The 57,671-nt window shown below is 60.8% G+C and carries 50 protein-coding genes (1 of these 50 running past the window's edge); 37 read left to right on the top strand and 13 right to left on the bottom strand.

Annotated elements, in window-relative coordinates:
- The 28 genes from ACHFGA_RS09365 to secG form a co-directional block, all read left to right on the top strand.
- Window positions 1–573: part of a dihydroorotase coding region (locus tag ACHFGA_RS09365; protein ID WP_394282122.1), annotated on the top strand (this coding region is incomplete at its 5' end). Its footprint begins 234 nt before the window's first position; the window shows 573 of its 807 annotated nt.
- 11 nt (window positions 574–584) lie between these two features.
- The gene (gene carA, locus ACHFGA_RS09360; protein WP_394282121.1) at window positions 585–1,760 is read left to right on the top strand and encodes a glutamine-hydrolyzing carbamoyl-phosphate synthase small subunit; all 1,176 of its coding nucleotides are present in this window, start codon (window positions 585–587) and stop codon (window positions 1,758–1,760) included.
- Window positions 1,761–1,781: 21 nt separating this feature from the next.
- Window positions 1,782–5,138: a carbamoyl-phosphate synthase large subunit gene (gene carB, locus ACHFGA_RS09355; RefSeq protein ID WP_394282120.1), complete on the top strand. Its 3,357-nt coding sequence runs from the start codon at window positions 1,782–1,784 to the stop codon at window positions 5,136–5,138.
- Complete coding sequence (gene pyrF / locus ACHFGA_RS09350; RefSeq protein ID WP_394282119.1) at window positions 5,135–5,929, top strand: orotidine-5'-phosphate decarboxylase; 795 nt, start codon at window positions 5,135–5,137, stop codon at window positions 5,927–5,929. Before carB ends, pyrF begins: the two co-directional genes overlap by 4 nt.
- A gap of 228 nt (window positions 5,930–6,157) precedes the next feature.
- Window positions 6,158–6,481 (top strand): integration host factor, actinobacterial type, encoded by a 324-nt coding sequence (gene mihF, locus ACHFGA_RS09345; protein ID WP_394282118.1) that lies wholly within the window; start codon window positions 6,158–6,160, stop codon window positions 6,479–6,481.
- Window positions 6,482–6,485: 4 nt separating this feature from the next.
- Entirely contained in the window at window positions 6,486–7,085 is a 600-nt protein-coding gene (gene gmk / locus ACHFGA_RS09340) for a guanylate kinase (protein WP_394282117.1), read from the top strand.
- 6 nt (window positions 7,086–7,091) lie between these two features.
- Window positions 7,092–7,385 (top strand): DNA-directed RNA polymerase subunit omega, encoded by a 294-nt coding sequence (gene rpoZ, locus ACHFGA_RS09335; protein ID WP_394282116.1) that lies wholly within the window; start codon window positions 7,092–7,094, stop codon window positions 7,383–7,385.
- Window positions 7,386–7,514: 129 nt separating this feature from the next.
- Window positions 7,515–8,744 (top strand): bifunctional phosphopantothenoylcysteine decarboxylase/phosphopantothenate--cysteine ligase CoaBC, encoded by a 1,230-nt coding sequence (gene coaBC / locus ACHFGA_RS09330; protein ID WP_394282115.1) that lies wholly within the window; start codon window positions 7,515–7,517, stop codon window positions 8,742–8,744.
- A 110-nt stretch (window positions 8,745–8,854) separates the two neighbouring features.
- Window positions 8,855–10,075 carry a methionine adenosyltransferase gene (gene metK / locus ACHFGA_RS09325; RefSeq protein ID WP_394282114.1) on the top strand — a complete coding sequence of 407 codons (1,221 nt, stop codon included), beginning with the start codon at window positions 8,855–8,857 and terminating at the stop codon, window positions 10,073–10,075.
- Window positions 10,076–10,087: 12 nt separating this feature from the next.
- On the top strand, window positions 10,088–12,106 hold the full coding sequence (locus ACHFGA_RS09320) for a primosomal protein N' (protein ID WP_394282113.1): 2,019 nt from the start codon (window positions 10,088–10,090) through the stop codon (window positions 12,104–12,106).
- A gap of 81 nt (window positions 12,107–12,187) precedes the next feature.
- Entirely contained in the window at window positions 12,188–12,700 is a 513-nt protein-coding gene (gene def / locus ACHFGA_RS09315; RefSeq protein WP_394282112.1) for a peptide deformylase, read from the top strand.
- Between the two features lie 5 nt (window positions 12,701–12,705).
- A complete protein-coding gene (gene fmt / locus ACHFGA_RS09310) occupies window positions 12,706–13,641 on the top strand; it encodes a methionyl-tRNA formyltransferase (RefSeq protein ID WP_394282111.1) in 936 nt (311 codons plus the stop codon).
- Entirely contained in the window at window positions 13,638–15,068 is a 1,431-nt protein-coding gene (locus ACHFGA_RS09305) for an RsmB/NOP family class I SAM-dependent RNA methyltransferase (RefSeq protein ID WP_394282110.1), read from the top strand. Before fmt ends, ACHFGA_RS09305 begins: the two co-directional genes overlap by 4 nt.
- Before the next feature lie 10 nt (window positions 15,069–15,078).
- Entirely contained in the window at window positions 15,079–15,732 is a 654-nt protein-coding gene (rpe, locus tag ACHFGA_RS09300) for a ribulose-phosphate 3-epimerase (protein ID WP_394282109.1), read from the top strand.
- Entirely contained in the window at window positions 15,722–16,717 is a 996-nt protein-coding gene (gene ribD, locus ACHFGA_RS09295) for a bifunctional diaminohydroxyphosphoribosylaminopyrimidine deaminase/5-amino-6-(5-phosphoribosylamino)uracil reductase RibD (RefSeq protein WP_394282108.1), read from the top strand. The genes rpe and ribD overlap by 11 nt, the downstream gene beginning before the upstream one ends.
- A complete protein-coding gene (locus tag ACHFGA_RS09290) occupies window positions 16,698–17,285 on the top strand; it encodes a riboflavin synthase (protein ID WP_394282107.1) in 588 nt (195 codons plus the stop codon). The genes ribD and ACHFGA_RS09290 overlap by 20 nt, the downstream gene beginning before the upstream one ends.
- A gap of 11 nt (window positions 17,286–17,296) precedes the next feature.
- The gene (locus ACHFGA_RS09285; protein ID WP_394282106.1) at window positions 17,297–18,550 is read left to right on the top strand and encodes a bifunctional 3,4-dihydroxy-2-butanone-4-phosphate synthase/GTP cyclohydrolase II; all 1,254 of its coding nucleotides are present in this window, start codon (window positions 17,297–17,299) and stop codon (window positions 18,548–18,550) included.
- An 11-nt stretch (window positions 18,551–18,561) separates the two neighbouring features.
- Window positions 18,562–19,044 carry a 6,7-dimethyl-8-ribityllumazine synthase gene (gene ribH, locus ACHFGA_RS09280; RefSeq protein WP_394282105.1) on the top strand — a complete coding sequence of 161 codons (483 nt, stop codon included), beginning with the start codon at window positions 18,562–18,564 and terminating at the stop codon, window positions 19,042–19,044.
- Window positions 19,045–19,112: 68 nt separating this feature from the next.
- Window positions 19,113–19,658, top strand: a complete 546-nt coding sequence (locus ACHFGA_RS09275) for a PH domain-containing protein (protein ID WP_394282104.1) — start codon at window positions 19,113–19,115, stop codon at window positions 19,656–19,658.
- A 3-nt stretch (window positions 19,659–19,661) separates the two neighbouring features.
- On the top strand, window positions 19,662–21,773 hold the full coding sequence (uvrC, locus tag ACHFGA_RS09270; RefSeq protein WP_394282103.1) for an excinuclease ABC subunit UvrC: 2,112 nt from the start codon (window positions 19,662–19,664) through the stop codon (window positions 21,771–21,773).
- A 21-nt stretch (window positions 21,774–21,794) separates the two neighbouring features.
- Window positions 21,795–22,682 (top strand): RNase adapter RapZ, encoded by an 888-nt coding sequence (gene rapZ / locus ACHFGA_RS09265; protein ID WP_394282102.1) that lies wholly within the window; start codon window positions 21,795–21,797, stop codon window positions 22,680–22,682.
- 26 nt (window positions 22,683–22,708) lie between these two features.
- The gene (yvcK, locus tag ACHFGA_RS09260; protein WP_394282101.1) at window positions 22,709–23,683 is read left to right on the top strand and encodes a uridine diphosphate-N-acetylglucosamine-binding protein YvcK; all 975 of its coding nucleotides are present in this window, start codon (window positions 22,709–22,711) and stop codon (window positions 23,681–23,683) included.
- Window positions 23,684–23,739: 56 nt separating this feature from the next.
- Complete coding sequence (gene whiA / locus ACHFGA_RS09255) at window positions 23,740–24,720, top strand: DNA-binding protein WhiA (RefSeq protein ID WP_394282100.1); 981 nt, start codon at window positions 23,740–23,742, stop codon at window positions 24,718–24,720.
- A 360-nt stretch (window positions 24,721–25,080) separates the two neighbouring features.
- Complete coding sequence (gap, locus tag ACHFGA_RS09250) at window positions 25,081–26,085, top strand: type I glyceraldehyde-3-phosphate dehydrogenase (protein ID WP_394282099.1); 1,005 nt, start codon at window positions 25,081–25,083, stop codon at window positions 26,083–26,085.
- 161 nt (window positions 26,086–26,246) lie between these two features.
- The gene (locus ACHFGA_RS09245) at window positions 26,247–27,464 is read left to right on the top strand and encodes a phosphoglycerate kinase (protein ID WP_394282098.1); all 1,218 of its coding nucleotides are present in this window, start codon (window positions 26,247–26,249) and stop codon (window positions 27,462–27,464) included.
- A gap of 33 nt (window positions 27,465–27,497) precedes the next feature.
- A complete protein-coding gene (gene tpiA, locus ACHFGA_RS09240; protein WP_394282097.1) occupies window positions 27,498–28,280 on the top strand; it encodes a triose-phosphate isomerase in 783 nt (260 codons plus the stop codon).
- Between the two features lie 85 nt (window positions 28,281–28,365).
- Window positions 28,366–31,131 (top strand): phosphoenolpyruvate carboxylase, encoded by a 2,766-nt coding sequence (gene ppc / locus ACHFGA_RS09235; RefSeq protein ID WP_394282096.1) that lies wholly within the window; start codon window positions 28,366–28,368, stop codon window positions 31,129–31,131.
- Between the two features lie 79 nt (window positions 31,132–31,210).
- Window positions 31,211–31,444, top strand: a complete 234-nt coding sequence (gene secG, locus ACHFGA_RS09230) for a preprotein translocase subunit SecG (RefSeq protein ID WP_018582011.1) — start codon at window positions 31,211–31,213, stop codon at window positions 31,442–31,444.
- Window positions 31,445–31,506: 62 nt separating this feature from the next.
- Here the strand turns inward: secG and pgl are convergent, their stop codons facing one another.
- From pgl to tkt, 5 genes are all read right to left on the bottom strand, one after another.
- Window positions 31,507–32,232, bottom strand: coding sequence for a 6-phosphogluconolactonase (gene pgl, locus ACHFGA_RS09225; protein WP_394282095.1), 726 nt, complete (start codon window positions 32,230–32,232; stop codon window positions 31,507–31,509).
- A gap of 26 nt (window positions 32,233–32,258) precedes the next feature.
- Window positions 32,259–33,197 (bottom strand): glucose-6-phosphate dehydrogenase assembly protein OpcA, encoded by a 939-nt coding sequence (locus tag ACHFGA_RS09220; RefSeq protein ID WP_394282094.1) that lies wholly within the window; start codon window positions 33,195–33,197, stop codon window positions 32,259–32,261.
- 29 nt (window positions 33,198–33,226) lie between these two features.
- Window positions 33,227–34,765: a glucose-6-phosphate dehydrogenase gene (gene zwf, locus ACHFGA_RS09215; RefSeq protein WP_394282093.1), complete on the bottom strand. Its 1,539-nt coding sequence runs from the start codon at window positions 34,763–34,765 to the stop codon at window positions 33,227–33,229.
- A 98-nt stretch (window positions 34,766–34,863) separates the two neighbouring features.
- The gene (gene tal, locus ACHFGA_RS09210) at window positions 34,864–35,946 is read right to left on the bottom strand and encodes a transaldolase (RefSeq protein WP_394282092.1); all 1,083 of its coding nucleotides are present in this window, start codon (window positions 35,944–35,946) and stop codon (window positions 34,864–34,866) included.
- 43 nt (window positions 35,947–35,989) lie between these two features.
- Window positions 35,990–38,074, bottom strand: coding sequence for a transketolase (gene tkt / locus ACHFGA_RS09205; protein ID WP_394282091.1), 2,085 nt, complete (start codon window positions 38,072–38,074; stop codon window positions 35,990–35,992).
- Between the two features lie 453 nt (window positions 38,075–38,527).
- On the opposite strand from tkt, the gene ACHFGA_RS09200 reads away from it, so the two are divergent.
- Window positions 38,528–39,469 (top strand): heme o synthase, encoded by a 942-nt coding sequence (locus ACHFGA_RS09200; RefSeq protein WP_394282090.1) that lies wholly within the window; start codon window positions 38,528–38,530, stop codon window positions 39,467–39,469.
- Window positions 39,470–39,479: 10 nt separating this feature from the next.
- On the opposite strand, the gene ACHFGA_RS09195 is transcribed toward ACHFGA_RS09200, so the two are convergent.
- From ACHFGA_RS09195 to mptB, 5 genes are all read right to left on the bottom strand, one after another.
- Window positions 39,480–40,448 carry a quinone oxidoreductase family protein gene (locus ACHFGA_RS09195; protein ID WP_394282089.1) on the bottom strand — a complete coding sequence of 323 codons (969 nt, stop codon included), beginning with the start codon at window positions 40,446–40,448 and terminating at the stop codon, window positions 39,480–39,482.
- A 41-nt stretch (window positions 40,449–40,489) separates the two neighbouring features.
- Window positions 40,490–41,476 (bottom strand): heme A synthase, encoded by a 987-nt coding sequence (locus tag ACHFGA_RS09190; protein ID WP_394282088.1) that lies wholly within the window; start codon window positions 41,474–41,476, stop codon window positions 40,490–40,492.
- 80 nt (window positions 41,477–41,556) lie between these two features.
- Window positions 41,557–42,324 carry an ABC transporter permease gene (locus ACHFGA_RS09185; RefSeq protein WP_394282087.1) on the bottom strand — a complete coding sequence of 256 codons (768 nt, stop codon included), beginning with the start codon at window positions 42,322–42,324 and terminating at the stop codon, window positions 41,557–41,559.
- Window positions 42,325–42,327: 3 nt separating this feature from the next.
- Window positions 42,328–43,254 carry an ABC transporter ATP-binding protein gene (locus ACHFGA_RS09180; RefSeq protein ID WP_394282086.1) on the bottom strand — a complete coding sequence of 309 codons (927 nt, stop codon included), beginning with the start codon at window positions 43,252–43,254 and terminating at the stop codon, window positions 42,328–42,330.
- 5 nt (window positions 43,255–43,259) lie between these two features.
- Window positions 43,260–44,900: a polyprenol phosphomannose-dependent alpha 1,6 mannosyltransferase MptB gene (gene mptB / locus ACHFGA_RS09175; protein ID WP_394282085.1), complete on the bottom strand. Its 1,641-nt coding sequence runs from the start codon at window positions 44,898–44,900 to the stop codon at window positions 43,260–43,262.
- 187 nt (window positions 44,901–45,087) lie between these two features.
- On the opposite strand from mptB, the gene ACHFGA_RS09170 reads away from it, so the two are divergent.
- From ACHFGA_RS09170 to ACHFGA_RS09140, 7 genes are read left to right on the top strand one after another with little or no spacing between them, the layout of a single operon-like run.
- The gene (locus ACHFGA_RS09170; RefSeq protein ID WP_394282084.1) at window positions 45,088–45,780 is read left to right on the top strand and encodes a helix-turn-helix transcriptional regulator; all 693 of its coding nucleotides are present in this window, start codon (window positions 45,088–45,090) and stop codon (window positions 45,778–45,780) included.
- 35 nt (window positions 45,781–45,815) lie between these two features.
- Complete coding sequence (sufB, locus tag ACHFGA_RS09165) at window positions 45,816–47,222, top strand: Fe-S cluster assembly protein SufB (protein WP_394282123.1); 1,407 nt, start codon at window positions 45,816–45,818, stop codon at window positions 47,220–47,222.
- A gap of 5 nt (window positions 47,223–47,227) precedes the next feature.
- Window positions 47,228–48,394: a Fe-S cluster assembly protein SufD gene (gene sufD, locus ACHFGA_RS09160; RefSeq protein ID WP_394282083.1), complete on the top strand. Its 1,167-nt coding sequence runs from the start codon at window positions 47,228–47,230 to the stop codon at window positions 48,392–48,394.
- 45 nt (window positions 48,395–48,439) lie between these two features.
- Window positions 48,440–49,198, top strand: a complete 759-nt coding sequence (sufC, locus tag ACHFGA_RS09155; RefSeq protein WP_394282082.1) for a Fe-S cluster assembly ATPase SufC — start codon at window positions 48,440–48,442, stop codon at window positions 49,196–49,198.
- A 36-nt stretch (window positions 49,199–49,234) separates the two neighbouring features.
- Window positions 49,235–50,497 carry a cysteine desulfurase gene (locus tag ACHFGA_RS09150; protein ID WP_394282081.1) on the top strand — a complete coding sequence of 421 codons (1,263 nt, stop codon included), beginning with the start codon at window positions 49,235–49,237 and terminating at the stop codon, window positions 50,495–50,497.
- The gene (gene sufU, locus ACHFGA_RS09145) at window positions 50,498–50,953 is read left to right on the top strand and encodes a Fe-S cluster assembly sulfur transfer protein SufU (RefSeq protein WP_394282080.1); all 456 of its coding nucleotides are present in this window, start codon (window positions 50,498–50,500) and stop codon (window positions 50,951–50,953) included.
- Complete coding sequence (locus ACHFGA_RS09140; protein WP_394282079.1) at window positions 50,950–51,378, top strand: metal-sulfur cluster assembly factor; 429 nt, start codon at window positions 50,950–50,952, stop codon at window positions 51,376–51,378. The genes sufU and ACHFGA_RS09140 overlap by 4 nt, the downstream gene beginning before the upstream one ends.
- Before the next feature lie 438 nt (window positions 51,379–51,816).
- Here ACHFGA_RS09140 and ACHFGA_RS09135 read toward each other — a convergent pair whose 3' ends face one another.
- Entirely contained in the window at window positions 51,817–52,569 is a 753-nt protein-coding gene (locus tag ACHFGA_RS09135) for an SDR family NAD(P)-dependent oxidoreductase (RefSeq protein ID WP_394282078.1), read from the bottom strand.
- 69 nt (window positions 52,570–52,638) lie between these two features.
- Between ACHFGA_RS09135 and ACHFGA_RS09130 the strand changes: the two genes are divergently transcribed.
- Window positions 52,639–54,267 carry an ABC-F family ATP-binding cassette domain-containing protein gene (locus ACHFGA_RS09130; protein ID WP_394282077.1) on the top strand — a complete coding sequence of 543 codons (1,629 nt, stop codon included), beginning with the start codon at window positions 52,639–52,641 and terminating at the stop codon, window positions 54,265–54,267.
- On the opposite strand, the gene ACHFGA_RS09125 is transcribed toward ACHFGA_RS09130, so the two are convergent.
- A complete protein-coding gene (locus ACHFGA_RS09125; RefSeq protein ID WP_394282076.1) occupies window positions 54,264–56,957 on the bottom strand; it encodes a cation-transporting P-type ATPase in 2,694 nt (897 codons plus the stop codon). The genes ACHFGA_RS09130 and ACHFGA_RS09125 overlap by 4 nt on opposite strands.
- 65 nt (window positions 56,958–57,022) lie before the next feature.
- Window positions 57,023–57,671 (bottom strand): DUF711 family protein (locus ACHFGA_RS09120; protein ID WP_394282075.1); only part of this gene is annotated, 649 nt, incomplete at its 5' end.

Here is a 57,671-nt window from a genome sequence, read left to right as displayed (position 1 = left end):
GCGCGCGTGACCGCTGAGGCGACCCCGCACCACTTGTTGCTTACCGACGAGGCCCTGCGCAGCTACGATGGCCGCTTCCGCGTGAACCCGCCCCTGCGCGAGGCGAAGGATGCGGAGGCGCTGAAGAACGCGCTGCTCGATGGAACGATTGACTGCATCGCCACCGATCATGCCCCGCACGGCTCGGAGGAGAAGTGCGTGGAGTTCGAGTTCGCGAAGCCCGGCATGCTGGGTTTGGAGACATCGCTTGCGATCGTCGTCAAGATCTTTGTGGAATCCGGGCTGGCGGACTGGCGTTTCGTGGCGAAAGTCATGAGCGAGAAGCCGGCGGAGATTACGCGTTTGCCTGGCCATGGCCGGCCGATCGAAGTCGGGGAGCCTGCGAACTTGACGATTGTGAACCCGAACGATCCGTGGACCGTCTCCGGTGAGCAGCTTGAGTCGAAGGCGGAGAATACCCCGTATGAGGATATGGAGTTCGCGGCGCGCGTCACGCACACGGTGTTGCGCGGGCGGGTGACGTTTGGTCCGGATTCGGGTGAAGATTCCGCGCCACACCCTAAAGAAGCATAGAATACAGAGAAATGAATAATTTACAGTCTGAAAGGCCTGACGTGACTGATTCCCGCACACCCGCCGTCCTCGTGCTCGGCGACGGCACCATCTTCAAAGGATTTGGCTTCGGAGCAACCGGGTCCACCCTCGGCGAGGCCGTGTTTAGCACCGCGATGACCGGGTACCAAGAGTCCATGACCGACCCGTCCTTCCACCGACAACTACTGGTGATGGCTACCCCGCAGATCGGCAACACCGGCTGGAATGACGAGGACAATGAGTCCCGCGACGGCAAGATCTGGGTAGCTGGCTTGGTCGTCCGCGACCTAGCCAAGCGCGTGAGCAACTGGCGCGCGCAGCGATCGCTTGCCGACGAGATGGCCGCCCAAAACGTGATCGGCATTGAAGGGGTGGATACCCGCACTCTGGTGCGGCACATCCGCAACCATGGTTCCATCGCGGCTGGCATCTTCTCTGGTGAGGAAGCGCTGGAAGAGGTCGAGGTGCTCGTCGATAAGGTCAATGCGCAACCGGAGATGAAGGGTGCCGACCTGACCGTTGAGGTGACCACCGACCAGCCGTACACCATTCCTGCCGAGGGCGCCGCGAAGTACACCGTGGTGGCTTATGACCTGGGTATCAAGTCCGCGACACCGGTGCAGTTTGCGGCGCGTGGCATCGAGACGATTGTGGTGCCTGCGAACACTCCGGTGGAGGAGATCAAGAAGCACAACCCGGACGGCGTCTTCCTGTCCAACGGGCCAGGGGACCCGGCCACTGCGGATGAGATGGTGGAGATCACCAAACAGATCATCCGCGACGGCGTGCCGCTGTTTGGAATCTGCTTCGGTAACCAGATTCTGGGCCGCGCGCTGGGCCTGAACACCTACAAAATGACGTTCGGGCATCGTGGCATCAACGTTCCGGTGAAAAATCACCTGACCGGAAAGATCGACATCACCTCCCAGAACCACGGTTTCGCGCTGGAAGGGGAGGCAGGCGACACGTTCGACACCGAGTTCGGCCCAGCGCAGGTGACCCACACTTGCCTCAACGACGGCACTGTGGAGGGCGTGGCCCTAGAAAACGGGCGCGCCTACTCCGTGCAGTACCACCCGGAATCCGCGGCCGGTCCGCACGATGCGAACCCACTGTTTGATCAGTTCATCTCCTTGATGGACCAGTACTCGCCGAACAAGAAGTAACCAGGAAGGAAACAAGAAACTATGCCTAAGCGCTCTGATATTAACCACGTCCTGGTTATTGGCTCTGGCCCGATCGTGATCGGTCAGGCCTGTGAGTTTGACTACTCCGGTACCCAGGCGTGTCGCGTACTGAAGGAAGAGGGCCTGCGCGTCACTCTGATTAACTCCAACCCGGCGACCATCATGACCGACCCCGAGTTCGCCGACCACACCTATGTGGAGCCGATTGAGCCGGCCTATATCGACAAGATCCTGACTAAGGAGGCCGAACAAGGCCACAAGGTCGACGCGATCCTGGCGACCCTGGGCGGACAGACCGCGCTGAATGCGGCGATCCAGATGGACCGCATGGGGTTGCTGGCCAAGCATGGGGTGGAACTGATCGGCGCGGACATCGACGCCATCGAACGCGGTGAGGACCGCCAGAAGTTTAAGGACATCGTCGAAAAGATCGGTGGCGAATCCGCACGCTCGCGGGTGTGCTACACGATGGACGAGGTCCACGACACGGTCGCTGAGCTCGGTCTGCCCGTCGTCGTTAGGCCGTCGTTCACGATGGGCGGGCTGGGCTCTGGCCTGGCGTTCACCATGGAAGACTTGGACCGGATTGCTGGCGGCGGCCTCGAGGCCTCGCCGGAGGCCAACGTGCTGATCGAGGAATCCATCCTGGGCTGGAAGGAATTCGAGCTCGAGCTGATGCGCGATGGCGACGACAACGTCATGGTCATCGCCTCGATTGAAAACGTCGATGCGCTCGGCGTGCACACGGGCGATTCCGTCACCGTGGCTCCGGCGCTGACCCTGACCGACCGCGAGTTCCAAACCATGCGTGACCAGGGTATCGCGATCATTCGCGAGGTCGGCGTGGCCACCGGCGGCTGTAATATCCAGTTCGCGGTGAACCCGAAGGACGGGCGCATCATCACCATTGAGATGAACCCGCGCGTGTCGCGTTCCTCTGCGCTGGCGTCCAAGGCGACGGGATTCCCGATCGCGAAGATCGCCTCCAAGCTGGCCATTGGCTACACGCTGGACGAGATCACCAATGACATCACCGGTGTCACCCCGGCTTCCTTCGAACCAACGCTGGACTACGTGATCGTCAAGGCTCCACGCTTTGCATTCGAGAAGTTCGTCGGCTCCGACGACACCCTGGGCACCTCCATGAAGGCTGTCGGCGAATCCATGGGCATTGGCCGCAACTACATCCAGGGCCTGAACAAGGTGCTGCGCTCCCTGGAGACGAAGCCTGCCGGTTTCTGGACGCAGCCCGACGAGTACTTCGCCGGCGACCGCGCAACCGACGTGGATGCCGTGCTGGAAGACTTGAAGCGCCCCACCGACGGTCGCCTCTACGATGTGGAGCTGGCCATGCGTCTCGGTGCAAGCGATGAGCAGATCCACGAGGCATCCGGTATTGATCCGTGGTTCCTCGCCGAATTGCGCGCGCTCGTCGATTTCCGTGCGACTTTGGAAAATGCGCCGGTGCTGGGTGAGGAGTTGCTGCGCGAAGCGAAGGTCTTCGGGCTTTCCGACGTGCAGATCGCCGCGCTGCGCCCAGAGTTGGCTGGCGAAGATGGCGTGCGTTCCCTGCGGTGGTCTTTGGGCGTGCGCCCGGTGTACAAGACCGTGGATACCTGCGGCGGTGAATTCGAGGCGCAGACGCCTTATTACTACTCCGCTTACGAATACTCCCCAGATGCTGAGTCCGAGGTTGGGCCAGCGCCAGAGGGATCGAAGGGCAAGGTCATCATTTTGGGCTCCGGCCCGAACCGCATTGGCCAGGGCATCGAGTTCGATTACTCCTGCGTCCACGCAGCCCTTGAGCTGTCGGAAAAGGGCTATGAGACCGTAATGGTCAACAACAACCCGGAGACCGTGTCCACGGACTATGACACCGCCGATCGCCTCTACTTCGAGCCTTTGACCTTCGAAGATGTCATGGAGGTCTATCACGCAGAGTCCGAGTCCGGCCCTGTCGCTGGCGTGATCGTCCAGCTTGGTGGGCAGACACCGCTGGGACTGGCGCAGCGCCTGGCGGATGCGGGTGTCCCGATCGTCGGCACGAGCCCCGAGGCCATCGATTTGGCCGAAGACCGCGGTGAGTTCGGCAAGGTGCTGGCTGAAGCTGATCTGCCTGCTCCGGCGTTCGGTACCGCGACCACCTTCGCGGAGGCCAAGGCTGTGGCCGCAGGTATCGGCTACCCCGTGCTGGTGCGCCCTTCGTACGTGCTGGGCGGGCGCGGCATGGAGATCGTGTACGACGAGAAGTCGCTGGAAGACTATATCGATCGCGCCACCGAACTCTCCCCAGACCATCCGGTGCTGGTCGACCGTTTCTTGGACTCTGCGATCGAGATCGACGTGGACGCGCTGTGCGACGGCGAGAACGTGTACCTGGGTGGTGTCATGGAGCACATCGAGGAGGCGGGCGTGCACTCCGGCGACTCCTCGTGCGCTCTACCGCCGATGACGTTAGGGCCTGAGGACATCGATAAGGTGCGCCGTTCCACTGAGGCGCTGGCGCACGGCATCGGCGTGAAGGGCCTGATGAATGTCCAGTTCGCACTGAAGGACGACATTCTGTACGTCATCGAGGCCAACCCGCGCGCCTCGCGCACCGTGCCGTTTTCCTCCAAGGCAACCGGTGTGCACTTGGCCAAGGCAGCGGCGCGCGTGATGATGGGCGCGACGATTCCGCAGCTTATCGACGAAGGCCTGCTGCCGGACTCCTACGATGGTGGAACCCTGCCGCTCGATCATCCGATCGCGGTGAAGGAAGCAGTGCTGCCATTCAACCGGTTCCGCCGGGCAGATGGCACCATGCTGGATACCATTCTGGGCCCAGAGATGAAGTCCACCGGCGAGGTCATGGGCTTAGCCGATAACTTCGGCGTGGCCTACGCGAAGGCTGAGGCCGCAGCATTCGGCGAACTGCCGACCGAAGGAACCGTGTTCGTCTCGGTGGCGAACCGGGACAAGCGCACCCTGATCTTCCCGATCCAGCGCCTAGCGACCATGGGATTCAAGATCCTGTCTACCTCGGGTACAGCGCAGATGCTGAAGCGCAACGGTATCGACTGTGAGGTTGTCCTCAAGGCTTCCGAGGTCCGCGAAGGCGCAGAGGGTGCCTCGATCGTCGACCGGATCAAGGACGGCGAGATCGACATGATCTTGAACACCCCAGCCGGATCCTCAGGTGCGCGCCACGACGGCTACGAAATCCGTGCCGCTGCCGTAGCGAACAACGTGCCACTGATGACCACCGTGCAGGGCGTGACCGCCGCAGTGCAAGGCATTGAGGCGATCAAGGCTAATGAGGTAACGGTGCAGTCGCTGCAGGAGCTTGACCACACACCTAACGGTGGCATGCGATGAGCGTGACCTTTGGCGAGCGCCTGGTCGCTGCAGGTAGTGACCACGGGCGGCTGTGCGTGGGCATCGACCCGCACGCGTCTTTGTTGCGGGACTGGGGCCTCGGCGACACCGTGGAAGGCCTACGTGAGTTTGCCGCACGCTGCGTTGAAGCCTTTGCTGGCCACGTCGCCTTGGTCAAGCCCCAGGTGGCCTTTTTCGAACGCTTCGGCGCGCAAGGCTACGTCGTATTGGAAGAGACGATTCAGAGCCTGCGTGAGGCTGGGACCCTCGTGGTCGCGGACGCCAAACGCGGCGACATCGGCTCCACCATGGACGGCTACGCCGAGGCCTGGCTGGGTGACAGCCCCCTGCAATCGGATGCGGTGACCGTCTCTCCTTACTTGGGCGTGTGTGCCTTAGCGCCTGCGATCAAGCGCGGGGGAGTGTTCGTTCTGGCCGCGACATCCAATCCGGAGGCGGTTGCATTCCAGTCGCAGACGATTGCCGATGGACGCACCATCGCCCAGTTCATGGTCGACGAGTGCGCGGAGTTGAATGCTGGGACCAGCGTGGGGTCGGTCGGAGTCGTCGTTGGTGCAACACTAGCGGAGCCGCCGCGTCTCGACGATCTCAATGGCCCAGTGCTAATGCCGGGTGTGGGTGCCCAGGGAGGCACCGCGGAAGATGTGGCGCGGATCGCAGGGAAGAACTCTCACTTTGTTTTCCCTAGTGTGTCGCGTTCCGTCCTGGCCGCGGGGCCTGAAGTCTCTGAACTGCGAAAACATGTAATTGACCAGGCAAAACTGTATTAGACGTGTGTCTACATTTTGTGTGGGCAAAAAGCCTGGTAGTTTAGTACCGGCAACGCGATGACGTGGAGAAACACCGGATCAGTTATCGTGTTTGTCGGTACCCGGTGCTAGACTGGGCCGAAGTCAGTGAGTAACACGGATGAAATTTCGGTTATCATCTGCCTGTCACTGGGGTGCTCGCGCACCTCGGAAAGAAAATTTACTACTACGAAAGCATGGAGGAACCCCGTGGCCCTTCCCAAGTTGACTGACGAGCAGCGCAAGGCGGCACTCGAAAAGGCAGCAGAGGCACGTAAGAAGCGTGCCGAGCTGAAGGCATCCCTGAAGCGCGGCGACACCAACCTGAAGGAAGTCCTGGATAAGGCTCAGACCGATGAGATCATCGGTAAGACCAAGGTCTCGGCTCTTCTTGAAGCCCTGCCAAAGGTGGGCAAGGTCAAGGCTCGCGAGATCATGGAAGAGCTCGAGATCGCTCAGACCCGTCGCCTGCGTGGCCTGGGTGATCGTCAGCGCCGTGCGCTGCTGGAGCGCTTCGGCTTCTCTGAGGACTAAATCCGTGGCCGTAGACAACCCGAAAGGTCGCCTCGTCGTATTGGCGGGGCCGTCGGCCGTTGGGAAGTCGACGGTTGTTCACCGCCTCCGCGAAGACCTTCAGGACCTGTACTTTTCAGTATCGATGACCACGCGGGCACCGCGCCCTGGGGAAGTCGATGGTCAAGACTACTTCTTCGTCACCCCTGAGCTGTTTCAAGAGCGTATTGACGCAGGCGAAATGCTGGAGTGGGCCGAGATCCACGGCGGCCTTCAGCGCTCGGGGACTCCTGCCAAGCCGGTGCGCGACGCACTCGAGTCTGGCAAGCCTGTTCTCGTTGAGGTCGACCTCGCGGGAGCACGCGCTGTCAAGCAGATCATGCCTGAGGCGATCACAGTATTTCTGGCGCCACCATCATGGGACGTGCTTGTCGACCGCTTGACCGGTCGCGGTACCGAAACCCAGGACGTGATCGACCGACGGCTGGAAACAGCACGCGCCGAACTTGCCGCTCAAGGGGAGTTCGATGACGTGGTCGTGAACAATGACGTCGATGCAGCCGTGGCAGAAATCAGTGCTATCCTGCGGGATGGCAATCGAAACGACCCAACAAAGAGCGAGTAGGTATAAGTGAGCAACGTGACCAACGAATTGGGTGCGCCGGAAGACTTGGTGTACGACACACCAGAAGGTATTACGGCACCACCCATCGACGAACTGTTGACCAAGGTGTCTTCGAAGTACGCCCTGGTGATCTTCGCAGCAAAGCGCGCGCGACAGATCAACAGTTACTACCAGGAGCATGATGAGGGCGTGTTCGAATTCATCGGACCGCTTGTGACTCCCGAACCGGGAGAAAAGCCCCTGTCGATTGCGCTGCGCGAGATCCAGGCTGGTCTGCTCGAGCATGAGGAAGGCCAGTAAGAGGCATCCGCGCTGTAATGCTACACCCACCCGCACCCATTGGTGCCGGTGGGTGTTCGTCGTTTCTGGACTTTTCGTCGGCTACAGTCGGGTGCACACACTACCCACGTAACGGAGGAAGCTTTGTCCATGGCTATGCGCAAGATCGTCGTTGGAGTATCGGGCGGAATCGCCGCCTATAAGGCCTGCATGTTAGTCCGCGAATTCAAGGAACGTGGCGACGATGTCCGCGTCGTTCCCACGCCCAACGCCCTCAATTTTGTCGGCGCGGCCACCTTCGAGGCGCTTTCTGGCAATCCCGTTTCCACCGAGGTTTTTGACGCCGTTGATGAGGTACAGCACGTGCGTGTTGGCCAGGAAGCAGACGCGATCGTCATTGCTCCGGCTACCGCCGACTTGATGGCGCGACTCGTCGCCGGGCGTGCCGACGACCTGTTGACCGCAACGGTGCTCGTCGCAACGTGTCCCGTGATCGTGGCGCCTGCGATGCACACCGAAATGTGGAATAACCCCGCGACCCAGGCCAATGTCGCGACCCTGCGCGAGCGGGGAGTGGTCGTGCTTGAGCCCGCCCACGGGCGCCTGACCGGTAAAGATACCGGGGCCGGCCGCATGCTAGAGCCAGCGCAAATCGCCGAGTTGTCCCGCGCGGTCCTCGACGGGGCAGACTTCACCCACGACTGGAAGGGCAAGAAGGTTGTGGTTAGTGCCGGCGGCACGCAGGAAAATATTGACCCGGTCCGCTTCATTGGCAACCGCTCCTCCGGAAAGCAGGGATTCGCGCTTGCCGACGTGGCCGCCCACCGTGGCGCCGATGTCACCATTGTTGCCGGCGATACCGACGAGCTGGACACACCGGCGGGTGCTACGATCATCCGCGTTCGTTCCACGCGTGACATGGAACAAGCCATGAATGATGTGGCCAAGGATGCGGACGTGGTCATCATGGCCGCCGCCGTCTCAGATTTCCGTCCCGCTGCAGAAGCGGACTCCAAGCTCAAAAAGGGCAGCGAGGACGAAGATGCCCTCAGCACCGTCCACCTGGTCGAGAACCCGGATATTCTGGCGGGCCTCGTCGATAAGCGCGAGCGCGGGGAGCTGAAAGACGGTATGCGCATCGTTGGGTTTGCAGCGGAGACTGGAGACGCGTCGTCGACCGGTTTGGAGTATGGACGGGCGAAACTGGAGCGCAAGGGTTGCGATTACCTCATGGTTAATGAGGTGACGGGCGGCAAGGTATTCGGTGAACCGACCAACCGAGGTTGGCTTTTGGGGGCGGATGGCTCGGAGGTAACCATTCCGGACGGATCGAAACACCTGGTGGCGGCATCGATTTTGGCAAAGATTGACTTAAAGTAGGGTCAATTATTGCCGGATTAGACAGCTTGGTCTAAATTGGTGTGATATCCGACGCGCGACTCGCGCGGGTGTTTCATAATTTTGATTTGAGAGAAGGAAACCACACGATCGTGACTTCCCCTGAGACTTTTTACCGCTTATTCACCAGCGAATCGGTCACCGAAGGCCATCCCGACAAGATCTGTGATGCGATCTCGGACACCATCCTCGACGACCTGTTGCGCCAGGACCCCTCGAGCCGCGTGGCAGTGGAGACCCTGGTGACCACCGGCATGGTGCACGTCGTGGGCGAGGTGTCGACGCAGGCGTACTCCAACATCGCGAAGCTTGTCCGCGACAAACTGGTGGAGATCGGATTCACCTCCTCGGACGTTGGTTTTGATGGAAACACCTGTGGTGTGGCTATCTCGATCGGCGAGCAGTCGCAGGAAATCTCCGACGGCGTGACTAATTCGCAGGAGGTCCGCGAGCAGAACTCGACCGTGGCTGACGATCAGTCCGGCGCCGGCGACCAGGGCTTGATGTTCGGTTACGCAACCAATGAAACCCCGGAATACATGCCGTTGCCGATCTCGACGGCCCACCGCCTGGCCCGCCGGCTGACGCAGGTGCGCAAGGACGGTATCGTCGACGGCCTGCGCCCCGATGGCAAGACCCAGGTCACCTTCGCATACGACGGCGAGAAGCCCGTCTACCTCGACACCGTGGTGATCTCCACGCAGCACGACCCAGACTTCACCGGCAAGGAGCTCGAGGTAGCCCTTCGTGAGCACGTGCTCAATTGGGTAGTGAAGGACGCAGGCCTAGAGCAATTCGTCACCGATGATCTGAAGCTGCTGATCAACCCGTCCGGTTCTTTCGTCGTCGGTGGGCCGATGGGCGATGCGGGGCTAACCGGTCGCAAGATCATCGTCGATACGTACGGTGGCATGGCCCGCCACGGCGGTGGCGCGTTCTCCGGTAAGGACCCGTCGAAGGTGGACCGCTCCGGTGCGTACGCGATGCGCTGGGTGGCGAAGAATATCGTGGCGGCGGGGCTTGCGGACCGCGCAGAGGTCCAGGTGGCCTACGCCATCGGCCGCGCTGCACCAGTGGGCCTCTACGTAGAGACCTTCGGCACCGCGAAGGATGGACTGACGGACTCCGCAATCCAACAGGCGGTGCAGGAGGTCTTCGATCTGCGGCCGACGGCGATCATCCGCGAGCTGGATTTGCTGCGCCCGATTTACGCAGAGACGGCGGCTTATGGTCACTTCGGCCGCACCGATGTGGACCTGCCATGGGAGCAGGTTAATAAGGTCGAGGAGCTGAAGGCCGCGATTAGCGGCTAGACTCTTGAGGCTATGACTGATACCCGCGCCACCACACAGACACCTGTGGCGCGGGTATTGCCTCTTTTAGGGCTGCCGCACCTTGATCGCACATTCGACTACCTGATTAAAGACAAGGACCTTGAGGCAGCGCAGCCGGGCGTGCGTGTCCGCATCCGCTTCGGCGGCAGGCTTGTCGACGCCTTCGTCATCGAGCGCGCCGCCACCAGCGAGCACGACGGGGCACTGCGCTATATCGAACGCGTCGTCGCCGATGACGTCGTCTACCCGCCGCGCATTAGTGCGCTTGTCGACGCGCTGGCCGAACGCTATGCGGGCGTGCGCTCCGATATCGTGCGCGCCGCGATCCCTCCGCGGCACACGAAGGCGGAAGAGAAAGATACGGACACCCCGTGGGAGAAGCTGGGGAGTGTGACGGAGCCGGATCTCTCGGCGTGGAGCGCTTATGTCAATGGGCCGTCCTTTGTCGATGCTGTCGTAGCTGGCAAATTGGCGCGCGCCGCGTGGCAGGTGGCACCCGGGGCGGACTGGGCGGACACGGTGGCAGCTCTGGTCACCAAAGTGGCGATCGATGGTGGCGGGGCGCTGGTCGTCGTTCCCGATCAACGTGATGTGGACGCCGTCGAGGCGGCGCTGCGGGAGCGGATGGGCCCACGGCAGATCACGGTGCTGACAGCAGCCCAGGGCCCCCAGGCGCGATATTCCCGCTACCTCTCGGTGCTTCACGGGCAGGGCAGGGTGGTCGTCGGCACGCGCTCCGCGGCTTTTGCCCCGGTGAATGATCTGCGCCTGATGGTGCTGATGCACGATGGCGACGATAATCTCGTTGATCCGCGCGCCCCGTACGTGCATGCCCGGGAGGTGATGACCACGCGCTCGGCGATTGAGAAAGCATCGCTGGTGATTGGCGGGCACTCACGCACTGCGGAGACGCAGCTGTTGGTCGAGTCTGGGTGGGCCCATGACCTGGTGGCGCCACGCGAGATTGTGCGCGCGCAGATGCCGTATATTCACGCTGCGGGCGATACGAACTTCGAGTTGGCGCGCGACCCGCGGGCCCGGACCGCACGGTTGCCTTCGGTAGCCTTTGAGGCTGCCCGGCGCGCGATGGCCCGCAATCGCCCGGTGCTGTTCCAGGTGCCGCGGGCGGGTTATGTGCAGTCGATTTTGTGTCAGCGGTGCCGCACCCCGGCGCGCTGTAGGTGGTGCAATGGGCCGTTGGGGCGGCAGTCGCATCGCGACGAGGCGTTGACGTGCCGGTGGTGTGGCCGGATGGATGGGCATTATTCGTGCCCGGAGTGTGGTTCGACGCAGTTGCGTGACGGCGTGAAGGGGACTGATCGTACGGCGGAGGAGTTGGGACGGGCGTTCCCGCAGGTGCGGGTGGTGTCGTCGTGGGGTGAGCGGATTCACCAGGCTATCGACGAGGGCCCGACCATCGTGGTGGCCACGCCGGGGGCGGAGCCTGCGGTCGTCGGCACGAACAAGACCTACGGGGCGGTGGTGCTGCTGGATACGTGGGCGCTGATGGGCCGGGCGGATCTGCGTGCGATGGAGGACACGATGGCGAAGTGGGCGGCGGCGGCTACGTTGGTGGAGCCGCACGCGGATGGGGGTGAGGTGATCGTCGTGGCGGCCCCGAATGCGCCTGTGGTGCAGCATTTGATTCGGTGGGATATGCCTGGCCATGCGGCGGCCGAGTTGGAGGCGCGGCGTGAGGTTGGTTTTCCTCCTGCGGTGCATATGGCGGCGGTGGATGCGCCGGCGGCGACGCTGGAGCAGTTCTTGTCGCTGGTGGAGTTGCCGGCTGATGCGGATGTGTTGGGCCCGGTGGATCTGCCCGCGGGTGTGGAGTTGCCAGGGACGTGGAAGCGGGATGAGTTGGGTCCGGCGCAGCGCGTGTTGATTCGGATCCCGCTGCGGGGCCGCAATGATGTGGGGCATGCTTTGCGGGTGGCGGCGATTAACCGCGCTTTGCTTAAGGATGATGCGCCGTTGCGGATTCAGGTGGATCCGATCCACGTGGGTTAGCGGAAGCGGTCTGGTGGTCTGGACCGAGTAGACTAAGTGGCCGTATCGTTGATCAGTTTTGGGAAAGGTGCACCACACAGGATGACTATCCGCGAGATCCGGTTTTTCGGGGACCCCGTGCTTACTTCGCGCGCCGGTGAGATCACCGAGTTTGATGCGTCTTTGGGCGCGCTTGTCGACGACATGTTGGACACCATGGACGCTGCAGGCGGGGTGGGGCTGGCCGCCAATCAGATTGGTGTGTTGAAGCGTGTGTTTGTGTTTGATTGTTCTCACGTGGAATCGGGTTTGCGCGGGGCGATCATTAATCCGGTGTGGGAGCCTGTGGGCGATGTGATGCAGTTGGGCCCGGAGGGGTGCTTGTCCATCCCTGATATTTCTGCTGAGACGCAGCGTTACAACACGGTGGTGGTGCGCGGGCAGGACGTGCATGGCCGCCCGCTGTTGGTGGAGGCTTCGGGGTTGATGGCGCGGTGTATTCAGCATGAGACGGATCACCTGGACGGCGTGCTGTTTTTGAAGCGGCTTGAGCCGGATGTGCGTAAGGAAGCGATGGGGCAGATCCGTGCTGCCGATTGGTTTAAGGAGGACTAACGACGATGAAACTTGTTTTTGCCGGAACCCCGGAACCTGCGGTGGTGGCCTTGGAGAGGCTGCTGGCGTCTGATCATGAGGTGGTGGCGGTGATCACGCGCCCTGATGCCCGCCGTGGCCGGGGCCGGACGTTGCATCCTTCGCCGGTGAAGGCGCTGGCGGCCGAGCATGGCATCGAGGTGCTCACCCCAACAACGCTGAAGGCTGGCACGGAAGACGGCGAGGCCGTGCGCGCCCGCCTGCAAGAGCTTGCCCCTGAGGCGATCCCGGTGGTGGCCTACGGCAACCTTGTGCCGAAGGATCTGCTGGATGTGCCGACGCACGGTTGGGTGAATCTGCACTTTTCGCTGCTTCCGGCGTGGCGTGGTGCCGCTCCGGTGCAGGCAGCGATTCGCGCTGGCGATGAGATCACAGGTGCTACGACGTTCCGCATCGACGAGGGCCTGGACACCGGCGATATTTTGGGCACCGTCACCGAGGAGATTCGGGACACCGATACCGCCGATGACCTCTTGACCCGCCTGGCGTACTCGGGCGCGGATTTGCTGACAGCCACGATGGATCTGCTCGCCTCCGGCCAGGCGGACCCGCAGCCGCAGCGCGGGGAAGCCACCCATGCAGCGAAGATCACCACGGAGGACGCCCGCATTTCCTGGGACACCCCGGCCTTCGCGATTGATCGGCACATCCGGGCGCATACGCCTGGGCCTGGGGCATGGACCACGCTTAACGACGAGCGCTTCAAACTTGGACCCGTCACATTGAGCGAGGAGGACACTCTGGTGCCAGGACATGTGCGCGCAGAAAAGAATGCTGTCTATGTGGGCACCGCAACCACTGATGTGGTGTTGGGCACTGCCCAGCCGCCAGGGAAGAAGATGATGGATGCTGCCGCGTGGGCGCGTGGCTATAACAGTGAAGGTGAAGTGGTGTTCCAGTGAGTGGTGGATTTCGGTCACGTACGTCTGGTCGTCGACAAGCTGCCAAGCCTGAACGGGCGCAACAGAAGCAGAAACAGAAACCCCAACGGCGAAATACTGCGGGTGTGGACGAGCCACGCCGCGCAGCCTTCGACGTGCTGCAGCGCGTGAGCGGGGATGGCGCCTATGCCAACCTCACGCTGCCGAACCTGCTGCGGGAACGCAAGATCACAGGCCGCGATGCCGCCTTCGCCACGGAGCTGACCTATGGCACGTTGCGCAACCAGGGCGTGGTGGACGCAGTGATTGGGAAATGTTCGTCGAGAAGCCTTGACCAGGTCGCCCCGGAGGTGCTGGATGCGCTGCGCCTCGGCGCTTATCAGCTGTTGTACACGCGCGTTGAGCCACATGCGGCGGTGGATACGTCCGTGCGCTTGGTGGAAGAAGCCGGGCACGACAAGGCCAAGGGCTTTACCAACGGGATTCTGCGCTCGATCAGCCGCACAGAACCGCAAGAATGGATTGAGCAACTGACGCCGAAAGAGGAGCTTGCGGCGGTCGCCTTTCGCACTGCGCACCCGGAGTGGATCGCGCGGTCCTTTGCGCGTGTGCTCGGTCAGGACGAGTTGGAAGAGGCGCTGCGTGCCGATTCTGATCGCCCAGTCGTACACCTAGTGGCGCGCCCCGGGGAGATTTCTGCCGAGGAGCTCGCGCTGATCACCGGCGGCGAAGAGGGAACCTACTCGCCTTATGCCGTCTACCTGGAGCAGGGCGATCCGGGCCAACTGCAGCCGGTGCGCGATGGCATGGCAGCCGTCCAGGACGAGGGTTCGCAGCTGATCGCCCGTGCGGTCACCGAGGTGCCCGTTGAGGACGACCAGGGCCGCTGGCTCGACCTGTGCGCGGGCCCTGGCGGCAAGGCGGCGCTGATGGCATCGCTAGCCGCGATCGATGGGGCGCACGTGGACGCGGTGGAGGTCTCCTCCCACCGGGCCGACCTGATCCGCAAGACGGTTGCCGGTCAGCCTGTCACCGTGCACGTCGCCGACGGCCGCAGCCCCGGCCTGGAACCCGGCTTCGACCGAGTGCTTGTCGACGCCCCCTGCTCCGGCCTCGGCGCTTTGAGGCGTCGGCCGGAGGCGCGCTGGAGGAAACAGGAATCAGACATCGCTGAGCTGACTGTCCTGCAGGAGGAGCTGCTGCGCAGTGCGGTGGACCTTGTGAAACCGGGTGGAGTGGTGGTCTACTCCACTTGCTCGCCTGATCTGCGCGAGACCCGGGGCGTCGTCGATAAGCTGCTTGCCGCTGGTGAGGTCACTGAGGAAGACGCGCACGGCTACACCGGCGGGATGGATAAAACTGGTGACAACTTGAGTGTCCAGATGTGGCCGCACCGCCACGGAACCGATGCGATGTTCTTTGCAGTGCTGCGGAAGAAGGGGGAGTAGGATCAGGGGTATGTCTGCACCATATATTGCCCCATCCATCCTTGCCGCCGATTACGCCAACCTGGGCGCCGACGTGTTGAAGGTCCCGAACGCGGACTGGATCCACGTGGATATCATGGACGGCCATTTCGTTCCGAACCTCTCTTTCGGCCCAGACGTGACCGCGGCCGTCGATGGGGTGACGGATCAGTTCATGGACGTGCACGTGATGATCGAGGAGCCGGAGAAGTGGTTCGATACCTATATCAAGGCCGGCGCTGACCGCATCATTTTCCACGTGGAGGCGACCGACGACCACGTGGCCGCCGCGAAGCTGTTGAAGGAGAAGGGCTGCCAGGCAGGTTTCGCCATCAAGCCCGATACCCCGATCGAGCCCTACTTGGATGATCTGGAGCACTTCGACGAAGTGATCGTCATGACTGTCGAACCTGGGTTCGGCGGGCAGAAGTTTATGCCCGAGATGATGGACAAGGTCCGCGCCCTGCGTGCAGCTATCGACGAGCGCGGCTTGGACTGCATCATCGAGCTCGATGGCGGGATCAACGCCGATACCATCGCCGAGGGTGCGGCAGCCGGCGCTGATGCTTTCGTCGCCGGCTCCGCCGTCTTCGGCAAGGAGGATCCAGGGGCTGCAGTGGAGGAGCTGCGCAAGCTTGCGTCCTAAAGTTTCGGACGCCGTCGCCGCAGGACGTGACGTACGCGGCACAACAAGCCCCAATCCGCCTGTCGGGTGCGCGCTTTACGACGAGCACGGCGCACTGATCACCACCGGTGGAACCGAGCCGGCCGGCGGCGCGCACGCGGAAGTGGTCGCCCTGCGCAAAGCCGGCGAACGCGCGCGTGGGGCCACCGCCGTGGTGACCTTGGAGCCGTGCAACCACACGGGCCGGACCGGGCCCTGTTCGCATGCGCTGGCCGATGCCGGGATCGCCCGAGTCATCTACCTCACCCCCGACCCGAATCCGCAGGCCAGTGGGGGAGCCGAGTACCTTCGTTCGCGTGGCGTTGAGGTGCTCTATCACCGCCATGTGGTCGCGGATTTGATCCCGTGGCTGACCAGCATGCGCCTGGTCCGCCCGGCGGTGACCATCAAGTTCGCGGCCAGCGTCGACGGTTTCACGGCCGCCCCCGATGGCACCAGCCAGTGGATCACCGGCCCGGCTGCCCGCGAGCATGTGCATGGTGACCGCGCTCGTCGTGACGCGATCGTCGTGGGTACCGGCACGGTGCTTGCCGACGATCCCTCCCTGACCGCCCGCCATCCCGATGGGTCCCTGCGCGACCATCAGCCGCGCAGGGTGGTCGTCGGCGCGCGCGATGTGCCCGAAGGAAACCTGACGCGGTTGGGCTTTGAGCAATTTCCGACGATCGATGCCGCACTGAGCGCGCTTTACGACGAGGGCGTGCGCGACCTACTCGTCGAGGGCGGGGCGGGGTTGGCCACTAGCTTTGTCGAGGCGGGGTATGTCGACTGTGTCCAGGCTTATGTCGCGCCGATGCTCATGGGGGCCGGGCGTGGTGTGCTGGCGCGCGGGTTGGGTGGAACATTAACGGAGATGCCGCGGTTTGATGTAGTAGATACGGATTGTTTCGCAGGCGATGTGCTCATAGAGATGGTAAAGGATTTGGATGTTTACTGGACTCGTTGAAGAAATCGGTACTGTCACGCGTCTTGAGGATTTGGGTGATTCGCGACGCATCGCTATCGACGCGCCGCTGGTGACCTCGGATGCTGCGCTGGGAGATTCCATCGCAGTCAACGGTGTCTGCTTGACCGTGACCGCGATTGACGAAGGCGTATTCAGCGCGGACGTGATGCAGGAGTCGCTGGATCGCTCCGGTCTGGGCGCCCTGGCTCCTGGGGCGAAGGTGAACCTGGAGCGCGCCATGCAGGCCGGCGCACGCTTCGGCGGCCACATCGTGCAGGGGCACGTCGACGGTGTCGCGGAGCTGATGAGCCGCGAGGCCTCCGAACACTGGGAGGTGTTCCGCTTTTCGCTGCCGGAACAATTGGCGCGGTACGTCGTCGAAAAGGGCTCGATAACTGTCAACGGAACGTCGCTCACTGTGTCTGCCGTGGGCGAGGACTATTTCGAGGTGTCGCTAATTCCCACCACCTTGGCGGAGACCACCGCAGGGGACTTGGCTGCCGGTGATGTGGTGAACATTGAAGTCGATATTGTGGCCAAGTACGTTGAGAAAATGGTGACCAAGTAAGGTCTATTTTCATGACCGAGAGCTCCATTCGCCTAGATTCCGTCGAGGAGGCCGTTGCCGCGATCGCCCGTGGCGAGGCCGTGGTTGTCGTGGACGACGAGGGGCGTGAAAACGAGGGAGACCTCATTTTCGCCGCAGCGCAATCCACCCCGGATTTAGTCGCATTTATGGTGCGCTATACCTCCGGCTATATTTGCGTGGCCATGGAGGATGACCGGGCCGATGCGCTGAACCTGCCGCCGATGGTGGCCCGCAACGAGGACGCCCGCTCCACGGCCTACACCGTGACCGTTGACGCGGCCACCGGCACCACAGGTATTTCGGCCGCCTCTCGATCAGAGACCATCACGCGTCTGGCGGACCCGGCCCGCGGGGTGGAGGATTTCACCCGCCCCGGCCACGTGGTGCCCTTGCGTGCACGGCGTGGTGGGGTGCTCAAGCGCGACGGGCACACCGAAGCCGCGGTGGATTTGGCGCGGATGGCGGGGCTTGAGCCCGTGGGTGCTTTGTGCGAGGTCGTGTCCGAAGATGACCCGACCGACATGGCGCGCGCTCCTGAGCTGCGCCGCTTCGCCGACGAACATGGGCTGAAGATGATCTCCATCGAGCAGCTCATCGCCTACCGCAAGCACGCCGAAACCCACATCGAGCGCGTCACGACGGCGCAGCTGCCCACAGAGTTTGGCCGGTTCACTGCGTACGGCTACCAGCACGTGATCGACGGCACCGAACACGTGGCGCTGGTCGTCGGGGATGTCTCTGGCGCCACCGATGTGTTGGTACGCGTCCACTCTGAGTGCCTGACCGGCGACGTTTTTGCTTCCACCCGGTGCGATTGTGGCCAGCAGCTCCATGAGTCGATGCGACGCGTCCAGGAGGCAGGAGTGGGCGTGATCGTCTATGTCCGTGGCCACGAGGGGCGCGGCATCGGCCTGATGAACAAGCTGCAGGCCTATAAGCTCCAGGACGAGGGTCTCGACACCGTCGACGCAAACCTTGAGCAAGGGCTGCCGGCCGACGCGCGGGAGTATTCCGTGGCCGGGCAGATTCTCGCGGACCTGGGGGTGGAGTCCTTTCAGCTAATGACGAACAATCCCCTGAAGACTGAGGCGCTTGCGGGCTTTGGCCCCCAGGTCGCGGGTCGCGTGCGTATCGACGTCGTCCCGACCTGCGAAAATATCCGCTATCTGCGCACCAAGCGTGACCGGATGGGTCACGATCTTCCCGCCGTCGAACAATGGGATGCCGATCCCGCCCACCACTAACAAGGAGTCACATGGCTACCACAGGACGTCCAGAACCAGCACCCGTCAAGGCAGAAGGCATGCGCGTGGCCGTGATCACCACGCAGTGGAACGCCGACATCGTTGACCCGATGCGTGAGCGCGCCCTCGCCGCAGCAAAGGACGCTGGGGCGCGTGCCGACGAATACACCGTCGCCGGTGCCATGGAATTGCCGGTGGTCGCCCAAGCGTGTGCTCGACGCTACGATGCCGTCGTGGCACTGGGCTGCGTGATCCGTGGGGATACACCACACTTTGATTATGTGTGCGACTCCGTCACCGCCGGGCTGACCAGGATTGCCCTCGACGAACACACTCCCGTGGGCAACGGCGTGCTCACCGTGAACACCCATGAGCAGGCCGTAGCGCGTGCAGGTGGGGACGGCGCCATCGAGGATAAGGGTGCCGAGGCGATGCGTGCGGCCCTCGGGGCAGCGGTCGAACTAGAGAAGGTCCGCGCCATTCCAGCCGATTAGTCGGCACGCGCGGAGCGGACTAGGATCAGGTAACGATCAATCAAGCGTGGAAATGGTGACGAAACTAAGTGGACGAGAACACACCAAACACTAAGAACTCCTCGGGTGGGCTCACAGACCGCGAAATCGCGATCATGAACGCGGCCGACCCATTCGCGGCCACCACCGATAAGCCTTGGGAGTTTGAGGCGACCTCGAATTTCCTGCGCAAGGTAGCGATCGGCTGGGTGATCGTCGTCATACTGATCCATATCTTCATGGGTGTCGTGGTGGACATCGAATTCACCGGCGCAACCATTACCCCCATTGACAAGTGGGCCTACCCGCTGATCGGTGTCATCATCGCCATTCTGTCGTGGATCGCGTTGAACCGCCCACGCGTGCGCGCCAACGCGGACGGTGTTGAGGTCCGCAACATGATCGGCACCCGTTTTTATAGCTGGGTCGTCATTTACGGTCTCAGCTTCCCGCAGGGCTCGCGAATGGCGCGCTTGGAACTGCCGGAGTTCGAGTATGTCCCGCTGTGGGCGATCCAGTCAGCTGACGGGGAGAAGGCATTGGAGTATGTGCGCCAGTTCCGCGTCCTAGAGTCGAAGTACATGCCGGAAGATTAGTCTGTGGCACATCCGGATACTTACCGCCCGGCCCCCGGAACTATTCCGACGGATCCGGGCGTGTACAAATTTCGCGACGAATCAGGGCGCGTCGTGTACGTTGGCAAGGCCAAGAATCTCCGCGCTCGGCTGTCGAACTACTTTCAGGACCCCGCCCAGCTGCACCCACGCACGAAGCAGATGGTGTTCACCGCCTCGCAGGTGGAGTGGACCGTGGTGGCCAGCGAGGTGGAAGCACTACAGCTGGAGTACACGTGGATTAAGCGCTTCGACCCGTGGTTCAACGTCATGTACCGCGACGACAAAACCTACCCCATGTTGGCGGTCAGCGTGGGCGAGAAGTTTCCGCGCGCGTTTTTCTATCGTGGACCGAAGCGTAAGGGCGTGCGCTATTTCGGCCCCTACTCCCACGCGTGGGCCGTGCGTGAGACTCTCGATCTGCTCACCCGCGTCTTCCCGGTGCGCACGTGCTCCAAGGGGGTATTTAACAGGCACGAATCTTTGGGCAGGCCTTGCTTGCTGGGCTACATCGACAAGTGTGCGGCCCCGTGTGTGGGGCGTGTCGACGAGGCGCAGCACGACGAGATCGTCTCTGGTTTTATGGGCTTTCTGTCGGGACGCACGGAACCGGTGACGAAGGAACTCACGCGCCGCATGATGGAGGCCAGCGAAAACCTCGAGTTCGAGAAGGCCGCCAAACTGCGCGATGACCTTGACGCTATTAAAAAGGTGACGGAGCGCCAGACTGTGGTACTCAGTACCGACACGGATGCAGATGTTATCGCCTTTTCCACCGATGAGCTGGAAGCAGCCGTGCAGGTGTTCAATGTGCGTGACGGAAGGATCCGTGCTCAGCGCGGGTGGGTCGTCGAAAAGACCGGCGATGAGCCAGGCAGCATGGAGCGTCGCGACGACGCCGAGCCCGATCCGGCAATCCCGGTGCTGATGCAAAACTTCCTTGTCCAGTACTACTCGGACGCCGTAGAGCGTGCTGAAGCTGAAGCCGAAGAAGACAAGAAGATCGAGCAAAACAAGATTCGCCGCAGGGGGGTGGACCAGGAGTCGCACGCCCCGGTGCGTGTCTACAACCCAGTGCCCCGCGAGATCCTCGTGGAGGTCATGCCTGACGAGGCGGAGGAAGTCCAAGTGCTGCTCAGCGAACTGCGTGGCTCCCAGGTAGACCTGCGCGTGCCGCAGCGTGGTGATAAGGCCGCCTTGATGGAGACGGTGCACCGTAACGCGGTGGAAGCGCTGCACCAGCACAAGTTGAAGCGCGTGGGTGATCTCACGGCGCGCTCGCAAGCGCTGCAGGACATCCAGGATGCGCTGGGGCTGGATCAAGCTCCGCTGCGCATTGAGTGCACTGATATCTCGCATATCCAAGGCACGGATGTGGTGGCATCGCTAGTGGTATTTGAGGACGGACTGCCGAAGAAGAATGACTACCGGCGTTACCGCATCAAGGAGGCCGCCGGCGATGGGCGCAGCGACGATGTGGGCTCGATTGCAGAGGTCACTCGTCGTCGTTTTAAGCGCTACAACGCCGATAAGCTGGCGAACCCGGAGGAGCTCGATGTCGACGAGACGGTCTTCGCGGACGAAATCACTGAGGTAGAGACCACGGATGCTACCGCTGTGTCTGCCGCGACCGCGGCGGCGGAAGGGCGTAAGTTTGCCTACCCGCCGAATCTGTTCATCGTCGATGGTGGAAAGCCCCAGGTCAATGCCGCCCAGGCCGTGTTTGATGAACTCGGTGTCGTAGACGTCACGCTGATCGGTCTAGCCAAGCGCCTCGAGGAAGTATGGGTGCCTGACGACGACGAACCGGTGATTCTGCCACGCAACTCTCAGGGAATGTACCTTCTCCAGCAAGTTCGTGATGAGGCGCACCGTTTTGCCATCAACTACCACCGACAGAAGCGGTCGAAACGAATGCGCGCCTCCGCTCTTGACGGGGTGCCGGGGTTGGGGCCGACGCGGAAGAGCGATTTGGTGAAGCACTTCGGCAGCGTGAAAAAGATTCGGGAGGCTTCTGTTGACGCGATAGCGGAGGCTCCGGGGATTGGACCGAAGCTAGCGGCAACTGTTTATGAACATTTGCACATCGAACAATAGCGATTCGATACCATGGGTGCCATGACAAACGACATTGCACTGGATGGTCCTATCCCGCCGGTGATTATTACCGGGTTGTCCGGAGGCGGCCTGTCTTCCGCCGCGAAGGTTTTCGAGGATAAGGGATTTTTCGTCCCCCAAAATCTCCCTCCGCAGTTGATTGAAGAGATGGTAGAGCTGGCTACCGCGGATGACTCACCGGTCGATCGCATCGCGATTGTCACCGACGTCCGCGCCCGCATGTTTAATGGCTCGCTCTTGGGCACGATTCACAACTTGCGGGAGAAGGGCTATGACCCGACGGTGCTCTTCCTAGAAGCGCGTGACGACGTGCTGATCCGGCGTTTCGACGGGGTGCGCCGCACCCACCCGTTGCAGGGTGATGATCCGCTAAGTGCCGGTATCCAGCGCGAACGCGATTCTATTGCGCCGGTGCGTGATCAGGCTGACATCATTATCGATACGTCGAATTTGTCGATCCATGATCTGCGCCGTGCGATCGAGGCCTCTTTCGGCGATGTTGCGAAGAAGAAGCAGCACATCACCATCCAGTCTTTCGGGTTCAAACACGGTGCCCCACGAGATGCCGATTTCATGTTCGATGTGCGCTTCTTGCCGAACCCGTACTGGATTCCGGAGCTCCGGGCTTATCGTGGCACGGATCAGCAGGTCTCTGATTATGTGTTGGCGCAAGACGATGCGCCCGCCTTCGTCGATGGCGTAGTCGAGCTAATCGGGTCTATTTTGCCTGGGTATCGCCACGAGGGGAAGAACTTTATTACGGTAAGTATTGGCTGCACGGGCGGTCACCATCGTTCCGTTGCGATCTCGGAGGAGATCGGTCGTCGTTTGAGCGAGGACGATTCGGTCGACGTGGCAGTGATGCACCGCGACCTCGATAAGAGCTAGCGCAGGGCTGGGTAGAAAGTTTTTCCATGAAGAAATATTCGGGAGATCTGGCCTGCCTAGGTGGGGGCCACGGTCTTTATCAAACATTGCTAGCGGCGCAGTCGCTGACGACGGGTAAAGTCAACGCGGTTGTCACAGTGGCAGACGATGGCGGGTCGTCGGGACGCATCCGGCGTGAGCTTGGCATGATCCCGCCAGGGGATTTGCGGATGGCGTTGGCCGCGCTTGCGCATGACGACGACGCAGGCGCGCTGTCACGCAATCTCTTACAGCATCGCTTCGGTGGCCATGGTGCACTGGCTGGCCACGCTGTGGGCAATCTCATCCTGGCCGGGCTTGCCGAGGAGCTTGGCGACATGCAGCAAGCTTTGGACACTGTGGCGCAATGGACACGGTCGGCAGGGCGCGTGATTCCCCTGTGCAACGAGCCGCTGGATTTAGAAGCCGATGTCGCGGGGCTTGACGACGACCCTCGGGTGATGCGTCCGGTGCGTGGCCAAGTGGCGGTGGCGACCACGCCAGGCCAGGTGCGGCGCGTGCGGGTGATTCCGGAAGCTCCGGCGGCCAACGACAATGCAGTCCAAGCAATTATGGACGCCAGCGTGGTCACACTAGGCCCGGGATCGTGGTTTTCTTCGGTGATTCCGCATGTCCTGGTGCCTGATATCGTCGCTGCGCTCAATGAAACCCCGGCGCTTGTCGTCGTCATCTTGAACCTGTCGCCGGAAGCCGGGGAAACTCATGGTTTTACGACGGAGCGCCACATCCACGTTCTCAGTCAACACGCCCCTGAACTGCGAGTTGATGCTTTTTTGGCCGACAATTACATCAGCCCAACAAAAGGAGAGCGAGGCCACTTGCAGCGGGCTGCGGCCAGCCTCGGTGGGGAGATTGCGTACTATGATGTCCACGTCGCCGATGAGGCTGGGGCGAGCGTGAACAAGCATGACCCGGCCAAGTTGGCAATGGCGCTGCGCGATCTTTACGAAAAGCGCCAGTAGTTCCGGGGACCGTTCTGAAGATCCCATGCGAAGTGAGGTAGAAAGGCAGGCCGATCGTGGCACTGACTGCGAAAGTCAAGGATGAATTATTGCAGGTGTCTCTTGGGGCCCGGGATGACCGGATCGCTGAGGCGACTGCCATGATTCGTTACGCAGGCGAGATTGAGCAGGGCGTGCACGGTCTGACCATCGTCGCCGATTTCGATTCGCGCCCTGTCGCTGATCACTTGGCCGAGCTGATCCGAGAGCTGTGCCCGGCGACAGTGAAGGTGACGACAATTTCTCCAGGTGCCACGACGCGTGAAACCCGCCACGAAGTCACCATCACCGATGGATGCGACGAAGTGATTCGCCGGCTGCATCTGGTGACGGCCTCGGGCCACCCTGTGGTGGGCTTGCCCCGCCAAGTCATTTCGGGCACGGTCAGCCAGGTTGAGGCCGCGTGGCGTGGTGCCTTTCTCGCTCGTGGTGTGTTGTCGGAGCCAGGGCGCTCGTCGACACTGGAAGTGATCTGCCCACGCCAAGAGGCTGCTCTGGCACTTGTCGGCCTTGCACGAAGGCTAAGTGTGTCAGCGAAGACAAAAGAGTCGCGTGGCGTGGAGCGCGTGGTGGTGCGTGACGGCGAAGCGATCGGCATTTTGCTGACCCGGATCGGAGCAACCAGGACGCGGTTGGAGTGGGACGAGAAGCGTAAGAAGCGCATCGTGAAGACGAACGCGAGCCGCCTAGCGAATTTCGACGATGCCAACCTGCGACGTTCCGCTCAGGCAGCTGCAGCGGCGGCTGCGCGGGTGGAACGAGCGATGGAGATTTTGGGCGACGATGTGCCTGAGCACTTAGCGGAGGCCGGGTTCTTGCGCGTACAGCACCGACACGCTTCCTTGGAGGAGCTGGGCCGGTTGGCTGATCCGCAGATGACGAAGGATGCCGTGGCCGGGCGAATCCGGCGTCTGTTGTCGATGGCAGACAAACGTGCGGCTGAACTCGGTATCCCAGATACGCATTCCGCTATTACTAACGATGGCGGCGGCGACTAGATTTCCACATGGCTAGTGGACCGCGATTAACACACCGCTATCTGTTGTGACAAACATCACTGGACAGGATTGGTGATTCGTCACCATCGGAGGAGGAGCGATTGGGGGTAGTCTTCGCGCTCGCACTCGCCTGCTTGTCATGCACTTTGTTGGCTAAAGGCACATTCCGACGATCGCGAATGTGGCAGTTTCGGACAGAATCGGGCAACCTCCCAACGTGGGAAGAAAACAGCGTAAATGCCTTCTGCGAGAAGAGTAGAACCGCGCTAAACTGGTGATTGTCGGACAAAGACCGCTGCTAGATGGCTTTTTTAGTGAGGTTTGTCCGGAAATATTCCCGACTTTAGAGGAGATAGATTAGTGACTACACGCATTGGTATCAACGGTTTCGGACGTATCGGCCGCAACTTCTTCCGCGCAGTTGTCCAGGGCAACTCTGACCTCGAGGTCGTTGCAGTCAACGACCTGACCGACAACAAGACCCTGTCGACCCTGCTGAAGTATGACTCCATCATGGGCCAGCTGGGCAAGGATGTTGAGTTTGACGACGAGTCCATCACCGTCGACGGCAACCGCATCGCTGTCTACGCAGAGCGCGATCCAAAGAACCTGGACTGGGCGAAGCACGATGTTGACATCGTGATCGAGTCCACCGGTTTCTTCACTGACGCTGAGGCGGCAAAGGCGCACATCGACGCTGGTGCGAAGAAGGTTATCATCTCCGCTCCTGCAAAGAACGAGGACGCAACCTTCGTTTACGGTGTGAACCACGAGGATTACGATCCAGAGAACCACAACATCATCTCCGGCGCATCCTGCACCACCAACTGCCTGGCCCCAATGGCAAAGGTCCTGAACGACGAGCTCGGCATCGTCAAGGGCCTGATGACCACCATTCACGCTTACACGGGTGACCAGCGCCTGCACGACGCTCCTCACAAGGACCTGCGTCGCGCACGTGCAGCTGCACAGAACATCGTGCCTACCTCCACTGGTGCGGCTAAGGCCGTAGCCTTGGTTCTGCCAGAGCTCAAGGGCAAGCTGGATGGCTACGCACTGCGCGTCCCAGTCATCACCGGTTCCGCAACCGACCTGACCTTCGAGGCAGGCCGCGAGACCACCGTCGAGGAAGTTAACGAGATCATCAAGAAGGCTTCCACCGGCGACTTCGCAGACACCCTCGGTTACACCGAGGAACCACTGGTGTCCACCGATATCATCGGCGACTCCCACGGTTCGCTGTTCGACGCTGGCCTGACCAAGGTCAACGGCAACCAGGTCAAGGTTGTTTCCTGGTACGACAACGAGTGGGGCTACACCTCTCAGCTGCTGCGTCTGACCGAGCTGGTCGCGTCCAAGCTTTAAGGACACCGCGCCCCAAGCTGCCAGCGTTAAGTCGCGTGCCCTCGCCGGCATGCGCCCGCTGTCGTAGCGCGTAACCTCATGGCGGCCCGGGGTGTGTAAACACACACTTCGGGCCGTTAGTTTTACCCATTAGCAACAAAATTACCTAGGAGCTTGAACTAATGACTGTAAAGAATCTCCAAGACCTGCTCGACGAGGGCGTCGACGGCCGTCACATCCTCGTCCGCTCTGACTTCAACGTGCCACTCAACGATGCCGGCGAGATCACCGACCCAGGCCGCATCGACGCCTCGCTGCCGACCCTCAAGGCCCTGCTCGAAGGTGGCGCAAAGGTCATCGTCATGGCGCACTTGGGCCGCCCTAAGGGCGAACCAGACCCGAAGTACTCCCTGGCACCAGTGGCGGAAGCCCTGTCGGAGCGTCTCGACCAGTATGTTGCGCTGGCTCAGGACGTCTCCGGTGAAGATGCGCACGAGCGCGCCAACGGACTGACCGAGGGCGAGATCCTCTTGCTTGAGAACGTGCGTTTCGACCCGCGTGAGACCTCCAAGGATGAGGCAGAGCGTGGGGAATTCGCCGACGAGCTGGTGGCCCTGGCCGCAGACAACGGTGCGTTCGTATCCGACGGTTTCGGTGTGGTGCACCGCGCGCAGACCTCCGTCTACGATGTCGCGAAGCGATTGCCATCCTATGCCGGCAAGCTAGTGGACAACGAGGTCAGCACCCTGGCAGCGGTGAAGGACAACCCAGAGTCCCCTTATGTCGTCGTTCTCGGCGGCTCCAAGGTCTCTGACAAGCTCGGCGTGATTGAGGCGCTGGCAACCAAGGCGGACCACGTCATCATCGGTGGCGGCATGTGCTACACCTTCCTGACCGCCCAGGGCCACAACACCCAGAAGTCCCTTCTGCAAGAAGAGATGATCGACACGTGCAAGGACCTGCTGGAGCGTTTCGGCGACAAGATCGTTCTGCCCGTCGACTTGGTCGTCGCATCCGAGTTCTCGAACGACGCAGACCGAAAGGTCGTTGATCTTGACGGCACCCCAGAAGGCTGGATGTCCCTCGACATCGGCCCAGAGACCGCGAAGAAGTACGCGGATATCATCAAGGACTCCAAGACTGTGTTCTGGAACGGCCCAATGGGTGTGTTCGAGTTGTCCAACTTCGCTGATGGCACCCGCGCTGTGGCAGAGTCCATGATCGACGCAACCAAGAACAACGGCTCTTTCACTGTTGTCGGTGGTGGCGATTCCGCAGCGTCGGTACGCACCCTCGGTCTCGACGAGGAGGGCTTCTCGCACATCTCCACCGGCGGCGGCGCATCGCTGGAGTTCCTTGAAGGCAAGGATCTGCCAGGCGTTTCCGTCCTGAATTCCTAAACACACTTTTTCACTGAAAGGACACTGTCACTTATGGCACGTAAGCCACTCATCGCCGGCAACTGGAAGATGAACCACGATCACCTGCAGGCCATCGCGGATGTGCAGAAGCTCGCTTTCGCACTGCCAAAGGAAGATTACGAAAAGGTCGACGTTGCGCTGACTGTATCGTTTACCAACATTCGTTCCCTGCAGACCCTCGTAGAGGGCGATGACCTGAAGATCACCTACGGCGCGCAGGACATCTCTCAGCATGACTCTGGCGCCTACACCGGCGAGGTGTCCGGCGAGATGCTGTCCAAGCTGGGCTGCGCCTGGGCAGTTGTGGGCCACTCGGAGCGCCGCCAGTACCACCATGAGACCGACGAGATCGTCGCTGCCAAGGCAAAGGCGGCTCTGAAGTGGGGGATTAGCCCCATCGTGTGTGTTGGCGAGCCCCTGGAAATCCGCGAGGCAGGCACCCACGTCGACTACGTGGTGGAGCAGACCCGCAACTCGCTTGCTGGCCTGAGCACCGAGGAGCTGTCCAAGACCGTCATCGCATACGAGCCTGTGTGGGCAATCGGCACCGGTAAGGTTGCCTCCGCCGCAGACGCACAGGAGGTCAATGCTGCAATCCGCAAGGCAGTCGCAGAGCTTGCCGACGACGACGTCGCCGCCAACATGCGCATCCTCTACGGTGGCTCCGTCAAGACGGAAACGATTGCGGAGATCATTTCCCAGCCGGATGTCGACGGCGGCCTCGTTGGTGGTGCTTCGCTCGACGGCTACGATTTCGCGAAGCTGTGCGCAGCCGCAGCAGACGCAACCAACTAAGAAGGGGTTCACACTCCCGCTAGCCCCGAAGAACCCGCTTTCTTCGGGGCTTCTCCGTACTATCTCAATTAGGGAACACTGTTTGATGTCTACGCACGACCATCTCCAAGAGGACATTCGCTACCTAGGCCGGATCCTCGGACAAATCATCGCCGATCAAGAAGGCGAGGACGTGTTTAACCGCGTCGAGTCCGCACGTCAGGCCGCTTTCGAGATCGCCAAGGGCGAAGCTGAACTTTCAGTACTGACTGACATGTTCGACAATATCGCGCCCGACGACGCCACCCCCGTCATCCGCGCATTCAGCCACTTCGCACTCATGGCCAACCTGGCCGAAGACCTTCACGACGAGTGGAAGCGTGAAAAAGCAGCCGACAACGGTGAAGCCCCGAAGGACTCCACCCTCGAGGCAACCTGGGAGAAGCTGGCGGCATCCGAGGTGACGGAAGCGGAGGTCGCTTCGTCGTTAAGCGACGGCCTTGTCGCCCCAGTGCTCACTGCTCACCCCACCGAAACCCGCCGCCGCACCGTCTTTGATGCGCAGAAGCACATCACGCGTCTGATGATGGAGCGTCATCGCATTCTCGAGGTTCCCGAAACGGCGCGTACGCAGCAGAAACTTGAGGCAGTCGAAAGCGATATCCGGCGCCGGATGACCCTGCTGTGGCAAACCGCTCTGATTCGCGTCGCTCGTCCGCGCATCGAGGATGAGGTCGAGGTGGGACTGCGCTACTACAAGCTCAGCTTGCTGGAGGAGATTCCGCGTATCAACCGCGACGTGTTCACGGCTCTTGGGGAAAGCTACGGGCCAGAGGCGGTCACGGGCGCGATCGTGCGTCCTGGTTCCTGGGTCGGCGGCGACCATGACGGCAACCCTTATGTCACGGCCGACACGCTCGACTACGCAACCCGCCGCGCAGCCCAGGTCGTGCTGCAGCACTATGAGACCCAACTGCATGCGCTTGAGCACGAGTTGAGCTTGTCGGACCGCATGACCGATGTTACGGTCGAGCTGATCGCACTGGCATCCGAAGGCCACAACAACGTCCCTTCGCGTATCGACGAACCCTACCGCCGCGCCATCCACGGCATCCGGGGACGGATTCGTCGCACACACGAACACCTCCTGGGCCCTGGATCTTTGGAAGGCAATTGGCACGAAGTCTTTGAACCATACGAGCTGGCGACCGATTTCTTGGCGGACCTAGACGTGATCGATGCGTCGTTACGCGCCTCCAACGACGCGATCATCGCCGACGACCGCCTGCTAAACCTGCGCTCCGCGGTAGCGACGTTCGGATTCCACCTGTATTCGATCGACCTACGCCAGAATTCCGAGAGCTTCGAGGACGTGATCAGCGAGCTGTTCGCCGTGGCGCGTGTCGACGAAGACTACCGGGCGCTGAGCGAAGACGAAAAGGTTGCGCTGCTGACTGCTGAACTGCAGACCCCCCGGCCGCTCATGCCGAGCTCATCGCACCAGTACAGCGAAGCCACTGCCCGTGAAATGAGCCTGTTGCGTCAGGCTAAGCATGCCGTGGATGCGTTCGGTGCGGACATGGTGCCGCACCAGATCATCTCGATGGCCCAGTCTGTGTCCGACATTTTGGAGCCCATGGTCCTGCTCAAGGAGGTGGGCTTAATCCGGGCCGATGGCAACCAGCCGACCGGGGAGATCGACATTATCCCGCTGTTCGAAACCATCGAAGACCTCGAAGCCGGCGCCGGCATTTTGCGCGACCTGTGGGACCTGCCGCTCTACCGCGCTTACTTGCGCCAGCGCGGGGACCTGCAGGAAGTGATGCTGGGCTACTCCGACTCCAACAAGGACGGCGGATTCTTCGCTGCCAGCTGGGCGCTGTACGACGCCGAAATCAGACTGGTTGAGCTTGGCAAAGACGAAGGAGTGCGCCTGCGCCTATTCCACGGCCGCGGTGGCACTGTCGGCCGTGGTGGCGGCCCGTCCTACGACGCGATCCTGGCCCAGCCCGAGGGTGCTGTTGACGGTAGCGTCCGTGTCACTGAGCAAGGCGAGATCATTTCCGCCAAGTACGGCAACCCGGCCACCGCCCGACGTAACCTGGAAGCACTCGTTTCCGCGACGATTGAGGCCAGCCTGCTGCCGGTCGGCAAGATCGACGACCATGAGCGCGCCTGCGAAATCATGGGGGAGATCTCCGCGTTGTCCCAAAAGAAGTACAGCGGGCTTGTCCACGAGGACCCCGGCTTCATCCAGTACTTCACGCAGTCCACGCCTGTCGACGAAATCGGCGAGCTCAACATCGGTTCCCGCCCGTCTTCGCGCAAGCAGACCCAGGACGTTTCGGATCTTCGCGCCATTCCGTGGGTGCTGGCCTGGTCCCAGTCGCGTGCAGCGATCCCGGGCTGGTTCGGCGTTGGCTCCGCACTGTCCTGGTGGGTCGGTGAAGGAGAGGACGCCGACAACCGCCTCAACGAACTGCGCGACCTCTACGAACACTGGCCATGGTTCAACTCGACCTTGTCCAACATGGCGCAGGTCATGGCCAAGGCAGAGATGCGCCTGGTGGAGCGGTACTCGCGCCTGGTGTCCGACAAGGAGGTCGCCGAGCGCATCTGCCGGGTGATCAAGGAGGAATTCGAGCTCACCTTGACGATGCTGTCACGCATCACGGGTTCCAACGATCTACTCGCCGACAACCCGGCATTGGCCCGCTCGGTGCGTTCGCGCTTCCCTTACTTGCTGCCGCTGAACGTCATTCAGCTGGAGCTGCTGCGCCGCCACCGCGCCGGTGATCACCGCACTGGTGTGTCGCGAGGCATCCAGCTGACGATGAATGGTCTTGCTACCGCGCTGCGTAACTCAGGCTAGGCGGCTACACGGCATTTGATCGCTGTGGTGTAGACTTGATCAAGTTCCACGATCCAGACGAAAGAGGACACGACCTACCATGACGTTGGCATTGCAGATCATCCTGGTTATCGCTGCAATTTTGATGACCATCTTCGTGCTGCTGCACAAGGGCAAGGGTGGCGGCCTGTCCAGCCTCTTCGGCGGCGGTGTGCAGTCGAACCTATCCGGCTCCACCGTGGTGGAGAAGAACCTCGACCGCATCACTATCTTGATGGCGATTATCTGGATCGCGTGCATCGTCGGATTGAACTTGATTCAGGCCTACGTCTAACACACGCTTAACGACGAAAATCCTCCTCACCGCTGTTTGGTGAGGAGGATTTCTCGTGTCGTTTATAGGTGTGCTGCCGCGTTCTCGGCGACAAACAGCACCGTTTCCTGTCGGCCCTGTGCACCGGCGGCTGGCCAATCGTCGGCAGGCGAGCGCCGTGCGACATGACCGGCTGCCTCGGCCTTGTCCTCGCCGGCAATGAGGAACCAGACACGTTCTGCGCGTGCCACTGCAGGAAGCGTCAGCGTGGTGCGCTCCGGTGGGGGCTTCGGCGAGTCTGTCACGGCAATGACGAGGCGTTCAGTTTCGCGCACCGCGTCAGTATGGGGGAACAGCGAGTTGATGTGGCCTTCGTAGCCCATCCCAAGCAGGTGGATATCGAAACCCTGCGGTGAGGTGGTCGTGATCACTTGCTCATACTCACGCGCAGAAGACTCCATGTCTACCTCACCCAGGCCATAGCCGTGGATGCGGTCGGCGGGAATATCGACCTTGTTCAGCAGCGCGTCGCGGGCCTGGCCCTCGTTAGAGTCGGGGTGGTCGACGGGGACGTTGCGCTCGTCGCCAAAGTAGACATGGACCTTAGCCCAGTCAATCCCTTCGATGGAGGCCAACTTTTCAAGGGTGGCGATTCCCGCAGTGCCCCCAGTCAGGACGACGTGAGCGACACCATCGCGGTTCACACCGCTATCAGCGCTTGCCTGGATTTCTTTCAGGACGTCAGCGAAGTGCTGGGCGGCTGTGGTCGTCAGCTCGTCAAGATCAGAAACTTGATTAATTGTTACCATATGTACTCCTTTCGGTAGTGATCGACTTAGTAGTTGACCTGAACGTGCGCCAAGCCTTCTAGTGCCTGCGCGTAAGCCACATCGGGGTCAAGGTGGCGCAGCTCCTCGGCAAGGCATTCCGTGTCGGTGCGGATATTGGCCGCCACGAGTGAATCGGGCTGGTTGGGAAAAGCGAGGCGCATGGTGCGTTCGTCGAGAACCTCTACGACGAGCGGGCCAGACGCGCGGTGCAGCGTGACCGAGCGGATGGAGAACAGCGTCTGCTTATCCTCTTCATCAGGACGGAACGAGTTACGTGTGACCGGTACTCGCAGGCGGTCCGCCAACCACCCTGCAGCAATGTCCACGCTTGGGTTATCGGCAGGTCCGACAATCTCGGCGGACTCGACTGGTTCGTGCGGGTAACGGTCCAGGGCGGAGGCCACGATGCCACGCCACGGGGTGATGCGTGACCACATCATGTCCGAATCTCCCGGCGTGTAGCCGTTGGACAGGCGCAGCAGCGCGTTGCCAGAGACATTGTGGCGGGCGTTGGTGATCCGTCGTTGCGCAATCTTGCCCAGGGGGTGCTCCGCAGGACGCGCGGGGGCCGTGGTAGGCCACCACGCCACGATTGGGGTATCGGGCAACAGTAGTGGCGTGACGATCGATGCGATCTCCTCAGTGAGTGCACCGTAGAGATTCATGACCACCATTTCGGAAGCACCAGCATCCGCGGCGAGGATCGCCTTTGCGTCCATCTTGGTTTCCGCGTGGCGGTCATGCGAGATCAGCACGAGTACGCGCGATGGATGCTCGTGGGATGCATCACGCACCGTGTCGAGCAGTTCGTCGAGTTTATCGTCGGCACGCGCCACGACGATTAACGTGAGCACACGCCCGGTCGCGAGCGAAAAGTTATCTTGGGCCTCCAGCAGCGTCTTCGAGATCTCTCGTATGCTGGTATCAGGCAAGTTCAAAATCATGAAAAGGTTCCTTTCAACCAGGTGCCCGGTTAAGGGCGACGCCAGGTGTGTCCGTTACGTGCCAACATGTCATCTGCCGATTGCGGGCCCCACGTGCCCGCCTCATACTCATCGGGGCGGCCGCCGGTGTGCCAGTGTTCGATGATCGGGTCGAGGATCTCCCAGCTACGCTCCACCTCATCGTTGGTGGGGAAGAGGGAGGAATCTTCTAACAAAGCATCGAGGATCAGGCGCTCGTAGGCCTCCGGGGATTCCTCGGTGAATGCTTCCGAGTAGGAGAAGTCCATATTCACATCGCGGACCTCCATGGTGTAGCCCGGTACCTTGGAGCCGAAGCGCATGAGCACGCCCTCGTCGGGCTGCACGCGGATGACCACGGCATTGTTGCCCAGGGATCCGGTCTTTTCCTCGTCGAATGGCTGGTGCGGTGCCTCCTTGAAGACCAGGGCGATCTCGGTGACGCGGCGGCCGAGGCGCTTACCGGTACGCAGGTAAAACGGCACGCCCGCCCATCGACGAGAATTGATCTCTAGGGTGCAGGCAGCGTAGGTTTCGGTGGTTGACTCCGGATCAAAACCTTCTTCGTCGCGCAGGCCTGGCACGTGCTGTGAGCCCTGCCAACCCTCGGTGTACTGGCCGCGCGCTGTGGTCTCGTCGAGAGGCAACACTGGCGTGGTCGCGCGCAGCACCTTCAGCTTTTCGGCGCGCAATGACTTCGGCGAAAAGTTCAGTGGCTCCTCCATCGCCACCAGCGCTAGGAGCTGGAGCAGGTGGTTCTGGATCACGTCGCGCGCAGCACCGATGCCGTCGTAGTAGCCAGCACGCCCGCCCAAGCCGATGTCTTCGGCCATGGTGATCTGGACGTGGTCGATATGGTGCGCGTTCCACAGTGGCTCGAACAGCTGGTTAGCAAAACGTAAAGCCAGGATGTTCTGCACGGTTTCCTTACCAAGGTAGTGGTCGATGCGGAAAACCGACTGCTCCGGGAACACGTTGTTGACGATCGCGTTCAGTTCCTTCGCGGACTCCAAGTCATCGCCGAAGGGCTTCTCGATGATCACACGACGCCAGGAATCCTCACCCGCCTGGGCCATGCCGGCACGGTCGAGCTGATACACCACATCGGCGAAAGCGGATGGTGGAATAGATAGGTAAAAGGCCCAGTTGCCGCCGGTTCCGCGGGTAGAGTCCATCTCCGCCAACGTGTCTGCCAGGTTATCGAAGGCTTGATCGTCGTTAAATGCACCGGAGACGAACTGCATGCCCTCGGCCAAACGTGTCCACACGTGCTCTTCGAACTTGGTTCGCGCCCCTGCCTCGACGGAACCCCGGACATAATCCTCGAAGTCCTGCTTCGACCAATCGCGCCGCCCGAAGCCGACGAGGGTAAACCCGGCCGGCAACAGACCACGACTAGCGAGGTCATAGACAGCGGGGAGCAGCTTTTTGTATGCAAGGTCACCGGTAACACCGAAGATGACCATTCCCGACGGGCCTGCGATACGTGGCAGTCGCTTGTCGCGTGGATTGCGTAAGGGGTTGACCCACTGGGTAGCGCTATCAGTCACGAGAAACCTTTCGCTGAAGAAATAATTCTATAGATAAAAATACCAAGTCCCGGCTACCGCCAGAATAGTCGGTCGCCGGGACTTTGGGGCAGAAGTGCTTACTTCAGCTGAGTCTCCATGGAGTCGAGGAGCTCTTGCCAGGAGTCGACGAACTTCTCGACGCCCTCACGCTCAAGAACCTTGACCACATCGTCGAGGTCAATGCCGACCTCTTCAAGCTGCTGGAAGATCTTCTGAGCAGACGAGGTGAAACCAGTCAGGGTGTCACCGTGGAGCTTCTCCGTGTCCAAAGCGGCGTCAATGGTTGCCTCGGGCATGGTGTTGACGGTGTCCGGACCAGCCAACTCGGTCACATACAGGGTTGGAGAGTAGTCCGGGTTCTTCACACCGGTGGACGCCCACAGTGGACGCTGCTTGTTCGCACCGGCAGGAAGATCGTCGTTAGCGAACTCGTCCAGGAACAGGCGGTAGGCAAGTCGAGCATTAGCGACACCGGCCCGGCCCTTCAGATCCTTCGCCTCCTTAGTGCCGATCTCGTCGAGACGCTGATCAACTTCGGTGTCCATGCGGGAGACAAAGAAGGATGCAACCGAGAAGATCTTGGAGACGTCCTTGCCGGCCTCAGCCGCGCGCTTGATGCCGTCCTTGTATGCCTCGATGACCTGCTTGTAGCGCTCAACGCTGAAGATCAGCGTGACGTTAACGGAGATGCCCTCTGCGAGGGCATCAGAGACAGCGCGCAGGGACTCGTCGGTAGCTGGGATCTTGATCATGACGTTCTCACGATCAACCTTCTCCCACAGCTCCTTGGCCTGCTTCAGCGTGCCTTCCTCATCAGCGGAGATACGAGGGTCAACCTCGATGGAGACGCGGCCGTCCTCGCCATTGGTGGCCTTGTAGACATCGGCAAAGATATCGCAGGCATCCTGCACATCCTTGATGGACATGGCGTAGACCGCGGTGTCCACGTCTGCGCCCTGTTCCTTCAGCTCGGCGATCTGCTCGTCGTAAGCATTGCCGGTGGACATCGCCTTAGCAAAGATCGCTGGGTTGGTAGTCACACCGACGATGGACTTCGAGTCCTTGACCTCTTGCAGGTTGCCGGACTTAATGCGATCGCGAGACAGGTCGTCGAGCCATGTCGACGTACCGATATCCGCTAGCTTGTCGATTGTGTTCATAAAGTTCATTCCTTTCAGTGGTGAATCTTTAAGCAGTAATTGATTATTTAACGTGTTCCCTCATGAGCTCGAGGGATTCCTTTGCGGCCTTCACAACGTTGTCCGTGGTGAAGCCGAAACGCTCGAACAGCTCTGCACCCGGTGCGGAAGCACCGAAGTGCTCGATCGAAACGTTACGGCCGAACGTACCAGTGAACTGATGCCACGGCATGGCAATTCCTGCTTCAACAGAAACGCGCGCGCCGACCTCTGGAGGCAGTGCCTCGTTGCGGTAGGACTCGTCCTGCTCCAGGAACCAATCGATCGACGGCACAGACAGGACGCGCGTAGCAACACCCTCGTCCTCGAGCTTCTGAGCGGCCTCAACTGCGTACTGAACCTCGGAGCCGGAAGCCATCAGGATGACATCTGGGGTCTCCTTGGACGCCTCGACAAGTACGTACGCGCCACGCTTGACGCCCTCGCGAGCCTTCTCCTTGGTGCCTTCCAAGACCGGCAGGTTCTGGCGCGACAATGCCAGCGCCTTCGGCTGCTCCTTGCCCTCTAGGGCTGCGGCCCATGCGGCGGTGGTCTCGTTGGCGTCTGCTGGGCGCAGGACCGCGAGGTCCGGAATAGCGCGCAGAGCAGCCAGCGTCTCGACCGGCTGGTGGGTTGGGCCGTCTTCGCCGAGACCAATCGAGTCGTGAGTGAACACGTAGTAGCCGTCGATGCCGGAGAGTGCGCCGACGCGGATGGCGGGGTAGAGGTACTCCGAGAAGATCAGGAAGGTACCGCCGTAGACGCGGGTTGGGCCGTGGAGTGCGATGCCGTTCATGATCGCGCCCATGGCGTGCTCGCGAATACCGAAGTGCAGGTTACGGCCGTATGGGTTCGCCTGGAACATGTCGGTGGAAATTGCCTCCGGACCGAACGACGGGTCAGCCTTGATGATGGTGTTGTTCGAACCAGCCAGGTCGGCGGAGCCACCCCATAGTTCAGGCAGGGTCTTGCCCAGCTCCTGGAGAACGGCCTCGGAGGCCTTACGGGTAGCTACTCCCTTCGGATCAGCGTCCCAGATGGGTAGTTCTGCATCCCAGCCCTCAGGCAGCTCGCGCGCGGTCGTGCGATCCAGCAGAGCCTTGCGCTCAGGGTTCTTCTCTGCCCATGCGTCGAACTTCTTTTGCCACTCGGCATGCTTCTCAGCGCCGCGCTCGACGAGCTTGCGGGTGTGGTTGATCACGTCATCTTCGACTGGGAAGGAGACCTCAGGATCAAAGCCGAGCCCCTTCTTGGTCGCTGCAACTTCTTCTTCGCCCAGTGCGGCGCCGTGGATGGCACCGGTGTTCATCATGGTCGGTGCTGGGTAGCCGATGACGGTCTTGACGCGGATGATGGTTGGGCGAGTGGTCTCCGCCTTCGCCTCTTCGACAGCATCAAGGATTGCGGCGACGTCTTCGCCGGACCCGACCTCGAGGGTCTGCCAGCCGTAGGCCTCGTAGCGCTTCATCACGTCTTCGGTGAACGCGATCTGGGTGTCGTCCTCAATCGAGATCCGGTTGTCATCCCAGAACAGGATCAGGTTGCCCAACTTCTGGGTGCCGGCCAGCGACGATGCCTCAGAGGTGACGCCCTCTTGGAGGCAGCCGTCGCCTGCAACGGCGTAGATGTAGTGATCGAAGGGGGACTCGCCGGCCGGTGCCTCAGGGTCAAACAGGCCACGCTCACGACGAGCAGCCATTGCCATGCCGACAGCGGAAGCCAAACCCTGGCCGAGTGGTCCCGTGGTGATTTCCACGTGATCGGTGTGGTTGTACTCAGGGTGACCCGGGGTCTTGGAGCCCCAGGTGCGCAGCGCCTTCAAGTCATCCAGCTCAAGGCCGAAACCGCCAAGGTAGAGCTGAATGTACTGCGTAAGGGAAGAGTGGCCCGCGGAGAGGACGAAGCGGTCGCGACCGATCCAGTCCTTATCATTTGGATCCACGTTCATGACGCGTTGGTAAAGGGTGTACGCCAGGGGAGCCAGCGACATCGCGGTACCTGGGTGGCCAGAACCAACATTCTGCACGGCATCTGCGGCGAGTACGCGAACCGTATCGATCGCTCGGGTGTCGTTGTCGGTCCAGTCGTTTGGGTAACGACGTTCGGTCATCGCCTTAAGTTCAGGGGACAGAGTCACAATTTCCTCGCTTTATGTAGAAAATCCGCATCCTGTGGTCCAGTGCGTTAGACACCGCACCACTGGTGCAGGAGAGTGTTGGATCACTTCCCCTCCTACTGTACTGGTAAAAGCACTCTCATTGGTACTATGAGCAAAAAGATTTCTCTATGCGGGTCGTCTCACCACCGAATTCATTCGACTCCCAATGAATCCTCTTCAAATAATCCACTACCTTTATAAAACAGTGGTGTCGGATTACTCTTCTCCCGCCTTGTGGATGTACCATCGTCCGAAGGAATGACAGGCGCTTTACGACGATAAAACCGTCGGGAACTTTCCAGCGGAGGCATCCGACTAGTTCCGTAGACAAGTCCGCAAAGTGCAGTGGCGAGAGAACCGGCCACTGCCCCGACGGATGGGCGCGAATGGAATGAGGAGTAATTCTTGGAGACGATCAAGGCCTATATAGCACTGACAAAGCCTCGGGTCATTGAACTCCTCTTAGTCGCAGCAATCCCTGCGATGCTGCAGGCGAACCGCGGTGTACCCACGCTGACTGAGGTCTGGCTGATCCTCGCCACGCTCTTTGGGGGCTGGATGGGTGCGGGTGCCGCCAACACCTTCAACATGGTCGCCGATTATGACATCGACCAGAAGATGGGCCGGACCCGCGCCCGTCCGCTGGTCCGGGCGAAGATCACCAAGGGAAAGGCAACAGTCTTCGCTTGGGTTCTGCTGATCGCCAGTGTGCTGTGGCTGTGGCTGGTCTGTAACTCCTGGCTGGCCGCGGTCTTCATCCTGCTGACCAACTGGTTCTACATCTACGTCTACACCAAGTGGCTGAAGCGTCGCACCTGGCAAAACGTCATCTGGGGTGGCGCAGCCGGTTGTATGCCTGTCCTTGTCGGTTGGGCCGTGATCCGGGACAACGTTAACGACGGCACCCCAGACCAGTGGTGGCAGGCCGTAGTTCTGTTCATGATCATCTTCTTCTGGACACCACCGCACACATGGGCGCTGGCTATGAAGTATCGCGATGATTATGCCAAGGCTGAGGTACCCATGCTGCCGGTGATCGCCTCTCCGGTAAAAACCACCCAGCAGATCCTGATATATTCCTGGCTGACGGTGATCACCTCACTCCTCATCATCCCGGCGACTTCCTGGATCTACCTTGTAGTCTCGCTTGCGACTGGTGCCGTGTTCCTCATCATGGCCACTAGCTTGCATAACGGAGTCAAGGCTGGCGAAAACGTTAAGCCGCTAAAGCTGTTCATTCTGTCGAATAACTACTTGGCCATTTTGTTTATCGGCCTGTCTATTGATGCAGTCCTCGGCTGGACCACGATCGCCGAGGTACTGGGAATCAATCTGACCCTGTTCTAATGGGAGAGCCTTAAGACTCTCGCACTCGCAAGACCACAGAACCGGTGGTCTTTCTGCTTTGCAGGTCCTCGTGGGCGAGGCGAGCGTCGGAAAGCGGATAACTGTGTCCAATGCGGAACTTCAGCACGCCGTCCTCGATTCCCCGAACGACGGCCTGTGCGCGCATGCGGAACTCGTCGTCGGTGGCGGTATATGCGCCGAGGGAGGGGCGAGTGAGGAAGATTGAGCCGTGAGAATTGAGGATCTGCGGGTCGATCGGGTCGACAGGACCGGAGGCCGCACCGAACAGGCACACCAAGCCGCGGGGCTTCACGGCCTCAAGTGACTCGTGGAAGGTGTCTTTGCCCACGCCGTCGAGAACGACCTCCACGCCGCGTCCACCGTTGCGGCGGCGGACAACCTCCGCAAGATTATCGCTATAGCGGAACACTTCGGTCGCGCCAGCGTCGTAGGCAAGCTCTTCCTTCTCGTCTGAAGAGACAACCGAGTACACGTTTGCGCCCGCGGCTCGGGCGAACTGGGTGGCGAGCAGGCCGACTCCGCCCGCGCCTGCTGTGAGCAATATGGAATCATCGGTCTGAGTGTCATGTACCCCGTGGATGAGGTAGTGGGCAGTCATGCCTTGCAGCAGCATGGAGGCCGCAACTTCGTGGTCGAAACTCTCCGGCACGGCGACGAGCCGGTTGCGCGGGACGATGGCGCGTTCGGCATAAGAGCCCGGCGCATCACACCACGCGACAACCGTGCCCTCAGCTATTTCGCCGCGGGGGTCAGAGATGACGCGGCCGCAGCCCTCGGATCCGGGAATATAGGGCAGTTGTGAGTGGTAGATGCCCTCGCGGAAGTAGGTGTCAATGTAATTGATGCCGGCCACGATGACCTCAACGAGGACGTGGTCGGCATCAGGGGTTGGCTCGGCCACATCGGTGTAGGTAAGAACCTCGGGCCCGCCGTGGTCGGTAATCTGGATGGCTTTCATACCACCCAGGCTACAGAAAGAAGAAGTGTCTGAAACTGTTTTTAGGCAGATACGTGCTGCATCGCAGGAGTATCGTCGATACGCTCGCCGTACTGACGACGACGGCCGTGCGCATAAAGGAAAGCGCTAAACGCCACGACGACCGACGACAAGCCGATGTGAACGGGCACCGTCCAGCGTGGGACACCCAAATAGAACTGGGCCACGCCGACAGCCCACTGCGCCACGATCATCGCGATGAGAACCAACGCGGTGCGCTTCGCGTCCTGCGGGGCGTTCTGACGCCACAGGAGGAACACGACGACCAGAGTTGCAGCCAGATACAGGTACATGCAGCCTGCGTGGACGTAGGCCAGCATCTCGGTGTCGAGCTCCAGGCGGCCCTCCATGCCAACGCCTGCGTCACCTGAGTGCGGGCCGGAACCGGTCACCATCGTGCCCGTAAACAGCACCACGGAAAGAGCGATGGCTGCAACGACCGTCCAGATGCGGGTGGCGTTGCTAAAGCGCTGCACGTGCGGGGCGTCGTCAGGCTCGGCAATGCGCATATATAGCAGCGCAGCGATCCAGACCAAGACCATCGATGGGAGGAAGTGGATGGCCACCGACCACCACTGCAGATCAAGCAAGACAGAAATGCCGCCCAAGATCGCCTGAACGATGATGCCAAGACCGGAGACGAACGACAGCACGAGAATCTCTCGGCGACGCTTCGCGCGCAGGACAGCGATGAATACGACAAGCGCAATCGCGGCTAGTACGAAGGTGAGCAGGCGGTTGCCGAACTCGATGGCTTGGTGAATCCACGGCGCTGCGCCGGCGACCGGGACCAAAGAGCCTTCGTGACACAGCGGCCACGTGTCGCAGCCGAGGCCGGAGCCTGTCACGCGGACGAGCGAACCGGTGACGGTGATGCCACCTTGGGCAATCAGCAGGATGAGCGCGGCGATGCGCTGAAAACGCACGCTGCGCCCTACGCCGTTGTAGGCGGGGTGGGTATCAGGTGCAGTATGAGTTGAGACAGACATCTCAATGTCCTTCTTCATGGTTAATCAATCTTTGGTATGAACGTCAGCATATCGGAGAAAGGGCCCAAAATAGTAGCTGACTAGCCGTCAAAGCGGAACCACTTCACAGCAGCGAGCGTGCCGACGAGCGCCCATGCCAACAACACCAGCCACCCGACGAGGTGAATGCCACCCTGAAAGGCAGCGTCGATCACTGTAGTCAGGGCAACCGTCGGTACCAGAACCCACAGGCCAGGATTGGCAATCGCTCCGATATAGACGACGAAACCGACGATGCCGATCAGGATCATCCAAATCAGGTTAGCCAGGCCGAGCACCAGCTCCGAGCGCAGGGAACCACCCATCAGCAAACCCAAAGACGTGAAACAAATCACGCCAATGAACAGGGCGATCGCACCCATGATGCCTCCGAGCAGTGACACGCGCCAGCCGACGATGATCGCTACCGCACTGATGATGATCAGCTGTACCGCGGTCATGGTGAGCACGCCAATAATTTTTCCGGCGATGATCGTCCACCGTGGCACGCCAGAGGCACCGGTGCGTTTCAAGGCGCCATAACGACGATCAAACGCCAGAGAAATCGCCTGGCCAGTAAAACCTGCACTGGTCGCTGCCATGGCAAACACCATCGGGACGATATCGTTGACGGTTGCGTCGCCTAGGAGAGGCAGGTTGGCTGCGGCAATCAGCACCACCACGGGGATGATGATGTTCAGCAAGATCTGCTCGCCGTGCTGGAGCATGAGCTTGGATTCGATGCGCCCTTGGGCCAGAGCCATCTTCCATGGGGAGGCGCGGCGCGGAGCCGGCGTAAAGGTTCCAGGGGCAATGGAATTGGTAGGCATGTCCTAGCTCCTCAGCTCTCGTCCGGTGATATCCAAAAAGACTTCTTCCAGGTTGCGATGACGAACCCCGAGGCTGCGAATCAACACACCTTGGCGCGCAGCCTCCGCGGCGACCGATGCGATGAGTTCCGGTGACGCAGGGTGGTCGAGGTGATAGTGCAGTGGCCGGTCGGAGCGCACGGTTACTCCCGCGGCCTCGGCTGCGGCGAGATCGAAAGGCGATTCCGTTTCAAAGGTGAGGTAATCCGCTGTGTTGTCGGCCGTGAGATCGCTCGGGGTGCCTTCGGCCACGATCTGGCCGTGGTCCACGATTACGACGTGGTCGGCCAAGGATTCAGCTTCGTCCATCAGGTGAGTGGTGAGGATCACCGTTGTTCCGTCGTTACGCATGGCGTTGACGATGTCCCATACTGCGAGGCGCGACTGCGCATCCATGCCCGCGGTGGGCTCGTCGAGAAAAATCATTTCGGGCCGGCCGATCATCGCCAAGGCGAGCGATAGTCGCTGCTTTTGCCCTCCGGACAGTCGCTTGTAGGTGGTCTTCGCCACGCCTTCTAACCCCAACAGTTCCATGAGCCACTGGGGATCATGGGGGTCCTCGTTATAGCTGGCTGAAAGCCGTAACATGTCGCGAACCGTGATGCTGTTGTAGGACCCACCACCTTGGAGCATGATGCCGATGCGGGCCCGCACCTGCTCACCTTGAGTGGTCGGGTCGAGGCCCAGCACCGAGATCGAGCCCGAGGTAGGGGACTGGAATCCCTCACACATCTCGATGGTGGTGGTCTTGCCGGCGCCATTTGGGCCCAGCAGAGCGAGAATCTCACCACGGCGGGCGGCAAAACTTAGCCCATCGACAGCTGTCTTCGACCCAAAACGCTTCACCACGTTGTCAACGCGCAGCGCGGGTCCGTCAAAAGTCGTAGTCACTCGTCCTACAGTAGCCTACGCAGGCGCTGCGACCGAAGCCAGATCCAGGCGAGCAACGCCAGCAGTAGGCAGCTCACCAGCGCACTAATGTAAATCGATGCCACCGTCCCCGGAGGCAGCGATAGACCACGTGGCAGCACGATGAAGCTGAAAAAGGCCGAGTAGATCACGACTGCGCCGCGGAAAAAGGTGCGATTAGCCCACGCAGCTAGCGGCACAATAGCCCACAGCATGTACCAGGGATGGACCACGGGGAATAAGAGGACAAGGACGAATGTCGCCACGCCCAACCCTCCGACTGGGTGAATCGAGCCACGGTAGGTGCCCAGCAGCATGCGCAGCATAAACAGGCCTGCTATGAGGATGCCGATCCCGCGGGTAAGCAAAAGCATCGCTTCGGCGTGATCACCAAGGCCAAGCAGCATCCCCAAGAAGCCGAAGACGACACCGATATTGGTGCTCATCGACAACCAGCTTCGAATCGTGGCAGCCCCACCTTGTCCGGTGACCCACCCAAAACCAATGCCGGTTATCCACGCCACCAACAAGGCTGTGCCAACCAGCAGAACTACCTGGACGACGACCGCCTTGACTATGCCGGACCATCCGCCCCACGCTCGTGCCAGCGCCATCCCGACGAAACCCAGTGCCATAAAGCCTGTGACTTTCACCATTCCGGCACAGGTGATCAGGGCGCCGGACGCAATGATTAATGTCCAGGCGCGGGAGGGGTGATCGTCGATAAGCGAAATGCCCTGCAAGCCGACTTCCACTCCGACCAGCATGAAGCCCAGTAGAAGGGACTCGTTGTGAATACCTCCGACGAGGTGGAGGATGGTGAGCGGATTGAGGATCCCCAGCCACAGGGCGGTGGCTGGGGCGACATGGCAGCGACGGGCTAATCGGGTGATCGCCCACGCAGCTCCGAGTAATCCGAGGAGGGAGACGGCGCGGTGCGTGAGTACGCCGAGCAAGATCGAATCGTTGGTGAGGCGGGAGATCAGCGCCGCGATCCCCAGCGCTACGGGGCCATAGGGGCTGGGGGATTCTGCCCAAATAAAGGGCACGGAGCGCGCGAGATGATGCTCGCGCCCCAGCAGTTCCACGGGGCCGGCGGCATAGGGATCCATACCCTGCGCGACGATTGATCCTTGGGCCAAATAAGAATAAATGTCTTGGGTGAAAATCGGGGCAGTGAACAGGAGCGGAATGGTCCAGGCAACGAACGTCCGCATGATCATGCCGGGACTTATCGACGAGGCGTGGTTGCGACCGGTTAAAAACGGTCCCATCAGTACCCAGGCGACAACTAGCATGGCCACACCGATCAGCACGATCACTGAGGATGCTTGGAGCATGCGCGCCATGATCGCGCCACCTGGAAGATTATTGAAGGGGTTGCCGACCACGGGCAGAGCCCCCGCGCCGAGGGCGCCGATGCCGATCAGTAGCGCTCCGACTGTGCCGAGGATGCGCAACACCATGAACCGGTTGAGCTCGCGCGGTGGGGCATACTGTGACTTCTCAGCGTCCGTGGCCGTGTCGGGGCCCTGATTCAGCCGTGCGGAGCGGGAACCAGCGGAGCCTAAACGCGGCAGCTCGTCGGCGATACTGCCGAGTCCGCGCCGACGTTGAGGTTCCTTCATAAAAAGTCATTCTACAAAGTGAGCCACAGGTAGCGTGAACCCGCGCGCACATGTGATGGCATTTGCGCTGGCTTAAAGCCTCGGGTGGACACTGGGAATGAATTTAGGCACACTAGTGTTGTCTAAAGATAGCTGCTTGATTTGCAAGCGGCGGAGACGGAACACGCAACAACTCGGAGGTGACCACATGGCAAGCAAGGCGCGCTCCACCGATGGAGAAACCCGCAAAAACGTCATGCTGCTCCTGTTGAAGCTTGGGCCTTCCAACGCGGGCGAATTAGGAGAGCATCTCGGCTTATCAGCCGCTGGTGTCCGCCGACACCTAGACATTTTGGTGGAAGAACACCTTGCCGAAAACTGCGAAGCACCCGGAATCAGCGGCCAAACCCAATCTCGGGGGCGGCCTGCCAAGACGTATCGGTTGACGGAGCAGGGCAGGGCGCAGTTCGGACACAGCTATGACACCCTCGCTTTACTAGCACTCGATCAACTTCGAGAGGCTGGGGGAGACGAGGCGGTGCGCGCACTGGCACGTGGGCGTATCGAACAGATCCTGGACGACATTGAACCGGCAGGAGATGACGATGTCTCTGTAGAAGAGACCACGCGTGAGGTAGCGGAGGCGTTTGACCGCAACGGCTACGCCGCCACGGTGACCCGGGCAGGAACCGGAATCCAGATTTGCCAACACCACTGTCCTGTTGCGGCAGTGGCAGCCGAGCACCCAGAACTGTGCGAAGCGGAGCATTCGGCAATTTCGGAGATCACCGGCGTTCACGTGCAACCACTGGCATCCATTGCTGGTGGCCACGGTGTGTGCACCACCAATATTCCCCTCGCAATCAAAGCGAGGACTCAGACGGAAAGGAGCGACTCTTGACCAAAGCTAACCCAGCACCAGGTCTTGAAGCCCCGATGAGCGATGACGAAATCATCGATTCCATCGGCGCATATAACTACGGCTGGCATGACTCCGACGAGGCAGGCGCGTCCGCGCGCCGCGGCCTCAGCGAAGAAGTCGTGCGCGATATTTCAGCCAAGAAGGAAGAGTCCGAGTGGATGCTGAACCAGCGTCTCAAGGCACTCGACATCTTCGAAAAGAAGCCTATGCCCAAGTGGGGCGCGGACCTTTCGGAGATCGACTTCGACAACATCAAGTACTACGTCCGCTCGACCGAAGGTCAGGCGCAGACGTGGGAAGATCTCCCGGAAGACATTAAGAACACTTACGACAAGCTTGGCATCCCCGAGGCTGAGAAACAGCGCCTCGTTGCGGGTGTTGCAGCACAGTACGAATCCGAGGTCGTTTACCACCAGATCCGCGAGGACCTCGAGGAAAAGGGTGTCATCTTCCTGGATACTGACACCGCCCTGAAGGAGCACCCTGAGCTTTTCAAGGAGTACTTCGGTTCCGTCATCCCAGCCGGCGACAATAAGTTCTCCGCGCTGAATAGCGCTGTGTGGTCCGGTGGCTCGTTCATCTACGTCCCACCTGGCGTGCACGTGGACATCCCACTGCAGGCCTACTTCCGTATCAACACGGAGAACATGGGCCAGTTCGAGCGCACCCTGATTATTGTCGACGAAGATGCTTACGTGCACTACGTCGAGGGTTGCACTGCACCGATTTACAAGTCTGACTCCCTGCACTCCGCAGTGGTGGAGATCATCGTGAAGAAGGGCGGCCGCTGCCGCTACACCACCATCCAGAACTGGTCGAACAACGTCTACAACCTAGTGACCAAGCGTGCCAAGGCTGAAGAGGGCGCGACCATGGAGTGGGTCGACGGCAACATCGGTTCCAAGGTGACCATGAAGTACCCAGCTGTCTGGATGACCGGTCCACACGCCAAGGGCGAGGTGCTCTCCGTAGCATTCGCCGGTGAGGGCCAGTTCCAGGACACCGGCGCGAAGATGACGCACATGGCTCCGCACACTTCGTCGAATATCGTGTCCAAGTCTGTGGCACGTGGCGGCGGACGCGCAGCCTACCGTGGCCTGATTCAGGTCAACGCTAACGCGCACCATTCTTACTCCAACGTGGAGTGTGACGCGCTGCTGGTCGACAACATCTCGCGTTCGGACACCTACCCATACAACGACATCCGTAACGATCACGTCACGCTGGGCCACGAGGCAACCGTCTCGCAGGTCTCCGAGGAGCAGCTGTTCTACCTGATGAGCCGCGGCATCCCTGAGGAAGAAGCAATGGCAATGATCGTTCGTGGCTTCGTCGAGCCCATCGCAAAGGAACTCCCGATGGAGTACGCGCTTGAGCTCAACCGCCTGATTGAACTACAGATGGAAGGATCGGTGGGCTAAAACCCATGGCAGATACAGTTGTACAGTCTGGTGGCGCTAACCAGACCAAGGGTGACCTGTTCTCTTCCTTCAACGTGGAAGACTTCGAGGTACCAGGTGGCCGTGACGAGGTGTGGCGTTTCGTCGCGCTGCGCCGGATGCGCGGATTGCACAATGGCGAATTCGCGCCAGCGACCAAGGCCAACATTGAGGTCAAGGGGTCCGAGGCAGTCACTGTCGAGACCGTTACGCCTAACGACGAGCGCCTCAAGATTGCCGGCGGCGCCGTTGATCGCGTTGCTGCACAGGCCTGGACCTCTGCAGAAGACGCGACGATCGTCACCATCCCAGCCAACGAAGCTATCGATGAGCCGATCATCATCACCATCACCGGTGCTGGTGAGGACGTGACGTCGTTTGGCGCTGTTCTGGTTCAGACCGAGACCGGATCGGATGCCACCGTCGTCGTTCAGTACCAAGGCTCCGGCACCCACGCAGACAACGTCAACTTCGTGCTTGGCGATAATTCACGCCTCGACGTTGTTGTCGATGCCAACTGGGAACAGGATGCAGTCCACCTGGGACAGCAGAATGTCGTCGTTGGCCGTGACGCAACCCTGCGCCACACCGTGGCAACATTCGGCGGCGAAATCGTCCGCATCGTGCCACGTGTGAAGTTCACCGCCCCAGGCGGCGATGCCGAACTGCTGGGCGTGTACTTTGCCGACGATGGTCAGTACATCGAGAACCGTCTGCTCGTTGACCACGCCGTGCCAAACTGCCGCTCCAACGTGATGTACAAGGGCGCGCTCCAGGCTGATAAGCAGTCCAAGCTGCCAGAGGCTCGGACCTGCTGGGTGGGCGACGTGCTCATCCGCTCCGGCGCACAGGGCACCGACACCTACGAGGTCAACCGCAACCTCGTGCTCACCGAGGGCGCTCGCGCTGACTCGATTCCGAACCTGGAGATCGAAACCGGTGAAATCGTCGGCGCAGGCCACGCGGCTACCGTCGGACGTTTCGACGATGAGCAGGTCTTCTACCTGCGCAGCCGTGGTATCCCGGAGGATCAGGCTCGCCGTCTGATCATCCGTGGCTTCTTCGACGAAGTCATCCGCCAGGTCCCTGTTGAGTCTGTTCGCGAGGCACTGGCAGAGCGCGTCGAGGACGAGCTGGGCCAGATCAACCTCTAAGCCCGCACCTGACAAACATCACGAATAAGAAAGAAAAGAGCTTTAATGTCTACTCTTGAAATCAAGAATCTCCACGCTCAGGTGCTGCCGAGCGAGGAAGGCCAGGAACCGACCCCGATCCTGAAGGGCGTCAACCTGACCATTAAGTCCGGCGAGACCCACGCGATCATGGGCCCTAACGGCTCCGGCAAGTCCACCCTTGCTTACGCGTTGGCTGGCCACCCACGTTATGAGGTCACCGAAGGCGAAGTCCTCATGGACGGCCAGAACCTGCTCGACCTCGAGGTTGATGAGCGCGCACGCGCCGGCCTTTTCTTGGCCATGCAGTACCCAACCGAGGTACCGGGTGTGTCCTCCTCCAACTTCATGCGCTCTGCCGTGACGGCTGTGCGCGGTGAGGCACCGAAGCTGCGCGAATGGGTCCAGGAACTCAACGGTCAGCGTGAAGCGCTGCAGATCGATAAGTCCTTCGGCGAGCGCTCCATCAACGAGGGCTTCTCCGGCGGCGAGAAGAAGCGCCACGAGGTGCTGCAGCTCGGTCTGCTGAAGCCGAAGTTCGCTGTCATGGACGAGACTGACTCCGGCCTGGACGTTGACGCACTGCGCATCGTCTCGGATGGAATCAACGCGTTCCAGGAGGAGACCAACGGCGGCATCCTCATGATCACCCACTACAAGCGCATCCTGAACTACGTGAAGCCGGATTACGTTCACGTGTTCGCGGACGGCAAGGTCGTCAAGACCGGTGGCGCTGAGCTGGCTGACCAGCTTGAGGCCGACGGTTACGATCAGTTCCTGAAGTAATAGAAGGAACTTAGGAAAGGATACGACGAGGAACACATGACTTTTACACACGCAGACGGAACGCTGAACGTCGACGCTATCCGCGCCGAATTTCCCATCCTCGGCCGCACTGTGCGCGACGACAAGCCCCTAATCTATTTGGATTCGGGCGCTACCTCGCAGCGTCCGGCGCGGGTGTGGAAGACTGAAGAGCACTTCGTCATGAACAATTTCGCCCCCGTTCACCGTGGCGCCTACGCCATGGCAGAGGAGGCGACCGACGCTTACGAAACCGCACGCGAGAATATCGCACGGTTCGTGGGCGCGTCCGGCGAGGAAATCGCCTTTACGAAAAACGCGACAGAGGGCTTGAACCTCGTTGCATATGTGCTTGGCGACGAGCGCGCCGGCGATCTGCAAGTCACCGAAAACGATACGATCGTCATCACCGAGCTGGAACACCATGCGAACCTGGTTCCGTGGCAGGAGCTGGCACAGCGCACTGGTGCAACGCTGAAGTGGTACAAATCCACCGAGGATGGCCGCATCGACCTGGATTCTCTGGAACTCGACGATTCAGTCAAGGTTGTTGCGTTTACCCACCAATCAAATGTGACCGGTGCGGTGGCAGATGTGGCAGAGATCGTGCGCCGCGCGCAGGCCGTCGGCGCGTTGACGGTGCTGGATGCATGCCAGTCAGTGCCGCACATGCCGGTGAATTTCCATGATTTGGACGTCGACTTTGCCGCTTTCTCCGGCCACAAGATGCTCGGCCCTTCCGGCGTGGGTGTCGTGTACGGCAAGGCGGAGCACCTAGAGAAGCTGCCCCCATTCTTGACTGGTGGCTCGATGATCGAGGTCGTCACTATGGAGAAGACCACCTTCGCCGATATCCCGCAGCGCTTCGAGGCCGGCACGCAGATGAATAGCCAAGTCGTTGGCTTAGGTGCTGCCGTTGAGTTCCTCGACGAGGTAGGCATGGAGGCCATCCAGGCCCATGAGCACAAGCTCACCGCCTACGCGTTGGAGCAGCTCCAAGCCATTGATGGTTTGACGATTTACGGCCCAACCACCGCCGAAAACCGTGGCGGGGCAGTAGCCTTCGGCGTGGACGGCGTTCACCCGCATGACTTGGGCCAAGTGCTCGATTCTGAGGGCGTGTGCATCCGAGTCGGTCACCACTGCGCGTGGCCGGCACACCGGGCGCTGTCGGCGCAGTCCACTGCGCGCGCTAGCTTCTATCTGTACAACACTGAATCTGAAATTGATGCGCTGGCAGCCGGTATCCGCAAGGCGCAAGAATTCTTTGGGGTGAACTAGATGAACCTTGAATCGATGTACCAGGAAGTCATCCTGGACCACTACAAGAACCCGAGGCATGCAGGTCTGCGCGATCCTTTCGACACTGAGGTTCACCACGTCAACCCCTCCTGCGGGGACGAACAGACCGTCCGGGTGAAGCTTTCCGACGATGGAAGCGTGGTCGAAGACGTCTCCTATGACGCCGAGGGATGCTCCATTTCGCAGGCGTCGACCAGTGTCATGACCGAGGAGATCATCGGCTTGCCTGTCGACGAAGCGATGAAGAAACTTGACGCATTCGACGAGATGATCACCTCGCGCGGCACCAAAGAGGGCGACCCTGAACTCATTGGCGATGGAGTTGCATTTTCGGGTGTCGCGAAATTCCCCGCACGTGTGAAATGCGCGCTGCTGGGCTGGAAAGCATTTCAGGCAGCAACCGCTGAAGCATTAGAAGAAAAGGAAAAGAAGTGACTGAGCCGAACAACACCACTGAACCAACCGACGAGAAGCAGACCTCTGAGTCCCGCTTCGAGGGTGCCGGTGTGCGCCCACCGCAGACTGAGGAACACCAGTCCCTAGCATTCGACGCTGAAGAGTACATGCGTGACGTGATTGACCCAGAGCTGGGCATCAACGTCGTGGATCTAGGCCTAGTTTATGAAATCTTTTTCGTCGACCATGAGGGCGAGGATCGCGAGTGTGTCATCAACATGACGTTGACTTCACCTGCGTGTCCTTTGACCGATGTGATGGAAGACCAGGCTGAACAGGCGATCGTCGGAAATGGCATCGCTGACCGCCTCACCCTGAACTGGGTGTGGATGCCACCATGGGGCCCGCACATGATTACTGAGGAAGGCCGCGAGCAGCTCCGCGCGCTCGGCTTCGCTGTCTAAACCTAAGCTAGGAAAATACGCCTGACACACGTCAGGCGTATTTTTTATCCATACCAGGGAGAAATAAGTCCGATCTCCGCGGCGAGCACGATAAGGAACATAAATATAAAGGGTATGGCTTTCATGACGAGCCTTATTACCTCGTCGTCCACCGATATATTCCAAGATCGCGCCCGTGTTGCGTCCGACCGAGAGCCACTGACGCTGGCTAGTGAGCTTTTCGGCGACGCACCTTTGTGTTCCCCTCCTGTGTCAAGAGGCTGGATTGAAATCGACGTTGCCATGTCTGGAGCAATGCCGTACGCGGCAAGATGCCTGCGAGCATCCGCCTCCTTGGGCTCGGAATCAAACCGAGCCACCAGAGATCCGTGCTGATATTCGCTCAGAGAGTACTTGATCAGGTACTCTCCGCCCCCGAGTGAGTGTGTCGTCATTTGCCTAGGACATCGTCCAGCCACCATCGACAGGGATGGTGGCGCCGGTGACGTAGGACGCGTAATCGGAGGCCAGGAAGAGTGCTGCGCCCGCAACATCCTGTGGCTGGCCTAGACGGTGCATGGGGATGGGGGAGACGAAAGCATCGTAGACGTTTTCGTCCTTCAGCAAGTCCTCGGTCATGCCGGTTACACCGGTACCTGGAGCGATGGCGTTTGCGCGGACGCCGTCGTCGGCATAGTCCACGGCGATCGCGCGAGTAGCGGAAATGACGCCGCCCTTCGTGGTGGCATAGCCAAACGCGTCGGGGAAGCCGATCACACCACCGGCCGACGCGGTGTTGATGATCGAGCCCTTAGTCTTCTTCAGGTGCGGCATGGCGTACTTGCAGCCTAGGTACACGCCGGTGAGGTTGACGTTGAGGGAGGCCAGCCAGCCGTCCATCTCGGTTTCCTCGACGTTGCCGGGTACGTACACACCCGCGTTGCTGAACAGGACGTCGATCTTGCCGAAGTGCTTGATCGCCTGGTCGATGAAGTTCTTAACGTCGTCTTCTTTGGTCACGTCCGCGGTGACGGCGATGGCGCGGCGTTCGTCGGCCTGGATTTCGCCGGCGACAGCTTGAGCGGCTTCTGTGTTCATATCGACGACGACTACTGCGGCGCCCTTTTCGGCGAAGAGTTTGGCGGTGGCTTTGCCGAAGCCAGAGCCGGCGCCGGTGATGATTGCTACTTTGTCCTTCAACATTTTTTCCATGGCTTTAATTCTAATAGGATGATCTACCGTTTCGCAGGTGAAGCGGGGTGCGGGGTACACTGTGCCCTTGTGATTGTCACCAATGATCTTGAAGTCCGAGTCGGCGCGCGCACCCTGCTGGAGGCCCCTGGCCAGCACCTACGTGTGCAGCCTGGTGATCGGATCGGGCTGGTGGGTCGCAACGGCGCGGGAAAGACGACGACGATGCGCATCCTTTCGGGGGAGACCGAGCCCTATGGTGGCTCGGTGACGCGCTCCGGCGAGGTCGGCTATCTGCCGCAAGATTCCCGCGAAGGCAATATAGATCAGTCGGCGCGTGACCGCGTTCTTTCGGCGCGGGGACTGGACCGGATCCGGGCGGCGATGGACAAGCAGCAGGAGATCATGGAGATCGCCGAGGGCTCCAAGCGCGATACGGCCATCAATAAGTATTCCCGCCTGGAGGAGCAGTACCACGCGCTCGGCGGCTATGAGGCAAACGCGGAGGCGGCCCAGATTTGTGACAACCTGGGCCTGCCCGAGCGAATCCTTGATCAGCCTTTGAAGACGTTGTCGGGCGGGCAGCGCCGCCGCGTGGAGTTGGCACAGATCCTGTTCGCGGCGAACAACGGCTCCGGCAAGTCGACGACCACGTTGCTTCTCGACGAGCCCACCAACCACTTGGACGCGGATTCGATCGGGTGGCTGCGCGGATTCCTCGCCAAGCACGAAGGCGGCCTGATCTTGATTTCGCACGACGTCGAACTCCTCGATGCGGTCTGCAACAAAGTCTGGTTCCTCGATGCTGTGCGCGCTGAAGCCGACGTGTACAACATGGGCTTTTCCAAGTACAAGGACGCTCGCGCGCAGGATGAGGCGCGGCGTCGTCGTGAACGCGCCAATGCAGAGAAGAAGGCTGACGCACTGCAGAAGCAGGCCGCGAAGCTGGGCGCGAAGGCGACGAAGGCCGCCGCGTCGAAGCAGATGTTGGCACGTGCGGAGCGCATGATGAGCGAGCTTGACGACGTCCGCGTTGCCGACAGGGTAGCCCACATTTCCTTCCCCGAGCCCGCGCCCTGTGGCAAGACTCCGCTGCACGCCAAGGGACTGACCAAAATGTATGGCTCCCTAGAAGTCTTCGCCGGTGTTGATTTGGCCGTGGATAAGGGTTCGCGCGTGGTTGTGCTGGGGACTAACGGTGCGGGTAAGACCACCTTGCTCAAGCTGCTCGCGGGCGTGGAGCGTACCGATGGGGAAGGGGGCATCGTCTCCGGCCACGGCCTAAAGATTGGCTATTTTGCCCAGGAACACGACACCATCGACCCCGACAAGACCGTCTGGGAGAACACCATCGAGGCCTGCCCCGATGCCGGCCAGCAGGACCTTCGCGGCCTGTTGGGCGCATTCATGTTTTCCGGCGACAAACTAGAGCAGCCCGCGGGCACCCTATCCGGTGGCGAGAAGACGCGCTTGGCGTTGGCTACCCTGGTGTCCTCGCGGGCAAACGTATTGCTCCTCGACGAGCCCACCAACAACCTGGATCCGCAGTCCCGCGAGCAGGTGCTGGATGCACTGCGCACCTACACCGGCGCGGTGGTGCTGGTCACCCACGACCCGGGCGCCGTGCGCGCTCTCGAGCCGGAGCGCGTGATCATCATGCCGGAGGGCGACGAGGACCTGTGGAGCGACGAATACATGGAGATCGTCGAACTTGCTTAACGACGAATGGCCTTGTCCACCTCAACCGCAGCAAACACGATAAGGCCGACGATCAGCGGTACGATCCACGTATCCAGCGCGACTGGTGTGGTGTCGAAGGCCATCTGCATAAACGGCGTGTAGACGAAGATCAGCTGCAGCACCAGCATGATTCCAACGCACAACCAAGAGATCGGATTTGTGGTGAACAATTCTTTTCGCAGTGCGCTGACCTTACTGAAACGGGCAGTGAATAGGTAGAAGATCTGGGCGATAACGAGCGTGTTTACCGCGACGGTGCGGGCTTGATCAACACCGACGCCAGTGGACATCTGCCAAGCAAATACACCGATGGTGGCCCCACCAATCAACAAGGACACGTATGCGATGCGGATAATCGCCTCAGAGTTGAGGAATGCCTCGCTCGGGTCCCGTGGCTTGCGCTGCATGATGCCTGGCTCCGGTGGCTCAAAGGACAGTGCCAGGGACAAAGTCACCGCGGTGATCAGGTTGACCCACAGCACCTGCAGGGGAGTGATCGGCAAGGTCATGCCGACGAGCATCGCGACGAAGATGACCAGACCTTGCGCACCGTTGGTGGGCAGCATGAAGACGATGGCCTTCTTCAAGTTGTCATAGATGGTGCGGCCCATCTTGACGGCGTGGGCGATGGTGGCAAAGTTATCGTCGGCAAGCACCACGTCGGCGGCATCCTTCGTCGCCTCGGTGCCCTTGATGCCCATGGCGACGCCCACGTCGGCCTGCTTCAGGCTGGGCGCGTCATTGACCCCGTCGCCGGTCATGGAAACTACTTCGCCGTTGGCTTGCAGTGCCTGGACGAGGCGGAGTTTGTGCTCGGGGGAGGTGCGCGCGAACACTACGGTGTCCTTGACCATTTCGCGCAGTTCTTCGTCGTTCGCTTCTTCCAGCTCCGCGCCGGTCAGCGTGTGAGAGTGGGCGCCGGCGATGCCGATTTCGCGGGCGATAGCCGTGGCAGTAGAAGCGTGGTCGCCGGTGATCATGCGGACCTTGATGCCCGCCTTCTGCACTGTGTCGACCGCCTTGATCGCTTCCTCGCGTGGCGGGTCGATGATGCCGTAGAGGCCGAGGAAGATCAGGCCACCGCTGTCGATGCGTTCGGTGGTCAGCTCGCTGTCTTCCTCCGTAGCTGGGCGGTAGGCGGCGGCGAGGACACGCTCACCTGTGGCACCAAGCTGCTCGACCCGCTCCTCCCAGGCCGCGACGTCAATGGGCTCGGGGTTTCCTTCGGCGTCAAGCTGGTACTCGCTGCGCTCCAGGAGCCTGTCGGGAGCACCTTTGACGTGCACACGCGGTTCATCGTCGCCGACGCGGTCCAGGGTGGCCATGTACTTGAAATCGGAGTCGAATGGAACAGCGCTTAGTCGGACATCATCGTCAGGCTCATCAAAACCCGCCTTCAGGGCGAAGGTGCGGATGCCTCCGTCTGTCGGCTCGCCGTTGAGGGTCCAGGATCCGTCTTCCTGTTGGACCACCGAGGAATCATTAGTCAACGCCGCCACGCGGGCGATGCGCAGCAAGTCTGGGTGGTCGGAGGCGTGTGCGGGTTGATCGTCGATAAGCACCTGTCCTTCGGGGGCGTAGCCGGTGCCGGTGACCTCGTAGGTGTTGCTGTTCGTGACCACTTGGCGCACGGTCATTTCGTTGCGCGTCAGGGTGCCTGTCTTATCGGAACAGATAGTGGTGACAGACCCGAGAGTCTCCACGGAATTCATGCGGCGGGTGATCGAATTGCGTTGCGCCATCCGTTGCACGCCGAGCGCCAGAGTAATCGCCATGACGGCGGGAAGGCCCTCGGGAATCGCGGCGACGGCGAAACCGATCGCGGACATGATTAGCTCAATGAAGGTGTAGTCGTAGAAAATCCAGGCGACCACGATCATTGCGATGGCGAGAACCACCGCAACTACCGCCAGCAAGGAGGAGAGCTTGCCCATGGATTTGGTCAGCGGAGTCTCGACCTGCTCGACGTCTTCCAGCATCGTCGTAATGTGGCCGATCTGGGTGTCGGACCCGGTGGAGGTGACAACAGCCACGCCGCTACCCGCGGCAACCGTGGTGCCGGAGAACGCCATGGAGTGCTGGTCGCCGAGGTCAGAGGCTTCGTCGACAGGCGCCGTGGACTTGTCTGCGGGCACGGATTCGCCGGTCAGCGCCGATTCCTCGATGCGGAGGCTGGCGGATTCCACCACGCGGGCGTCAGCGGGCACTTTGTCGCCGGCGCGCAGCTTGATCAGGTCTCCGGGTACCACGTCCTCGGCATCAATGGTCGACCATGTACCGTCGCGCTTAACCTCGGATTCCGGGGAGAGCATCGTGCGGATGGACTCCAACGCGTCAGCAGCTTTCCCCTCTTGGAAGAAGCCGACGAGCGCATTGATCAGGACTACAGCCGCGATGACGATCGTGTCGACGACCTGCCCCAAGACCGCGGTGAGGATACCCGCGGCGATGAGGACATAGATCATCGGGTCATTGAACTGCCGCAACAGGCGCTGCAGAGCGGTCTCTTGCTCCGCGCGTGGCAGTGCGTTCGGCCCGAACTGCTCAAGGCGCGTCTCTGCGACATCGCCACTGAGCCCGCCCGGGGAACTCTCCACCTCCTCATACACCGCATCAATCGTTTGTGCATGGGGGGAGCTGGGTAATGCCAAGGGCGCGCTCATATTCATCGCTTCCTAGGTTGGTAATCTTTATAACCCTAGGCTAATGAAAAACCCGCGCGCCGGTTGTGAGCTTAGTTACGGAAACCGTGCACCGGGGCCGGAATATAGCCGCCACGCTCGATGAACGCGGAGTTGCCAACTTCGTTGACGGGGATCACAGGTGCGTAGCCCAACAGGCCGCCGAAGTTCACTTCGTCGCCAGGAACGGTGCCAGGCACCGGGATAAGGCGAGCAGCTGTGGTCTTATGGTTCATCACGCCGATGGCGGCCTCGTCGGCAATCATGCCCGCGATGGAGGTGGCAGGGGTGTCACCGGGGATGGCGATCATGTCGAAGCCCACCGAGCAGATCGATGTCATCGCTTCCAGCTTGTCCATCGTGATGGAGCCGGAGCGCACGGCGTCGATCATGCCCTTGTCCTCGGAGACAGGGATGAAGGAACCGGACAGTCCGCCCACACGCGAACATGCCATCATTCCGCCCTTCTTCACCGCGTCGTTCAGCAGCGCAAGCGCTGCGGTGGTGCCGTGGGTGCCCACCTGGTCCAAGCCCATGTGTTCCAGGATGTGCGCGACGGAATCGCCCATCTCTGCGGTAGGTGCCAGGGACAGATCGACGATGCCGAAAGGCACGCCAAGGCGTTCTGCCGCCATCGTTCCCACCAGCTGGCCCGTGCGAGTGATCTTGAACGCGGCCTTCTTAATCTCCTCCGCGACATCG

It is taken from the genome of Corynebacterium sp. (genome assembly GCF_043426755.1).
Lineage (GTDB): Bacteria > Actinomycetota > Actinomycetes > Mycobacteriales > Mycobacteriaceae > Corynebacterium.
Note: the sequence above shows the minus strand (reverse complement) of the source record. Positions and strands in the feature narration are given on the sequence as shown.

Bases quoted from the DNA above. Each gene is read 5' to 3' on its own strand.
- carA (WP_394282121.1), top strand. From the start codon at position 585: ATGAATAATTTACAGTCTGAAAGGCCTGACGTGACTGATTCCCGCACA.
- carB (WP_394282120.1), top strand. From the start codon at position 1,782: ATGCCTAAGCGCTCTGATATTAACCACGTCCTGGTTATTGGCTCTGGC.
- pyrF (WP_394282119.1), top strand. From the start codon at position 5,135: ATGAGCGTGACCTTTGGCGAGCGCCTGGTCGCTGCAGGTAGTGACCAC.
- coaBC (WP_394282115.1), top strand. From the start codon at position 7,515: ATGGCTATGCGCAAGATCGTCGTTGGAGTATCGGGCGGAATCGCCGCC.
- ACHFGA_RS09320 (WP_394282113.1), top strand. From the start codon at position 10,088: ATGACTGATACCCGCGCCACCACACAGACACCTGTGGCGCGGGTATTG.
- def (WP_394282112.1), top strand. From the start codon at position 12,188: ATGACTATCCGCGAGATCCGGTTTTTCGGGGACCCCGTGCTTACTTCG.
- fmt (WP_394282111.1), top strand. From the start codon at position 12,706: ATGAAACTTGTTTTTGCCGGAACCCCGGAACCTGCGGTGGTGGCCTTG.
- rpe (WP_394282109.1), top strand. From the start codon at position 15,079: ATGTCTGCACCATATATTGCCCCATCCATCCTTGCCGCCGATTACGCC.
- ACHFGA_RS09290 (WP_394282107.1), top strand. From the start codon at position 16,698: ATGTTTACTGGACTCGTTGAAGAAATCGGTACTGTCACGCGTCTTGAG.
- ACHFGA_RS09285 (WP_394282106.1), top strand. From the start codon at position 17,297: ATGACCGAGAGCTCCATTCGCCTAGATTCCGTCGAGGAGGCCGTTGCC.
- ribH (WP_394282105.1), top strand. From the start codon at position 18,562: ATGGCTACCACAGGACGTCCAGAACCAGCACCCGTCAAGGCAGAAGGC.
- rapZ (WP_394282102.1), top strand. From the start codon at position 21,795: ATGACAAACGACATTGCACTGGATGGTCCTATCCCGCCGGTGATTATT.
- yvcK (WP_394282101.1), top strand. From the start codon at position 22,709: ATGAAGAAATATTCGGGAGATCTGGCCTGCCTAGGTGGGGGCCACGGT.
- ACHFGA_RS09245 (WP_394282098.1), top strand. From the start codon at position 26,247: ATGACTGTAAAGAATCTCCAAGACCTGCTCGACGAGGGCGTCGACGGC.
- tpiA (WP_394282097.1), top strand. From the start codon at position 27,498: ATGGCACGTAAGCCACTCATCGCCGGCAACTGGAAGATGAACCACGAT.
- ppc (WP_394282096.1), top strand. From the start codon at position 28,366: ATGTCTACGCACGACCATCTCCAAGAGGACATTCGCTACCTAGGCCGG.
- secG (WP_018582011.1), top strand. From the start codon at position 31,211: ATGACGTTGGCATTGCAGATCATCCTGGTTATCGCTGCAATTTTGATG.
- pgl (WP_394282095.1), bottom strand. From the start codon at position 32,232: ATGGTAACAATTAATCAAGTTTCTGATCTTGACGAGCTGACGACCACA.
- ACHFGA_RS09220 (WP_394282094.1), bottom strand. From the start codon at position 33,197: ATGATTTTGAACTTGCCTGATACCAGCATACGAGAGATCTCGAAGACG.
- tal (WP_394282092.1), bottom strand. From the start codon at position 35,946: ATGAACACAATCGACAAGCTAGCGGATATCGGTACGTCGACATGGCTC.
- tkt (WP_394282091.1), bottom strand. From the start codon at position 38,074: ATGACCGAACGTCGTTACCCAAACGACTGGACCGACAACGACACCCGA.
- ACHFGA_RS09195 (WP_394282089.1), bottom strand. From the start codon at position 40,448: ATGAAAGCCATCCAGATTACCGACCACGGCGGGCCCGAGGTTCTTACC.
- ACHFGA_RS09190 (WP_394282088.1), bottom strand. From the start codon at position 41,476: ATGTCTGTCTCAACTCATACTGCACCTGATACCCACCCCGCCTACAAC.
- ACHFGA_RS09185 (WP_394282087.1), bottom strand. From the start codon at position 42,324: ATGCCTACCAATTCCATTGCCCCTGGAACCTTTACGCCGGCTCCGCGC.
- mptB (WP_394282085.1), bottom strand. From the start codon at position 44,900: ATGAAGGAACCTCAACGTCGGCGCGGACTCGGCAGTATCGCCGACGAG.
- ACHFGA_RS09170 (WP_394282084.1), top strand. From the start codon at position 45,088: ATGGCAAGCAAGGCGCGCTCCACCGATGGAGAAACCCGCAAAAACGTC.
- sufB (WP_394282123.1), top strand. From the start codon at position 45,816: ATGAGCGATGACGAAATCATCGATTCCATCGGCGCATATAACTACGGC.
- sufD (WP_394282083.1), top strand. From the start codon at position 47,228: ATGGCAGATACAGTTGTACAGTCTGGTGGCGCTAACCAGACCAAGGGT.
- sufC (WP_394282082.1), top strand. From the start codon at position 48,440: ATGTCTACTCTTGAAATCAAGAATCTCCACGCTCAGGTGCTGCCGAGC.
- ACHFGA_RS09150 (WP_394282081.1), top strand. From the start codon at position 49,235: ATGACTTTTACACACGCAGACGGAACGCTGAACGTCGACGCTATCCGC.
- sufU (WP_394282080.1), top strand. From the start codon at position 50,498: ATGAACCTTGAATCGATGTACCAGGAAGTCATCCTGGACCACTACAAG.
- ACHFGA_RS09135 (WP_394282078.1), bottom strand. From the start codon at position 52,569: ATGGAAAAAATGTTGAAGGACAAAGTAGCAATCATCACCGGCGCCGGC.
- ACHFGA_RS09125 (WP_394282076.1), bottom strand. From the start codon at position 56,957: ATGAATATGAGCGCGCCCTTGGCATTACCCAGCTCCCCCCATGCACAA.